Source organism: Streptomyces sp. NPDC005811 (genome assembly GCF_040630405.1).
In the GTDB taxonomy this organism is placed as follows: Bacteria; Actinomycetota; Actinomycetes; order Streptomycetales; family Streptomycetaceae; genus Streptomyces.
On sequence record NZ_JBEXXK010000003.1, the window covers coordinates 172,094 to 227,452 of the forward strand.

At 73.0% G+C, this 55,359-nt stretch carries 55 protein-coding genes, 1 tRNA gene and 1 pseudogene (1 of these 57 running past the window's edge); 24 read left to right on the forward strand and 33 right to left on the reverse strand.

The window, feature by feature from the left end; all coding sequences use genetic code 11:
- Positions 1-141: 141 nt before the first annotated feature.
- The gene (locus ABZ490_RS04460; protein ID WP_358983935.1) at positions 142-1,404 is read left to right on the forward strand and encodes an amidohydrolase family protein; all 1,263 of its coding nucleotides are present in this window, start codon (positions 142-144) and stop codon (positions 1,402-1,404) included.
- On the opposite strand, the gene ABZ490_RS04465 is transcribed toward ABZ490_RS04460, so the two are convergent.
- The 12 genes from ABZ490_RS04465 to ABZ490_RS04520 all read right to left on the reverse strand — a co-directional run bounded on the left by ABZ490_RS04465 (position 1,392) and on the right by ABZ490_RS04520 (position 13,822).
- Positions 1,392-2,150 carry an SDR family oxidoreductase gene (locus ABZ490_RS04465; RefSeq protein WP_358983938.1) on the reverse strand — a complete coding sequence of 253 codons (759 nt, stop codon included), beginning with the start codon at positions 2,148-2,150 and terminating at the stop codon, positions 1,392-1,394. The genes ABZ490_RS04460 and ABZ490_RS04465 overlap by 13 nt on opposite strands.
- A gap of 15 nt (positions 2,151-2,165) precedes the next feature.
- Positions 2,166-3,314: an acyl-CoA dehydrogenase family protein gene (locus ABZ490_RS04470; protein WP_358983941.1), complete on the reverse strand. Its 1,149-nt coding sequence runs from the start codon at positions 3,312-3,314 to the stop codon at positions 2,166-2,168.
- A 12-nt stretch (positions 3,315-3,326) separates the two neighbouring features.
- Positions 3,327-4,463, reverse strand: coding sequence for a thiolase family protein (locus ABZ490_RS04475; protein WP_358983944.1), 1,137 nt, complete (start codon positions 4,461-4,463; stop codon positions 3,327-3,329).
- Positions 4,460-5,257: an enoyl-CoA hydratase-related protein gene (locus ABZ490_RS04480; RefSeq protein ID WP_358983947.1), complete on the reverse strand. Its 798-nt coding sequence runs from the start codon at positions 5,255-5,257 to the stop codon at positions 4,460-4,462. Before ABZ490_RS04480 ends, ABZ490_RS04475 begins: the two co-directional genes overlap by 4 nt.
- Positions 5,254-6,456: a CaiB/BaiF CoA-transferase family protein gene (locus tag ABZ490_RS04485; RefSeq protein WP_358983950.1), complete on the reverse strand. Its 1,203-nt coding sequence runs from the start codon at positions 6,454-6,456 to the stop codon at positions 5,254-5,256. The genes ABZ490_RS04480 and ABZ490_RS04485 overlap by 4 nt, the downstream gene beginning before the upstream one ends.
- Before the next feature lies 1 nt (position 6,457).
- A complete protein-coding gene (locus ABZ490_RS04490; RefSeq protein ID WP_358983953.1) occupies positions 6,458-8,044 on the reverse strand; it encodes a FadD3 family acyl-CoA ligase in 1,587 nt (528 codons plus the stop codon).
- Positions 8,041-9,189: an acyl-CoA dehydrogenase family protein gene (locus tag ABZ490_RS04495; RefSeq protein ID WP_358983956.1), complete on the reverse strand. Its 1,149-nt coding sequence runs from the start codon at positions 9,187-9,189 to the stop codon at positions 8,041-8,043. The genes ABZ490_RS04490 and ABZ490_RS04495 overlap by 4 nt, the downstream gene beginning before the upstream one ends.
- Positions 9,186-10,157: an acyl-CoA dehydrogenase family protein gene (locus tag ABZ490_RS04500; RefSeq protein ID WP_358983959.1), complete on the reverse strand. Its 972-nt coding sequence runs from the start codon at positions 10,155-10,157 to the stop codon at positions 9,186-9,188. The genes ABZ490_RS04495 and ABZ490_RS04500 overlap by 4 nt, the downstream gene beginning before the upstream one ends.
- Before the next feature lie 5 nt (positions 10,158-10,162).
- The gene (locus ABZ490_RS04505; RefSeq protein ID WP_358983962.1) at positions 10,163-10,975 is read right to left on the reverse strand and encodes an enoyl-CoA hydratase/isomerase family protein; all 813 of its coding nucleotides are present in this window, start codon (positions 10,973-10,975) and stop codon (positions 10,163-10,165) included.
- A gap of 111 nt (positions 10,976-11,086) precedes the next feature.
- Positions 11,087-11,827 (reverse strand): FCD domain-containing protein, encoded by a 741-nt coding sequence (locus tag ABZ490_RS04510; RefSeq protein ID WP_358983965.1) that lies wholly within the window; start codon positions 11,825-11,827, stop codon positions 11,087-11,089.
- 61 nt (positions 11,828-11,888) lie between these two features.
- Entirely contained in the window at positions 11,889-12,656 is a 768-nt protein-coding gene (locus tag ABZ490_RS04515) for an SDR family NAD(P)-dependent oxidoreductase (RefSeq protein ID WP_358983968.1), read from the reverse strand.
- Positions 12,656-13,822, reverse strand: coding sequence for an acyl-CoA dehydrogenase family protein (locus tag ABZ490_RS04520; protein ID WP_358983971.1), 1,167 nt, complete (start codon positions 13,820-13,822; stop codon positions 12,656-12,658). The genes ABZ490_RS04515 and ABZ490_RS04520 overlap by 1 nt, the downstream gene beginning before the upstream one ends.
- A 186-nt stretch (positions 13,823-14,008) precedes the next feature.
- On the opposite strand from ABZ490_RS04520, the gene ABZ490_RS04525 reads away from it, so the two are divergent.
- Positions 14,009-15,205 carry a serine hydrolase domain-containing protein gene (locus tag ABZ490_RS04525; RefSeq protein ID WP_358983974.1) on the forward strand — a complete coding sequence of 399 codons (1,197 nt, stop codon included), beginning with the start codon at positions 14,009-14,011 and terminating at the stop codon, positions 15,203-15,205.
- A gap of 14 nt (positions 15,206-15,219) precedes the next feature.
- On the opposite strand, the gene ABZ490_RS04530 is transcribed toward ABZ490_RS04525, so the two are convergent.
- The gene (locus ABZ490_RS04530; RefSeq protein WP_358983977.1) at positions 15,220-15,801 is read right to left on the reverse strand and encodes a helix-turn-helix domain-containing protein; all 582 of its coding nucleotides are present in this window, start codon (positions 15,799-15,801) and stop codon (positions 15,220-15,222) included.
- A gap of 189 nt (positions 15,802-15,990) precedes the next feature.
- Here ABZ490_RS04530 and ABZ490_RS04535 point away from each other — a divergent pair, with 189 nt between their 5' ends.
- Positions 15,991-17,421: an MFS transporter gene (locus ABZ490_RS04535; protein WP_358983980.1), complete on the forward strand. Its 1,431-nt coding sequence runs from the start codon at positions 15,991-15,993 to the stop codon at positions 17,419-17,421.
- A 44-nt stretch (positions 17,422-17,465) separates the two neighbouring features.
- Positions 17,466-17,539 (forward strand) — tRNA-Pro (locus tag ABZ490_RS04540).
- 64 nt (positions 17,540-17,603) lie between these two features.
- Here the strand turns inward: ABZ490_RS04540 and ABZ490_RS04545 are convergent.
- Positions 17,604-18,218 (reverse strand): TetR family transcriptional regulator, encoded by a 615-nt coding sequence (locus ABZ490_RS04545; protein ID WP_358983983.1) that lies wholly within the window; start codon positions 18,216-18,218, stop codon positions 17,604-17,606.
- A 57-nt stretch (positions 18,219-18,275) separates the two neighbouring features.
- Here ABZ490_RS04545 and ABZ490_RS04550 point away from each other — a divergent pair, with 57 nt between their 5' ends.
- Complete coding sequence (locus ABZ490_RS04550; RefSeq protein WP_358983986.1) at positions 18,276-18,971, forward strand: class II aldolase/adducin family protein; 696 nt, start codon at positions 18,276-18,278, stop codon at positions 18,969-18,971.
- Positions 18,968-19,897 (forward strand): carbohydrate kinase family protein, encoded by a 930-nt coding sequence (locus ABZ490_RS04555; RefSeq protein WP_358983989.1) that lies wholly within the window; start codon positions 18,968-18,970, stop codon positions 19,895-19,897. Before ABZ490_RS04550 ends, ABZ490_RS04555 begins: the two co-directional genes overlap by 4 nt.
- A gap of 46 nt (positions 19,898-19,943) precedes the next feature.
- Here the strand turns inward: ABZ490_RS04555 and ABZ490_RS04560 are convergent, their stop codons facing one another.
- The 11 genes from ABZ490_RS04560 to ABZ490_RS04610 all read right to left on the reverse strand — a co-directional run bounded on the left by ABZ490_RS04560 (position 19,944) and on the right by ABZ490_RS04610 (position 30,142).
- Positions 19,944-20,816 (reverse strand): 3-hydroxybutyryl-CoA dehydrogenase, encoded by an 873-nt coding sequence (locus ABZ490_RS04560; RefSeq protein ID WP_358983991.1) that lies wholly within the window; start codon positions 20,814-20,816, stop codon positions 19,944-19,946.
- Positions 20,813-22,003 (reverse strand): acyl-CoA dehydrogenase family protein, encoded by a 1,191-nt coding sequence (locus ABZ490_RS04565; RefSeq protein WP_358983994.1) that lies wholly within the window; start codon positions 22,001-22,003, stop codon positions 20,813-20,815. Before ABZ490_RS04565 ends, ABZ490_RS04560 begins: the two co-directional genes overlap by 4 nt.
- Before the next feature lie 26 nt (positions 22,004-22,029).
- A complete protein-coding gene (locus tag ABZ490_RS04570) occupies positions 22,030-23,142 on the reverse strand; it encodes an alcohol dehydrogenase catalytic domain-containing protein (protein ID WP_358983997.1) in 1,113 nt (370 codons plus the stop codon).
- 95 nt (positions 23,143-23,237) lie between these two features.
- Positions 23,238-24,716 carry an AMP-binding protein gene (locus ABZ490_RS04575; RefSeq protein WP_358984000.1) on the reverse strand — a complete coding sequence of 493 codons (1,479 nt, stop codon included), beginning with the start codon at positions 24,714-24,716 and terminating at the stop codon, positions 23,238-23,240.
- Positions 24,713-25,951, reverse strand: coding sequence for an FAD-dependent oxidoreductase (locus ABZ490_RS04580; RefSeq protein WP_358984003.1), 1,239 nt, complete (start codon positions 25,949-25,951; stop codon positions 24,713-24,715). The genes ABZ490_RS04575 and ABZ490_RS04580 overlap by 4 nt, the downstream gene beginning before the upstream one ends.
- Complete coding sequence (locus tag ABZ490_RS04585; RefSeq protein WP_358984006.1) at positions 25,948-26,271, reverse strand: 2Fe-2S iron-sulfur cluster-binding protein; 324 nt, start codon at positions 26,269-26,271, stop codon at positions 25,948-25,950. The genes ABZ490_RS04580 and ABZ490_RS04585 overlap by 4 nt, the downstream gene beginning before the upstream one ends.
- A gap of 23 nt (positions 26,272-26,294) precedes the next feature.
- Positions 26,295-27,494, reverse strand: coding sequence for a cytochrome P450 (locus ABZ490_RS04590; RefSeq protein WP_358984009.1), 1,200 nt, complete (start codon positions 27,492-27,494; stop codon positions 26,295-26,297).
- Complete coding sequence (locus ABZ490_RS04595; protein ID WP_358984012.1) at positions 27,491-28,021, reverse strand: cupin domain-containing protein; 531 nt, start codon at positions 28,019-28,021, stop codon at positions 27,491-27,493. The genes ABZ490_RS04590 and ABZ490_RS04595 overlap by 4 nt, the downstream gene beginning before the upstream one ends.
- Positions 28,022-28,122: 101 nt before the next feature.
- Positions 28,123-28,665, reverse strand: coding sequence for a MarR family transcriptional regulator (locus ABZ490_RS04600; protein WP_358984015.1), 543 nt, complete (start codon positions 28,663-28,665; stop codon positions 28,123-28,125).
- A gap of 38 nt (positions 28,666-28,703) precedes the next feature.
- Positions 28,704-29,552, reverse strand: coding sequence for a fumarylacetoacetate hydrolase family protein (locus tag ABZ490_RS04605; protein ID WP_358984018.1), 849 nt, complete (start codon positions 29,550-29,552; stop codon positions 28,704-28,706).
- Entirely contained in the window at positions 29,549-30,142 is a 594-nt protein-coding gene (locus ABZ490_RS04610) for a carboxymuconolactone decarboxylase family protein (protein ID WP_358984021.1), read from the reverse strand. Before ABZ490_RS04610 ends, ABZ490_RS04605 begins: the two co-directional genes overlap by 4 nt.
- Positions 30,143-30,224: 82 nt before the next feature.
- On the opposite strand from ABZ490_RS04610, the gene ABZ490_RS04615 reads away from it, so the two are divergent.
- Positions 30,225-31,076 carry a VOC family protein gene (locus ABZ490_RS04615; protein WP_358984024.1) on the forward strand — a complete coding sequence of 284 codons (852 nt, stop codon included), beginning with the start codon at positions 30,225-30,227 and terminating at the stop codon, positions 31,074-31,076.
- Positions 31,073-32,662: a phenylacetic acid degradation bifunctional protein PaaZ gene (gene paaZ / locus ABZ490_RS04620; protein WP_358984027.1), complete on the forward strand. Its 1,590-nt coding sequence runs from the start codon at positions 31,073-31,075 to the stop codon at positions 32,660-32,662. The genes ABZ490_RS04615 and paaZ overlap by 4 nt, the downstream gene beginning before the upstream one ends.
- An 848-nt stretch (positions 32,663-33,510) precedes the next feature.
- Here paaZ and ABZ490_RS04625 read toward each other — a convergent pair.
- Positions 33,511-34,329 carry a TetR/AcrR family transcriptional regulator gene (locus tag ABZ490_RS04625; RefSeq protein ID WP_358984030.1) on the reverse strand — a complete coding sequence of 273 codons (819 nt, stop codon included), beginning with the start codon at positions 34,327-34,329 and terminating at the stop codon, positions 33,511-33,513.
- A gap of 158 nt (positions 34,330-34,487) precedes the next feature.
- Between ABZ490_RS04625 and ABZ490_RS04630 the strand changes: the two genes are divergently transcribed.
- From ABZ490_RS04630 to ABZ490_RS04640, 3 genes are read left to right on the forward strand one after another with little or no spacing between them, the layout of a single operon-like run.
- Positions 34,488-35,342: an acyl-CoA dehydrogenase family protein gene (locus tag ABZ490_RS04630; RefSeq protein ID WP_358984033.1), complete on the forward strand. Its 855-nt coding sequence runs from the start codon at positions 34,488-34,490 to the stop codon at positions 35,340-35,342.
- Positions 35,339-36,499: an acyl-CoA dehydrogenase family protein gene (locus ABZ490_RS04635; protein WP_358984036.1), complete on the forward strand. Its 1,161-nt coding sequence runs from the start codon at positions 35,339-35,341 to the stop codon at positions 36,497-36,499. Before ABZ490_RS04630 ends, ABZ490_RS04635 begins: the two co-directional genes overlap by 4 nt.
- Positions 36,500-36,516: 17 nt before the next feature.
- Entirely contained in the window at positions 36,517-37,311 is a 795-nt protein-coding gene (locus ABZ490_RS04640) for an enoyl-CoA hydratase (protein WP_358984040.1), read from the forward strand.
- Positions 37,312-37,327: 16 nt separating this feature from the next.
- On the opposite strand, the gene ABZ490_RS04645 is transcribed toward ABZ490_RS04640, so the two are convergent.
- The 4 genes from ABZ490_RS04645 to ABZ490_RS04660 all read right to left on the reverse strand — a co-directional run bounded on the left by ABZ490_RS04645 (position 37,328) and on the right by ABZ490_RS04660 (position 39,924).
- The gene (locus ABZ490_RS04645; RefSeq protein WP_358984043.1) at positions 37,328-37,747 is read right to left on the reverse strand and encodes a DUF1877 family protein; all 420 of its coding nucleotides are present in this window, start codon (positions 37,745-37,747) and stop codon (positions 37,328-37,330) included.
- 109 nt (positions 37,748-37,856) lie between these two features.
- Positions 37,857-38,381, reverse strand: coding sequence for a carboxymuconolactone decarboxylase family protein (locus ABZ490_RS04650; protein ID WP_358984046.1), 525 nt, complete (start codon positions 38,379-38,381; stop codon positions 37,857-37,859).
- Positions 38,378-39,121: an SDR family NAD(P)-dependent oxidoreductase gene (locus ABZ490_RS04655; protein WP_358984048.1), complete on the reverse strand. Its 744-nt coding sequence runs from the start codon at positions 39,119-39,121 to the stop codon at positions 38,378-38,380. Before ABZ490_RS04655 ends, ABZ490_RS04650 begins: the two co-directional genes overlap by 4 nt.
- Positions 39,118-39,924: a TauD/TfdA family dioxygenase gene (locus ABZ490_RS04660; protein ID WP_358984051.1), complete on the reverse strand. Its 807-nt coding sequence runs from the start codon at positions 39,922-39,924 to the stop codon at positions 39,118-39,120. The genes ABZ490_RS04655 and ABZ490_RS04660 overlap by 4 nt, the downstream gene beginning before the upstream one ends.
- Before the next feature lie 166 nt (positions 39,925-40,090).
- On the opposite strand from ABZ490_RS04660, the gene ABZ490_RS04665 reads away from it, so the two are divergent.
- The 11 genes from ABZ490_RS04665 (at position 40,091) to ABZ490_RS04715 (ending at position 51,071) form a co-directional block, all read left to right on the forward strand.
- Entirely contained in the window at positions 40,091-40,822 is a 732-nt protein-coding gene (locus ABZ490_RS04665; RefSeq protein WP_358984054.1) for an SDR family oxidoreductase, read from the forward strand.
- Positions 40,819-42,285, forward strand: coding sequence for an aldehyde dehydrogenase family protein (locus tag ABZ490_RS04670; protein ID WP_358984057.1), 1,467 nt, complete (start codon positions 40,819-40,821; stop codon positions 42,283-42,285). The genes ABZ490_RS04665 and ABZ490_RS04670 overlap by 4 nt, the downstream gene beginning before the upstream one ends.
- Positions 42,282-43,487: a CoA transferase gene (locus tag ABZ490_RS04675; RefSeq protein WP_358984060.1), complete on the forward strand. Its 1,206-nt coding sequence runs from the start codon at positions 42,282-42,284 to the stop codon at positions 43,485-43,487. Before ABZ490_RS04670 ends, ABZ490_RS04675 begins: the two co-directional genes overlap by 4 nt.
- 53 nt (positions 43,488-43,540) lie before the next feature.
- Entirely contained in the window at positions 43,541-44,926 is a 1,386-nt protein-coding gene (locus tag ABZ490_RS04680; protein WP_358984063.1) for an ABC transporter substrate-binding protein, read from the forward strand.
- 17 nt (positions 44,927-44,943) lie between these two features.
- Positions 44,944-45,135 (forward strand): ferredoxin, encoded by a 192-nt coding sequence (locus ABZ490_RS04685; RefSeq protein WP_358984066.1) that lies wholly within the window; start codon positions 44,944-44,946, stop codon positions 45,133-45,135.
- Positions 45,136-45,150: 15 nt separating this feature from the next.
- Positions 45,151-46,506 carry a cytochrome P450 gene (locus ABZ490_RS04690; protein ID WP_358984069.1) on the forward strand — a complete coding sequence of 452 codons (1,356 nt, stop codon included), beginning with the start codon at positions 45,151-45,153 and terminating at the stop codon, positions 46,504-46,506.
- Positions 46,503-48,173, forward strand: a complete 1,671-nt coding sequence (locus tag ABZ490_RS04695; RefSeq protein WP_358984072.1) for an OB-fold domain-containing protein — start codon at positions 46,503-46,505, stop codon at positions 48,171-48,173. Before ABZ490_RS04690 ends, ABZ490_RS04695 begins: the two co-directional genes overlap by 4 nt.
- Positions 48,170-49,081, forward strand: coding sequence for an alpha/beta fold hydrolase (locus tag ABZ490_RS04700; RefSeq protein ID WP_358984075.1), 912 nt, complete (start codon positions 48,170-48,172; stop codon positions 49,079-49,081). Before ABZ490_RS04695 ends, ABZ490_RS04700 begins: the two co-directional genes overlap by 4 nt.
- On the forward strand, positions 49,074-49,574 hold the full coding sequence (locus tag ABZ490_RS04705) for a DoxX family protein (RefSeq protein WP_358984078.1): 501 nt from the start codon (positions 49,074-49,076) through the stop codon (positions 49,572-49,574). The genes ABZ490_RS04700 and ABZ490_RS04705 overlap by 8 nt, the downstream gene beginning before the upstream one ends.
- A 4-nt stretch (positions 49,575-49,578) precedes the next feature.
- Complete coding sequence (locus ABZ490_RS04710; RefSeq protein WP_358984081.1) at positions 49,579-50,376, forward strand: NAD(P)-dependent oxidoreductase; 798 nt, start codon at positions 49,579-49,581, stop codon at positions 50,374-50,376.
- A gap of 65 nt (positions 50,377-50,441) precedes the next feature.
- Positions 50,442-51,071, forward strand: coding sequence for a TetR/AcrR family transcriptional regulator (locus ABZ490_RS04715; RefSeq protein WP_358984084.1), 630 nt, complete (start codon positions 50,442-50,444; stop codon positions 51,069-51,071).
- Between the two features lie 14 nt (positions 51,072-51,085).
- Here ABZ490_RS04715 and ABZ490_RS04720 read toward each other — a convergent pair.
- The 3 genes and pseudogenes from ABZ490_RS04720 to ABZ490_RS04730 all read right to left on the reverse strand — a co-directional run.
- Positions 51,086-51,907: pseudogene (locus ABZ490_RS04720) on the reverse strand (NAD(P)-dependent oxidoreductase); the annotation flags it as partial.
- Entirely contained in the window at positions 51,904-52,284 is a 381-nt protein-coding gene (locus ABZ490_RS04725) for a carboxymuconolactone decarboxylase family protein (RefSeq protein ID WP_358984087.1), read from the reverse strand. The gene ABZ490_RS04725 and the pseudogene ABZ490_RS04720, both read right to left, overlap by 4 nt.
- 14 nt (positions 52,285-52,298) lie before the next feature.
- Complete coding sequence (locus ABZ490_RS04730) at positions 52,299-53,714, reverse strand: aldehyde dehydrogenase family protein (RefSeq protein WP_358984090.1); 1,416 nt, start codon at positions 53,712-53,714, stop codon at positions 52,299-52,301.
- A gap of 120 nt (positions 53,715-53,834) precedes the next feature.
- Here ABZ490_RS04730 and ABZ490_RS04735 point away from each other — a divergent pair, with 120 nt between their 5' ends.
- Together ABZ490_RS04735 and ABZ490_RS04740 are read left to right on the forward strand one after the other, a co-directional pair.
- A complete protein-coding gene (locus tag ABZ490_RS04735; RefSeq protein ID WP_358984093.1) occupies positions 53,835-55,094 on the forward strand; it encodes an SRPBCC family protein in 1,260 nt (419 codons plus the stop codon).
- A 14-nt stretch (positions 55,095-55,108) separates the two neighbouring features.
- Positions 55,109-55,359: the 5' portion of a hypothetical protein gene (locus ABZ490_RS04740; RefSeq protein ID WP_358984096.1), read on the forward strand. It continues 79 nt past the right edge of the window; the window shows 251 of its 330 coding nt (coding positions 1-251); it begins with the start codon at positions 55,109-55,111; the stop codon falls past the right edge of the window.

A 55,359-nucleotide genomic window follows, 5' to 3' on the forward strand; every position in this document is an offset into this window, starting at 1 on the left:
CGGACCGGTCGACGTACGGATCCGGGACGGCCGGATCGCCGGGATCGGGCCAAGGCTGCCCGGGGCTGCCGACGTCGACGGGCGGGGCGGTGCGCTCCTGTCCGGGGCGCGCCCGTACGGTGAGGCACCCGGGGCCCGGTCGTGCTGATCCGGAACGTGGAGGTGGCCGGGCGCGGACCGGTCGACGTACGGATCCGGGACGGCCGGATCGCCGGGATCGGGCCAAGGCTGCCCGGGGCTGCCGACGTCGACGGGCGGGGCGGTGCGCTGCTGCCGGGGCTGCACGACCACCATGTGCACCTGGCCGCGCTCGCCGCCGAGGCGGGATCGGTGCGGGTCGGACCCGGCGAGGTGCGCGGCCGCGAGGAGCTGGGCGCGGCGCTGCGGTCCGGTGCGCCGGGGGAGTGGGTGCGGGCCGTCGGGTACCACGAGAGCGTCGCCGGGGAGCTGGACCGCCGGGTGCTCGACGGGCTCGTCCCCGACCGGCCGGTGCGGGTCCAGCACCGCAGCGGGGCGATGTGGTTCCTCAACGGCGCCGCCCTGCGCGCCGCCGGCCTCGACGGCGACGGCCGCCTCTGGCGGGAGGACCGGCGGCTGCGGGACCTAGTCCCGCCCGTGCCGCTCGATCTGGTGGCGGTCGGCCGGCGGGCCGCCCGGCTCGGCGTCACCGGCTTCACCAACGCCGACCCCCACCCCCGCGAGGGACTGGCGGAACTCCTCTCCGTCCTCCCGCAGCGCGTCCTCGTGATGTCCGCCGGGGGCCCGGTGAAGCTGATGCTCGACGACCCGACCCTCCCGGACCCCGCCGAACTGGCCCGTGTCGTCGCCCGGTCGAGGCCCCGGCCGGTCGCCGTCCACTGCGTCACCCGCGTGCAGCTCCTGGTGACCCTGCTCGCCCTGGAGGAGGCGGGCCCGGTCGCCGGCGACCGCATCGAGCACGCCGCCGTCGTCCCGGCGGAGACCGTCGCATGGATCCGCCGCCTCGGCGTGACCGTCGTGACCCAGCCGCACTTCCCCGTGGAACGCGCCGCCGCCTACGCCACCGACGTCCGCCCCGACGACCGCCCGCACCTGTACCGCTGCCGCACCCTGGCCGAGGCGGGCGTCCCGGTCGCCGCGGGCACGGACGCGCCGTACGGCACCCACGACCCGTGGGCGGTGATGCGGGCCGCCGTCGCACGCGGCGACGGGGAGGGCCTCACCCCCTCGGCCGCCCTGCGCCTGTTCCTCGGGCGACCCGAACACCCGGCCCGGCCCCGCCGGTTGACCGTCGGCGCGACCGCCGACCTGTGCCTGCTGCACGTCCCGCTGCGGGAGGCGCTCGACGCGCTCTCGGCGCAGACCGTCCGCGCCGCGTACGTCGGGGGCGCGTACGTCGGGAACACGCCGGTTCACACGCTGTAGCCGCCGTCCACGCCCAGCGCCTGCCCCGTGACGAACCCGGCCCGGTCCGAGGCGAGGAAGGCCACCGCCTCCGCGACGTCCGCCGCCGCGCCGAAGCGGCGCAGCGGGATGTTGCGGCGGGTGACCGCGAGGGCGGCCTCGTCCAGCTCGCCCGACGCGATCAGCCGGGCCGCGATCCCGTCGTCGAGCATGCCGGGCGCGACACAGTTCACCCGCACCCCGTAGCGGCCCTCCTCGGCGGCCAGCGCCCGCGCCACCGCCTCCACGGCCCCCTTCACCCCCGAGGACAGCCCGTCGCGCACCGGGAAGCGGCGCGTGGCGACGGTGGTCACCGCGACGACGTTGCCCCGGCTCTCCCGGAGCACCGGCAGCGCGGGATGGACGAGGTTGAAGAACGCGACCGCGTCCGCCTCCAGCTGGGCCCGGTACTCGCCCGGCGTCACCCGGCTCAGATGCCGCATCGGCACATGCGGGCCGGCCGCGTACACCAGGGTGTGGATCCCGCCGTACGTCCGCGCCGTCCCGGTCACGGCCCGCGCCGTCGCCTCCTCGTCGGTCAGGTCGAGCCGCAGCACCTCGGCCGCCTTCACCTCCTCGGCCAGCGTCCGGGCCCCCTCCCGGTCCGACCGGTAGGTGAACGCGACCGCGCTGCCCCGGGCGGCCAGGGCCCGCACCACGGCCGCGCCGATACCGCCGGTGCCGCCCGCGACGAACGCCACGCCGGCCCTGCCGGAGAAGTCCTCCATCAGCTGTCCTCCCTCTCACAACCCCAGAGACTTGGCGATGATGACCTTCATGACCTCGCTCGTCCCGGCGTAGATCCGGGTGATCCGGGCGTCCGCGTACAGCCGGGCGATCGGGTACTCCAGCATGTAGCCGTATCCGCCGAAGAGTTGAAGACAGCGGTCGACGGATCGGGCCTGCACCTCGGTGCAGAACAACTTGACCTTCGCCGCGTCCGCCCCGGACAGCCGGCCCTCGACCAGCTCCAGCACCGCCCGGTCGAGCAGGGTCTGAGCCGCCTCCAACTCGGCGGCCACGGCGGCGAGTTCGAACTTGGTGTTCTGGAACGAGGCGACGGTCCGCCCGAACACCTCGCGCTCCTTGACGTACGCGACCGTCGTGTCCAGGGCGGCGCGCGTCTGCGCCACCGAGCCGACGGCCACCGTCATCCGTTCCTGGGGGAGGTTGTGGCCGAGGTAGGAGAAGGCGGCGCCCTCCTCGCCGAGCCGGTTGGCGACCGGCACGCGGACGTCGTCGAAGGCCAGCTCCACGGTGTCCTGCGTCTTGATGCCCAGCTTGTCGAGCACCCGCCCCCGGGTGAAGCCGGGCATGCCGTCCTCGACGACCAGCAGCGTCAGCCCCGCCCGCCGGTTCCCGGGATCCGACGCCGTACGCGCCACGACGATCACCAGATCGGCGAGCAGCCCGCCGGTGATGAACGTCTTCGCCCCGTTCAGCACGTACGTGTCCCCGTCCCGTACGGCGGTCGTCCGGATCCCGGCGAGGTCGGAGCCGGTGCCGGGCTCGGTCATCGCGACGGCGGTGAGCAGCTTCCCGGAGGCCAGCCCCGGGAACCAGCGCTGCCGCTGCCCGGCGTCGGCGTAGGCGAGGAAGTAGGGGAGGACCACGTCCAGCTGGGTGCGGACCGTGCCCAGGGTGACCAGGGCGCGGGCCGCCTCCTCCTGGAGGACGACGTTGTAGCGGTAGTCGGGCCGGCCGCCCCCGCCGTACTCCTCCGGCACGGCCATGCCCAGCAGGCCCAGCGAGCCAAGGAGTTCGAAGAACGGGCGCGGCACCCGGCCGGCCTTCTCCCACGCGGCGTAGTGCGGGACCACCTCGTCGGCCACCACGTCCCGGACCAGGGCGCGGAACGACTCGTGGTCGTCGGTGAAGAGCGTGCGCTGCACGGACGGCTCCCGTCAGGAGGCGAGTTCGACGAGGGTGGCGTTGGCGGTGCCGCCGCCCTCGCACATGGTCTGCAGGCCGTACCGCAGGCCGTGGGCCCGCATGTGGTGGATCATGCGGGTCATCAGGACGGCCCCGGAGGCGCCCAGCGGATGCCCGAGGGCGATCGCGCCGCCGAGCGGGTTCAGCCGCTCCGGGTCGGCGCCGGTCTCGGCGAGCCAGGCCAGCGGTACGGACGCGAAGGCCTCGTTCACCTCGAACACCCCGACCTCGGACAGCCCCACCCCGGCCTTGCGCAGCACCTTCTCGGTCGCCGGGATCGGCCCCGTCAGCATCAAGACCGGGTCGGAGCCGACCACCGCGCCCGCCCGGTACCGGACGAGCGGCGGCAGCCCCAACTCCCGTGCCCTGTCAGGGGTGGTGACGACCAGAGCCGCCGCGCCGTCGGAGATCTGCGAGGCGTTGCCCGCGTGGATCACCCCGTCCTCCTGGAACGAGGGCTTCAGCCGGGCCAGCGTCTCCACGCTGCTGCCCCGCCGGATCCCCTCGTCGGCCCCCACGCCCGCCACCGGCACGATCTCCCCGGTGAACACGCCGGCGTCCTGCGCGGCCGCCGCCCGCTCGTGCGACAGCGCCGCGAACGCGTCCAGCCGCTCCCGGGTCAACCCCCACTTGCGGGCGATGAGTTCGGCGGACAGCCCCTGGTGGAAGGAGAAGTCGTCGTAGCGGGCCAGGACTCGGGGCCCGTACGGCATCCCGCTCGCCCTGGCCGAGCCCAGCGGCACCCGGCTCATCACCTCCACGCCGCCCGCCACGACCAGCTCGTGCTGCCCCGACAGGACCGACTGGACCGCGAACTCCAGGGCCTGCTGACTCGACCCGCAGGCCCGGTTGACCGTGGTCCCGGGCACGCTCTCCGGCCAGCCCGCCGCGAGGACCGCGTACCGGCCGATGTTGCTCGACTGGTCGCCGACCTGCGACACGCACCCCCAGACCACATCGTCGACCGTGCCCGGATCGAGGCCGGTCCGGTCCACCAGGGCGCCGAGCACGGCGGCGGACAGATCGGCCGGATGGACCTCCGCCAGGCCCCCGCCCCTCCTGCCGACGGGCGTGCGCACCGCCGCCACGATCACTGCTTCCCGCGTCACGTGTCCTCCGTCCGTCCCGGGACCGCCCAGCGGCCCGTGAAGCGCGGCGCGCGTCTCTCCGCGAAGGCGGCGAACGCCTCCGGGGCGTCGGCGCAGGCGAAGTTGACCGACTGCGCCCGCGCCTCGCCGGCGAGGGCGTCCCGCAGGGTGCGGTCGGCGCCCTCGTTGAGCAGCGCCTTGGTCTGGGCGAGCGCCACCGGCGGCCCGGCCGTCAGGCGGGCGGTGACCTCGTCCACGAACGCGTCCACCTCGTCCGCGTCCACCACCCAGGTGACCAGGCCGAGCTCGTGGGCCTCCGCCGCGCCGACCGTCTCCGCCAACAGGGCCAGCCGCTTCGCCTGTTGGAGGCCGACGAGCTTCGGCAGCAGCCAGGAGCCACCCAGGTCGGGGGAGAGCCCGCGCCGGGCGAAGATCTGCGAGAACGTCGACTCCGGGGTGGCCACCACCAGATCGCAGCCGAGGGCCAGGTTCCAGCCCGCGCCCACCGCCGGCCCGGACACCTTGGCGACCGTGGGCAGCGGCAGCTCGTGCAGCAGCAGGGCGATGTCCGTCAACGTCCGCATCCGGTACAGGGGATGGGACGCGCTGACCTCCTTGGGCAGCTCGGCCCCGGAACAGAACGCCCCGCCCGCCCCGGTCACCACCAGCGCCCGTACGCTCCGGTCGCGCCCCGCCTCGGCCAGGGCGGTGCGCAGCGCCTCCCAGAGCTCCGCGTCGAGGGCGTTCCTGCGGTGCGGCCGGTTGAGGGTCAGGGTCCGCACCCCGCCCGCGTCGCGCACCAGGAGGACGCTCATCCGACCGCCCCCCGCTCCCGCAACGCGGCGATCTCCCCTTCGGACAGGCCGAGTTCGGCGAGCACGGCGTCGGTGTGCTCGCCGAGCGCCGGCACCGCGCCCATCGGCGGGTCGAAGCCGTCGATCACCGGCGGCGGCAGCAGCGCCGGCACCGGCCCCGCGGGGGTGTCGATCTCCCGCCAGCGGTCGCGGGCGGCGAGCTGCGGATGGGCGAGGACCTCGCGCGGCGTGTTGTAGCGGGCGTTGCCGATGCCCGCCTCGTCCGCCCGGTCCTGGACGTCCGCCAGGTCGTGCCGCCCGCACCAGGCGGTGATCTCGGCGTCGAGCACGTCCCGGTGCGCCACCCGCCCCGCGTTGGTGCGGAACCGCTCGTCGTCCGCGAGATCCGGCCGGCCCAGCAGCTCGCGGGCGAGCCGGTCCCACTCCCGGTCGTTGGTCGTCCCCAGCACGACGGTCCGCCCGTCGGCCGTCGGATAGGCCCCGTACGGCGCCACGGCGGGCGAGCCCATCCCGAGCGGCTGCTGCTCCACGCCCGAGTGCCGGGTGTACGTCAGCGGGTACCCCATCAGCTCGGCCATGGTGTCGAAGAGGCTCACCGACACCGACGCGGGCACCGTCCGCCCCCGGCCCTTGGCGGCCAGCAGCGCCGTCGCCGACAGCGCCGCGTACAGCCCGCTGCACACATCGGCCACCGGCGGCCCGGGCTTCGCCGGCTGTCCCGGCCGGCCGGTGACCGCGCAGGCCCCCGACTCGGCCTGGACCAGCAGGTCGTAGGCGCGCTTGTGGGAGAGGGGGCCGCCGGGGCCGTATCCGTCGATCTCGACGGCGATCAGGTCCGGGTGGCTCGCCGCCAGGTCGGCCGCGGCCAGGCCGAGCTTCGCCGTGGCACCGGGGGCGAGGTTGGAGACGAGCACATCGGCGCGGTCCAGCAGCCGGTGCATGATCCGCATCCCCGCCCGGGACTTGAGGTCCAGGGCCACCGACTCCTTGCCCCGGTTGGCCCACACGAAGTGCGCGGCGAGACCGCCCACCACCTCGTCGTAGTGCCGGGCGAAGTCGCCGCCCCGGGGGTTCTCCACCTTCACGACGCGCGCCCCGAGGTCCCCGAGCGTCCGGGTGCACATGGGGGCCGACACCGCCTGCTCCAGCGCCACGACCGTGATCCCCGCGAGGGGTCCCTCCCGTCCCTCCCGCCCCATGTCAGCGGCTCCCGAACCGCGCGCGCAGCTCGTGCTTGAGCACCTTCTGGCTCGCGTTGCGCGGCAGCGACGCCACGAACCGCACATGGCGCGGCACCTTGAAGTTGGCCATGTGCTCCCGGGCCCAGGCCACCACGTCCGCCTCGGTGACCGCCGCGCCCGCCCGGGGGACGACGAAGGCGCAGCCGACCTCCCCGAGCCGCTCGTCGGGCACGCCGACGACCGCGACCTGGGCGACGGGCCCGTAGCCGAGCAGGAGCTTCTCGATCTCGGCGGGGTAGGCGTTGAACCCGCCGACGATGTACATCTCCTTCTTCCGGTCGACGATCGACAGATTGCCGTCCCGGTCGAGCCGTCCGATGTCCCCGGTGTGCAGCCAGCCGTCCGCGTCGACGGCCTCGGCGGTGGCGGCCGGGTCGTCCCAGTAGCCGCGCGTGACGTTGAAGCCGCGTACCAGGACCTCCCCGACCCCGTCCGCGCCCGCCTCCCCGGCGGCGATCCGCACCTCGACGCCGGGGATGGGGCGGCCGGTGGTGCGGGCGACGGTCTCCTCGCCGTCGCCGGGGCGGGTGGACGTCACCAGGGCCGTCGACTCGGTGAGCCCGTACGCGCTCAGCACGAGGTCGAAGCCCAGGTCCTTCCGCATCGCCCGGATCAGGGACTCCGGGATCGTCGTGCCGCCGGTCATGGACACCCGCAGGGAGGAGAGGTCGCGGGCGGCGCGGTCGGGGTGGTCGAGGAGGTCGTGGAAGATCGTGGGCGGGCCGAGGAGGACGCTCACCCGCTCCCGCTCGATGATCTCCAGAGCCCGGCCGGCGTCGAAGACCGGCAGGGGGACGACGGTCACGCCGTGCAGGAAGGACGCGAGCCAGCCCGCCTTGTAGCCGAAGCAGTGGAAGAACGGCGGGACGACCAGGAAGGTGTCCGAGGCGCGGAAGGTGTACTCCTCGGACATCCAGCCGTAGGCGCGCAGCGACTGGCCGTGGGTGAGGATCACGCCCTTGGGGTGGCCGGTGGTGCCGGAGGTGAACATCACGTCCGCGACGTCGTCCGGGCCGAGCCGGTCGATCGCCGCGTGGGCGGCGGCTACGTCCGCCGTCCCGCCGAGGGCGAGGAACTCCTCCCAGTCAAGACCGGCCGCACCGCGCGGTCCGGGCAGCGCGACCGTCGTCGTCAGCGCCGGCAGCGCGGGGTCCGCCTCCCGCAGCGCGGCGATGTGGTCGGTGTCCAGGAAGGCGGTGGCGGCGAACAGCGCCTTCGCCCCGGACGTGCGCAGGATGTAGGAGATCTCCCCCGCCTTGAAGCGGGTGTTGAGCGGGACGACGATCCCGCCCGCGCCCTGGATGCCGAGCGCGGCGACGATCCACTCCGCCGAGTTCGGTCCGCACAGCCCCACCCGGTCGCCCGGCCCGACGCCGAGCGCCACGGCCGACCGGACCGACCGGAGCATCAGCTCCTCCACGTCGGCGAAGCTCAGCCGCCGCTCGCCCTCGACGAGCGCCGGGGCGTGGCCGAACCGGCGCGCGGCCGACCGGACGACATGCGGGATGCTCCGGAACTCCTCGTCGTACCGCCTGGGTTGGCTCATCCGTCCGCTCCGTCGGTCAGGCGCAGCACGCGCCGGGCGATGATGTTCCGCTGGATCTGCGAGGTGCCGCCGTACACGGAGGCGGCCCGGGAGTAGAGGTACTCGGCGAAGACGTCCCCGCCGGGACCGTGCACCTCCTGCGGGAACACCTTCAACGCCGTGGCGTACAGCCGCTGTTCGGCCCGGGTCATCAGCAGCTTGTCGACGGAGGACTCCGGCCCCGCGGGCTGCCCCGCGAGCCGTTCGGCGATCCGGCGGCGGGCGTGCGCGAGCAGCACCTCGTAGTCGACGAAGCAGCGTCCGATCTCCGACAGCAGCCCGTCCGGCAGCTCGCCGCGCCGCTCCCGGGCCGCCCGCCGCAGCCGCTCCACGAGCAGCCCGTACTTCGACAGATGCCCGGTGTCCAGGGCGTTGCGTTCGTACGACACCGTCGTCATCGCCAGCGCCCAGCCGTCCCCCTCGGCCCCGATCCGCTCGGACTCCTCCAGCCGTACGTCGTCCAGGAACAGCTCGCAGAACTCGTCGTCGCCGTTGGCCGCCCTGAGCGGGCGCACGGTCACCCCGGGCCGGTCGAGGGGCAGCGCGAAGGCGGTGATCGAGGTGTGCGGGCGCGCCGTGCGGTCGGTGCGGGCCAGCAGCAGGCAGTGGTCGGAGTACTGCGCGTAGCTCGTCCAGAGTTTCTGGCCGCGCACGGTGTAGTGGCCGTCGTCGTGGCGGGCGGCGTACGTGGTCATCCCGGCGAGGTCGGATCCGGCGCCGGGCTCGCTGAAGCCCTGGCACCACACGTCGTCACCGGCGAGCATGCGCGGCAGCAGCCGCCGGCGCTGCTCCTCGGAGGCGAACTCCAGCAGGGCGTGCGCGAGATAGCCGATGCGGGGGACACCGGGAGCGCCGCGCGCCCCCAACTCGGCGCTGACCGCCACCTGGTGGAGTGAGGTCAGACCGCGTCCGCCGTACTCCTCGGGGACGTCGAGGCCGACCCAGCCGCCGGAGTGCAGCAGCCGGTGCCAGCGGTGCAGGAAGACCGGCGGCGGCTCGTCCGGGAGGCGCTCGGGGAGCGGGTGCCCAGCCAGCCAGGTGCGGAAGGCGGCGCGCAGGCGCTCCAGGTCGGCGGGGTCGCCGTAGTCGAGCGGGGTCTCCGTCACGATGCCACCGCCTGCGGTTCGGCCAGGACGGGCAGCAGTTCCCCCGGGGGCGCCAGCGCGGTCGCGTCCACCAGGACCCTGCGCAGATACAGGTGGGCCACGTGTTCCCAGGTCTGGGCGATGCCGCCGAACACCTGCATGCCGGTGTACACCGCCTCCACCGCCGAGGTGCCGGCCTCCGCCTTCGCCACCCGGGCCGCGGTGAGCGCCCGGCCGGGCGGCTCGTGGTCCAGGCACCAGGCGGCGTACCGGACGGCGCTCGTGCACGCCTCCACCAGGACCGTCGCGTCGGCCAGCAGATGCCGTACCGCCTGGAAGGAGCCGATCGGGCGGCCGTACTGGCGGCGTTCACGGGCGTAGTCGACGCTCAGCGTGACGAACTCCCTCGCCGCGCCGACGAGTTCGCTGGACACGAGCACCAGGGCGTAGGCCTGCCAGTGCCGGAGCGCCGGTGCGGTGAGCCGGCCGACGACCGGGCCGGGCCGGGCGGCGCGCACGGTGCGCAGCAGGTCGGCGGTGGGGGCGGGCGGCCCCAACTCGGCGCGGCGGACGGTGCCTTCGGTGTCCACGCACAGGGCGCTGTCGGCGCCCTCGCAGTCCCAGGCGACGAGCGCGGCGGCGTCCGGCCGGGGGAGGGTGAGGTCGGGGGCGAGGGCCGGGGCGGGGGTGCCACCGATCTCCCGGCCCGCCCTGCCGAGGAGCCGTACGGCCTCGGGTGCCAGCAGGGCCGTGCCGAGGAAGGACGTGGTCAGGGGGTGGCGGCCGTGCTCCTCGGCGAGCAGCGCGCACTCCTGGACGGTGGCGGCCGGTGTCGCCGTACGGCGCAGCTCGGCGAGGCCCAGACCGTCGAGCGCCTCCTGCGCCGCCGTGCGGGCGGCGGGCTTCGCCTCGTCGGCCGAGCCGATCCGGTGCCGGGCCGCGAACGACCGCAGCAGTGCACGGACCTGGACGAACTCCTCAGACTCCACGTTCCTCAGCCCTCCTCGGCCGGCTCGGGCGGGGCCGCCGCGGGGCGGGCGGCCCGGGAGGCGAGTGCGTCGACGATGCGGATGTGGTCCGGGCTGGTCATCGTGGCCCGCTCGGCCAGCAGCGCGGCCTCCATGCCGCCCCGGGAGACCTGTTCGACGACCGTCGCGAGGGCCGCCTTGGTGGCGCGCAGGGCCTCGGCGGGCTGGGCGGCCAGCCGACGGGCCAGGGCGAGCGCCTCGTCCATGAGCCGCTCGCCGGGCACCACCCGGTTGGCGAGGCCCAGTTCGACGGCCGTCGCGGCCGGGATGCGGTCCCCGGTGAACAGGTACTCCTTCACCCTCAGCAGGCTCGTCAGCAGCGGCCACAGGGTGACCCCGCCGTCGCCCGCGACCAGGCCCACGGACACATGCGGGTCGGCCAGATAGGCGTCCTCGGCCATCAGGACGAGATCGCAGCCCAGGGCCAGTGAGCAGCCCAGGCCCACGGCCGGGCCGTTCACGGCCGCGACCACCGGCAGCGGGAAGCGGATCATGTCGGTCTGGATGGTGCGGTCGAGCCGCACCGACCGCTCCCGCAGCTCCGGATCGGTGTGGTGGCGGCGCAGATGGTCGAAGTCGCCGCCCGCGCTGAACGCCCGGCCCGCGCCGGTCAGGACGACCGCCCGCGCTCCGGCGTCGTCGGCCAGCTCGCGCCACACCTCGGAGAGCCTGCGGTGCAGCTCCTCGGACACGCCGTTCAGCCGGTCGGGGCGGTTCAGCGTGACGATGCGGAGGTCGCCGTCGGCAGCCACGGTCAGTACGGGACTCACCTCGCTCATACCCGGATGGTATTAAAGGTCAGACCGAATCTGTCAATGGTGTTGCGCACATGAGAGAATCACATTCTCATCCGGCATCGCAGGGTCGCCCCGAGGCCGCGGGCCGGGAGGTCAGATGGACTCGCGGTCGTCCACCTCGGCCGCCGCCGCGGCGAAACCGCACACGTGCCGGGTCATCCGACGGGCCGCCGCCGCCTCGTCGCCCGCCCGGATCGCCTCCGTGATGCGGGTGTGCGCGCGGGCGGTCAGCTCACGGACGTCGGCGTCCAGGAACGTCTCCAGGTCCGTCGCCGCGTGGATGGACCGCGCGAGGGCGCTCATGAACCCGATGAGCAGTTCGTTGTCACCCGCCCGCGCCACCGCCGTGTGCCAGCGCACATTGGCCCGCAGGAAACGCTGCACGTCCTCGCCCGCGCCCGTCAACTCCGCGTGCGCCGCGTCGAGTTCCGCGAGATCCCGCTCGGTGCGGCGGCGGGCCGCCAGCGCGGCGCAGGCCGGCTCGATCGCCTCACGGGTCTCGTGCAGCGCCTCCAGCCGGATGCCCTGGCCCCGGATCACCAGCTGCACGGTGTGCGCCAGCGACTCCCGCCCCGGCCGCCGTACGAAGGCCCCGCCCCCGCGTCCCGGGCGGATCTCCAGCAGCCCCTCGACCTCCAGGATCCGCAGCGCCTCGCGCACGGTCGCCCGGCTCAGCCCGGTCTGCTCGACGAGCTGCCGCTCCGGGGGCAGCGCGGTCCCCTCGCCGAACTCCCCGGACAGGATCCGCTCCCGCACCTCGTTCGCGAGGACGTCCGACGCCTTCGGGACGGTGAGGGTCTCGAAGCGGGGGGTGGGCTGGCCGGGGCGTGTCACGTGCGGGAGCCTCTCGTCCGGGTGCCGGTCCGGCCATTCAATAGGGCGCCCCCGGCCCCTGTCACATGACCATGCCCCCGTCCACCGGCAGCACCTGCCCGGTGACGAAGGACGCGGCGTCGGAGGCGAGGAACACGAAGGCGCCCGCCACCTCCGCCGGCTCCGCCCAGCGGCCGAGCGGGATCCGGGCCAGCATCCGGGGGGCGAACCTCTCGTTCGTGCGGATGGTCTCGGTCATCGGGGTCGCGGCCAGCGGGGCGAGCGCGTTGACGAGGATGTTCCTGCGGGCCAGTTCCCGGGCCAGGGACTTCGTCAGCCCGACGATCGCGGCCTTGGCGGCGGAGTAGTTCACCTGGCCCAGGGTGCCGACCAGCCCCGCCGACGAGGTGACGTTGATGATCCGGCCCCGGCCGTCCTCCGCCAGGTGCGGCAGGGCCGCCTGGGCGCAGTGGTGGGCGCCCAGGACATGGACGTCGAGGATCCGGCGGAAGGAGTCCTCCGTCAGCTTCTCGAACATCGCGGGCGCGGTGACCCCGGCGTTGTTGACCAGGATGTGCAGGGTGCCGCCGGTGAGCGCGGCCGCGCGGGCCACGGCCGCCTCCGCCGCCGGCCGGTCCGTGACGTCCAGCGGCGCGCTGTCCGCCGTACCCCCGTCCGCGGTGATCTTCCCGGCGACGGCCGCCGCGGCCGCCCCGTCCACATCGGTCACCAGCACCGCGGCGCCCGCCCGGGCGAGCGCCTCGGCGACGGCGCGGCCGATGCCGCCCGCCGCTCCGGTGACCAGCGCGGAACGCCCCGTGAGATCGAACAGATGCGACCGGTCGGTCATCAGTAGCTCCTCGGCAGTCCCAGTGTGTGCGATCCCAGATAGTTGAGGATCATTTCCTGACTGATCGGCGCGATCCGCATCAGCCGCGCCTCGCGGAAGAAGCGGGCCACGGGGTACTCCTCGGAGTAGCCCATCCCGCCGTGCGTCTGGAGCGCCCGGTCGGCGGCGGCGAAACCGGCGTCCGCGCACAGGTACTTGGCGGTGTTCGCCTCCCGCCCGCAGGGCCGCCCCCGGTCGTACAGCCAGGTCGCCTTGCGCAGCACCAGCTCGGCCGCGTCCAGCCGGGCGAGGGCGTCGGCGAGCGGGAACTGGATGCCCTGGTTCTGGCCGATCGGCCGGCCGAAGACGACGCGCTCACGGCCGTAGCGCACCGCCCGGTCGAGGGCGACCCGGCCGATGCCGAGCGCCTCCGCCGCGATCAGCATCCGCTCCGGGTTGAGCCCGTCGAGGAGGTACCGGAAGCCCTCGCCCTCCTCGCCGACCCGGTCCTCGACCGGCACCCGCAGATCGTCGATGAACAGTTCGTTCGAGGTGACGGCGTTGCGGCCCATCTTCGGGATCGGGCGGACGTCGACCCGGGCCCGGTCGAGGTCGGTGAGGAACAGGGTCATGCCGTCGGTGCGGCGGCCCACCTCCTCGCGCCGGGTCGTCCGGGTCAGCAGCAGGATCTTCTCCGACTCCATCGCCTTGGAGATCCACACCTTGCGCCCGCTGACGACGTAGTGGTCGCCCTCCCGGCGGGCGTACGTCGTGATGCCCGTCGTGTCGAGCCCGGCGCCCGGCTCCGTCACCCCGAAGCACACGTGCAGGTCGCCGGAGGCGATACGCGGCAGGGTGCGGCGCTTGAGCTCCTCGGAGCCGTGCACCACCACCGGGTGCATGCCGAAGATCGACAGATGGATCGCGCTCGCGGCGTTCATCCCGCCGCCGGAGCGCGCGACCTCCTCCAGCAGCAGCGTCGCCTCGGTGATGCCGAGGCCGTGGCCGCCGTACTCCTCGGGAATCGTGATGCCCAGCCAGCCGCCGCCCGCGACGGCGGCGTAGAACTCCTCGGGGAACGCGTGGTCGCGGTCCTTCTCCATCCAGTACCGGTCGTCGAAGTCCTTCAGGAGCCCGGCGACGGCCTTGCGGATCGTGTTCTGGTCCTCGGTCAGCTCGAAGTCCACGGCGGGGACACCCCTCTGCCGGATGCATACGCAGTGATACCTGCGAAGTGTGGACCATTTAAAGGTCAGACCAAAATGCCTGTCAACTCCCGTCGGCGCCCGTCAACTCCTCCGTACGGGTCCGCGCGGCCGACGGTCGGAGTGTTGGCGGGGGAGGGAATGGGGCGATCCGCCCATAGTGCGCGTATGACGCGTACCCGTACGGCGGTGCTCTGTGCCGCCGCTCTCCTCGCCGCCACCCTGCCGACGGCGGTCGCGACCGCCGCGCCCGAGCACCCGCACCGCGCCTGCGTCACGACGCAGCACCCGCAGGGCCGGGCCCGCGAGGTCCTCGACATCGTCCGCAAGGCCAAGAAGGACCTCGATCTCAAGGCCGCCCTCGTCAAGGTCACGGTGGACGGGAAGAACCTCTACACCGGCGCCGTCGGCGAGTCCATGACCGGTGTGCCGGCCACCCCCGCGATGCACTTCAGGACCGGCTCGGTCGGCATCGCCTTCATGGGTACGGTGCTGCTCCAGCTCGTCCAGGAGCACAAGGTCGGCCTCGACGACCCGGTCTCGCGCTGGCTGCCCGGCCTGCCGCACGGTGACAAGATCACCCTGCGCATGCTCGGCGACTCCACCTCGGGGATCCACGACTACGTCCCCGACCCGGTCTTCCTGAAGAAGCTCTACGCCGACCCGTGGCGGCACTGGACCCCCGAGGAGGTCGTCGGGATCTCCCTCAGCCACCCCCTCTGGTACCGGCCCGGCACCAACTGGAGCTACTCGCACGCCAACTTCCAGCTCCTCGGCCGCGCCCTGGAGAAGATCACCGGCACCCCGCTGGACAAGCTGCTGCGCCAGCGGATCTACCGCCCCCTCGGGCTGCGCAACACCGTCGCCAACGACACGGCCGTGATCCCGGAGCCCGTGCTGCACGCCTACGACGACGAGCGCGGCACCTACGAGGAGTCCACCTACTTCAACCCGTCCTGGACCACCGCCCCCGGCGCGATCATCACCCAGGACGTCTGCGACCTGGCCCGCTCCGGAAAGGGCGTGGGCGCGGGCGAACTGCTCTCCCGCAGCTCCTTCCGCACCCAGCTGAACCCGGGCACGGTCGGCCTCGGCCACCCCACGAAGACCTGCCCGGCCACGGTCTGCCTGCCCATGACCGAGGACTTCCACTTCGGTGTCGGCGTCGTCGTCAAGAACGGCTGGGTGGTGCAGAACCCGTCCTTCTTCGGCTACGCGGCCGTGATGGCGTACGAGCCGCACCAGCGGCTCACCATCGCCGTGTCCACGACGGTGGGCCCCGACGCGCCCGGCGGCAACACCGCCCAGACGGTCACCGAGCGGATCGCCGAGCGGCTCGACCCCCGGCACCCGCTGGCCGGCTGACCGGCCGCGTCGGCTCAGCGCCCGGCGCGCACCCCGTCCAGGGCGATGGCCAGGACGCGGTCGCGCTGGGCGTCGTCCGTGTAGGCGGTCGCGGTCACGCCCGCGACCAGCCGCAGCAGATCGCCGAAGTCCATGTCGGCGCGCGCGACCCCCGCCTCCTGGGCCCGCTCCAGCAGCGGGCCGCCCGCCGCGTACATCGACTCGCGGCAGGCCTGGAAGATCTCCGACTCGTCCTCCAGTGCCTCGCGCACCGCCCGCTTGGTGACCATGTACCCCGCGAACCGGTCGAGCCAGGCCGTCAGCGCCTCCCACGGCTCCCGGTCCGCCGACAGCTCCACCGCCGCCCGGCACAGCGCGTTGACCTCCTCCGCGTACACGCTCTCGAACAGCACCCGGCGGGTCGGGAAGTTCCGGTACAGGGTGCCGATGCCCACGCCCGCGCGGCGCGCGATGTCCTCCAGGGAGGCCTCGGCGCCGTGTTCGGTGAAGGCCTCGCGCGCGGCGGCCAGCAGGGCGTCGAAGTTGCGGGCGGCGTCCTTACGGCTGGGGCGCTGGACCACGACGATCTCGCCGACGGGGAACGGCTGGGCGGTCACGGCTGCCTCCTGGGGGCTGGCGCGGGTCGGGGCCCGGTTGAACCGGAGGGGTGCCTCCGTTACAGTGGAGGGGTGCCTCCACTTTAACAGTCCGAGGCCCCGCAGACCTTTCCTGCCCCGCTCTCTCTTCAGCTCCGCTCTCTCTGTCTCCGCTCTCTTCATCTCCTCTGTGTTCGGAGAGGCTTTCTCATGCCCGGCACGTCCTCCCGCCTCACCTTCGCGGTCCTCGCGACGGGTGCGGGCGTGTTCTCCATGCTCCAGTCACTCATAGCGCCGGCCCTGCCGACCGTGCAGCACGCCCTGCACACCTCGCAGACCACCGCGACCTGGGTGATGACCGCGTATCTGCTGTCCGCCTCGGTCTTCACCCCGATCCTCGGCCGGGTCGGCGACCTGATCGGCCGGAAACGCACCCTGGTCGGCGTCCTGCTGGCCGTCCTGGTCGGCTGTCTCCTCGCCGCCCTCGCGCCGGACATCGGCGTCCTCGTCGTCGCCCGGGTGATCCAGGGCATCGGCGGTGCGCTGTTCCCGCTCTCCTTCGGGATCATCCGGGACGAGTTCCCCGCGGTCGAGGTCCCCGGCCGGATCGGCAGCCTGTCCGCCGTCATCGCCGCGGGCGGCGGCGTCGGCATGGTCGCCGCGGGGCCGATCGTCTCCGCGCTCGACTACCGCTGGCTGTTCTGGATCCCGGTCGCCGTCGTCGCGGCGGCCGCGCTGGTCGCCGCACGCTATGTGCCCGAGTCCCCCAACCGGGGCGAGGGGAAGGTCGGTTGGCTCGGTGCCGCGCTGCTCTCGGGCTGGCTGGTCGCCCTCCTGCTGCCGCTGAGCCAGGCGGGCGTCTGGGGCTGGGGATCGGCCCGGGCGATCGGTCTGTTCGCCCTCGCCGCCGTCCTGTTCGCGCTCTGGCTCACCGCCGAGTCGCGCTCCCGCACCCCGCTGATCGACCTGCGCGTCATGCGGCTGCCCGCCGTGTGGACGACCAACCTCGCCGCCCTGCTGTTCGGCGCCGGCATGTACGCGATCTGGACCTTCCTGCCCGGCTTCGTCCAGACCCCGAGCACCGCCGGCTACGGCTTCGGCGCCGGCGTCACCGCGTCCGGACTGCTGATGCTCCCCATGCTGGTCGCGATGTTCGTCTCCGGGGTGCTCAGCGGCCGGCTCGAACCCCGCGTCGGCGCCAAGGCCCTGCTCACCACCGGCGCCGCCCTCGGCGCGCTGGCCCTCGGCTTCCTCGCCCTCTGGCACGACCGGCAGTGGCAGGTCGCCCTCGTCGCAGGGGTGTTCGGCCTCGGCATCGGACTCGCCTTCGCCTCCATGGCCAACCTGATCGTCGGCAGCGTCCCGGCCGAGCAGACCGGCGCCGCCACCGGGATGAACGCCAACATCCGCACCATCGGCGGTTCCATCGGCGCCGCCGTGACCGGCGTCCTGGTCACCGGCCGGCTCCAGCCCTCCGGCCTGCCCTACGCCTCCGGCTACACCCACGGCTTCACCCTGCTGGCGCTGCTCTGCCTGGGCGCCGCCCTCGCCGCCCTGCTGGTCCCGGTACGCCCCTCCACCCGCCCCTCGGACCCGGCCGCCCGCCCGGCCCCGACGCCCGCACCCGCCCGCGTACGGTAAGGTTTACCTGCGCGTTCCCGCAGCTCACCGCCGCGGCAGCGCGACGGGACGTGGCGCAGCTTGGTAGCGCACTTGACTGGGGGTCAAGGGGTCGCAGGTTCAAATCCTGTCGTCCCGACAGGGAGTCCGCTCCGTCGTCGTACAGCAGGGCCCGGATCCACACCGTGGATCCGGGCCCTGTGTCAGTACCGGGCCACCACGTCCGTCAGATAGCCGCGCAGCATCACCTTCGCCTCCTCCAGCAGCGCCGCGTCGCCGTCCGCGTCGCGGCGGAACGCCTCCTGCGCGAGCGCGTCCGCCGCGAGGACGGCGGCGTGGCAGGCGCGGGCGAGCGGCTCGTCGTCGCGTACGACGTCCAGCGCGAGCAGCACCCGGCGGATCCCGTCGGCCATCCGCCGCTTGTGCTCACGGTCCGCCGCCCGGGTCCGTTCGGTCAGCCCGCTGCCGAACCACAGCGCCCGGAAGCCGTGCTCCGTCCGGTAGATCCCGGCGTACGCGTCGATGAGCACCCCGACCGGGTCCTGCCACCGCTCGGCGGCCGCGGCCCCGACGAGATCGTCCATGACGGCCTCCAGGCGGGCGAAATACCCCGCCGCGAGGGCGTCGATGATCGCGCCGCGATCGGGCAGGTACTGGTACAGGGAGCCGACGGAGACCTTCGCCTCGGCCGCCACCCGGGTCGTCGTGAGCGCCTCCACGCCCTCCTCGACCAGGATGCGCTCGGCGGCCCGCAGCAGCAGCGCCAGACGGGCCTTGCTGCGGGCCTGGCGGGGGGTGCGGCGCAGAGGAGTGTCCAAGAACCGGCTCCGAACGTGAACGTGACTTTGTTTCACGTTTACGCTACCTTCGCGCCCATGACCGCCTCAAGCTCGACGCCGAGCCAGGAGCGGACCGCCGTCGCGGACGCCTGCCGGCGCCTGGGGGCCGAGGGCCTCCTCATCGGCACGGCCGGGAACGTGAGCGTCCGCGTCGACGACCGGGTCGCCATCACCGCGACCGGAGCGGTCCTCGCCACACTGACCCCGGACCAGGTGACCGTGGTCGACCTCGACGGCAAGCACATCGAGGGGGCGTACGAGCCGACCTCGGAACGGGAACTGCACCTCGGCGTCTACCGCCGGTACGGCACCGGGGCGGTCGTCCACACCCATGCGCCGCACGCCACCGCCGTGTCCTGCGTGCTCGACGAACTCCCCTGCATCCACTACCAGTTGCTCGCCCTCGGCGGTACGGTCCGGGTCGCGCCGTACGCCACCTTCGGCACCCCGGAGCTCGCGGAGTCGGTGCTCACCGCCCTGGAGGGGCGCAGCGCCGCCCTGATGGCGAACCACGGCGCGGTCACCCACGCCGTCACCCTCGACCAGGCCGTCGAACACGCCCTCCTCCTCGAATGGGCCTGCGGCGTCTACCAGCGCGCCGCCTCCATGGGCACCCCGCGCTTCCTCGACGAACAGCAGCAACTCGCGGTGATCGAGGCGGCCCTCGCCCGCGACTACGGAACCACCCGTCCCATGTCACCCGCGCAAGAGGAAAACAGGGGGAGCAGATGAAGGTCTTCACGATGGGCGTGCACGTCCTGGACGTCCTGGTCCGGCCGGTCGAGGAGATACCCGAGGGACAGGGCGCGACCCTGGTCGAGGACATCCGGATGACCGCCGCGGGAACGGCCGGCGGCACCGCCCTCACCCTCGCCAAGCTGGGCGCCGAGGTGCGCGGCGCCGGCGCGATCGGCACCGACCCGACCGGTGACCTGCTGGTGCAGCTGCTGAACAGGGCCGGTATCGACACGGAGTTCCTCGTCCGCCGCACCGACACCGCGACCTCCGCCAGCGTCCTGCCCATCCGCCCCAACGGCGACCGGCCCTCGCTGCACCTGCTCGGCGCGAACATCACCTACGGCGTGGACGACGTGCCCTGGGACGCCCTCGCCGAGGCCACCCATCTGCACCTCGGCGGGCCCGAGTTGATCGGGGTGGAGACCGCGACGAGGATCCTGTCGTACGCGAAGGACCACGGGGTCGTCACCTCCGTCGATCTGCTCGCACCGGGCGTGCTCGGCAGCTTCGAGCAGATCGAGGCGGCGCTGCCCTACGTCGACCACTTCCTGCCCAACGAGGACCAGGTGCTGGGATTCACCGGCGAGGAGGATCTGCTCACCGGTGCGCGGAAGCTGCTGGCCGCGGGGGTGGGCGTGGTCGCCGTGACGCGGGGCGGTGACGGGGCGTTGGTGGTGAGTGCCGACGGGGCGGAGCCGGTGCCGGCGTTCGTCGTCGACGTCGTCGACACCACCGGGTGCGGGGACGCGTTCTCCGCGGGGTATCTGCGGGGGATCGGGCTGGGGCGTACGCCGAGCGACGCGGCGGTGCTGGGGAGTGCGGCTGCCGCGCTGGTCGCGCAGGGGCTGGGCAGTGATCACGGTGACTTCGATCTGGCGGGGGCCGATGCGTTCGCCTCGTCTGCCAAGTCCCATGCGTGAGCGGGTGCGGCTGTGTGGGGGCTGGTCGCGCAGTTCCCCGCGCCCCTCAGGTGGTACCGGCGTATTCATGGAACCCTCGGCCTGACTTGCGGCCCAGGAGGCCCGCTTCCACCATCCGTAGCAGTAGGGGTGGTGGGGCGTGCCGGGGGTCCTTGAAGTCCGCGTACATCGCCTCCGCTATGGCCTTGAGGGTGTCCAGGCCGATCAGGTCCGCCAGGCTCAGGGGGCCCAGGGGGTGGGCGCAGCCCAGGGTCATGCCGGTGTCGATGTCGTCGGCCGAGGCGTGGCCGGACTCCAGCATCCGGATCGCCGACAGGAGGTACGGCACCAGCAGGGCGTTCACCACGAAGCCGGCCCGGTCCTGGGCGCGGATCACCTTCTTGTCCAGGACCGACGTGACGAACTCCTCCGCGCGGAGCTGTGTCTGAGGGCTCGTCAGGAGGGACGGCACGATCTCGACCAGCTCCAGGACCGGGACCGGGTTGAAGAAGTGGACCCCGATCACCTGGTGCGGGCGGGTGGTGGCCATGCCCAGTTTCATCACGGGCAGGGACGAGGTGTTGGAGGCGAGGACCGCGTCCTTCCGGGCGACGATCCGGTCGAGGGCGGCGAAGAGTTCCGTCTTGACCTTCTCGTTCTCCGTCGCCGCCTCCACCACCAGGTCCCGGTCGGCCAGTTCACCGAGCTCGGAGGTGACCCGCAACCCGTCCAGGGCGGCGTCGCGGTCCGCGCCGGTGAGCTTTCCGCGCCGTACGCCCCGCTCCAGCGAGGCGGTGATCCGGGCGCGGCCCGCCTCGGCCGCGGCCGGGGTCACCTCGTGGACCACGACGTCCAGCCCGGCCCGGGCGCAGACCTCGGCGATGCCCGCGCCCATCAGCCCGCAGCCGACGACCCCCACCCGGCGGATGTCGGAGGTCACCGGAACGCCGCCTGGCCCGTCAGCGCCTGCCCGATCACCAGGGTGTGCATCTCGGCGGTGCCCTCGTAGGTGAGGATCGACTCCAGGTTGTTGGCGTGCCGGATCACGGGGTACTCCAGCGAGATGCCGTTGGCGCCCAGCACGGTCCGCGCGGTGCGGCAGATCTCCAGCGCCGCCCGGGTGTTGTTGAGCTTGCCGTGGCTGACCTGCTCGGGGCGCAGGCCCCGGTCGTCCTTGATCCGGCCGAGGTGCAGGGCCAGCAGGATGCCCTTGTTCAGCTCCAGGGACATGTCGGTCAGCTTGGCCTGGGTGAGCTGGAAGCCGCTGATCGGGCGGCCGAACTGGACCCGGTCGCCCGCGTAGGCCAGCGCCGCCCGGAAGGCCGAGCGGGCGGCGCCCATCGCGCCCCAGGCGATGCCGTAGCGGGCCTCGCTCAGACAGGACAGGGGGCCGCGCAGGCCCCGTACACCGGGAAGCACGGCCGAGCCCGGCAGCCGTACCCCGTCCAGGACCAGCTCGCTGGTCACCGAGGCCCGCAGCGACATCTTGTGCTTGATCTCGGGCGCCGAGAAACCCGGCGTGTCGGTGGGGACGACGAAACCGCGGACGCCGTCCTCCGTCCGCGCCCAGACCACGGCGACCTCGGCGACCGAACCGTTGGTGATCCACATCTTGCGGCCGTCGAGGACCCAGTCGGCGCCGTCGCGGCGGGCCGACGTGCGCATGCTGCCGGGGTCGGAGCCGGAGTCGGGCTCGGTCAGGCCGAAGCAGCCGATCGCCGTGCCCGCCGCCATCCTCGGCAGCCATTCCTCCTTCTGCTCCTCGGAGCCGAAGGCGTGGATCGCGTACATCGCCAGGGAGCCCTGCACCGACACCAGGGAGCGCAGCCCGGAGTCGGTGGCCTCCAGCTCCAGACAGGCCAGGCCGTAGTCGACCGCGCTCATGCCGGCGCAGCCGTAGCCCTCCAGGTGCATGCCCAGCAGGCCCAGTTCACCGAGTTCCTTGGTCAGTCCGCGGATGTCCTCGATCCCGCCCCGCTCGAACCAGGCGGCGATGTGCGGGTCGACGCGCCGCTCGCAGAAGGTGCGCACGACGTCGCGGACGGCACGCTCCTCGTCGCTGAGCAGGCTGTCGAGTTCCAGGAGGTCGAGGGGATCGGCCGGGCGGCCGGGGTGCGGTGCGTGCATCGTCGGTCTCCAGAGAGGTCGGGGGGTCAGGCCTGCGGGCTGATGACGAAGTTGCTGAAGCCGCCGTTGCGTACGGCGATCCCGCCGATCGCCTCGTTGACCTGGTCCAGCGGGAACACCTGGTGCTCCAGGGGGCTCAGGTCCAGCAGGCCGGCTCCGGCCATGTCGGCCATGGTCTGGCCCTCGGCGGAGGTGAACCACGCCGAGCCGATGAGCCGCAGCTGCTGGTCCATCATCCGGTGGATGTCGATCGGGAGATCGCCCGCGACGGCCCCGATGTTGACGGCGATGCCGCCGCGCGCCATCGCCCGCATGCCCGCCCGGAACGTCTCGTGCGGGGCGCCCGGGCCGAGGGCGTCGATGTAGATGTCGGCGCCGTGGCCGCCGGTCTCCGCGCGGACCCACTCGTCGAGCGGGCCGTCGTCCAGGGAGTGCAGGCGGAGCCGCCCGCCCGCCAGTCTGCCGACCCGCTCCAGCAGGGCCCGGTCCCGTCCGGTGCCGTACACATGGGTCAGGCCCATGGCGGGCGCGAGGAGGGCGGCGGCGATACCCAGGGTGCCGCTGATGCCGTTGACCAGGATCCTCTTGCCGGGACCGGCCCCGGCCTTGCGCAGCGCCGAGTACATGGTGCCGATGTAGCCGAAGCGGGCGGACGCCTCGAAGGAGAGGGAGTCCGGCAGCTTCACCAGGCTGTACGCCGGGGCCACCATGTACTCGGCGAGGCCGCCCTGGTAGCGGTCGAGCAGCTGGAGCGCGGTGGGGGAGAAGCCGAAGTAGCCGGCGAAGGCGTAGCTGGCGCAGTTGATCGAGTCGCCGCCGCGGCACGAGCGGCAGGAGCCGCAGGAGCGGCCCGGGTTGACGTACACCCGGTCGCCGACCTCGAAGCCCTCGACGCCCTCGCCGATCTCCTCGATCACTCCCGCCGGGTCGAGACCGAAGACCGCGGGCAGGGTCGGCAGCGGGCTGTCCGGGAACCACGTGGTCCACATGTTCAGGATGTTGGCGAGGTTGGGCACGATGTTGACGGCGTGCACGGCCACCCGGACATCGCCGCGGCCGGGCTCGGGAACGGGCAGTTCCTCGATCTTCATCGGCTCGCCGACGTGGTGCATCCGCGCGGCTCGCATGGTCGCACTCATGACGTCTCCTCGGGGTGTGAGGGTTTCGGGGCAGGGGTGGGAGGGACGGCACCGACTGCGGTGCGGTCCGGGTGAGTCGGGGGTGGTACGGCGGGTCAGTCGTCCAGCAGCGTCGCGAGGCGCGTCCGCTGGAGCTTTCCGGTGGCCCCGCGCGGCAGGGCGGGCACGAGGCGCACCCGGCGCGGCCACTTGTGCCGGGCGAGCCGGCCGTCGAGATGTCCCCGGACGTCCTCCAGGGAGGGGGAGCCGGCGGGTCCGGCGGCGCCGACGACGAGGAAGGCGGTCACGACCTCGCCGTACACCGGGTCGGGCGCCCCCGTCACCGCGACCTCGACGACCCCCGGAAGGTCGGCGAGCGCGTTCTCGACCTCGGCGGGGTCGACGTTCTCCCCGCCGGTGATGATGGTGTCCTTCAGCCGGCCGACGACCGACAGCCGCCCCTCGGCGTCGTACCGGCCCCGGTCCCCCGACCGGAACCAGCCCGCGCCGTCGGTCACCGGCACCGGCCCGGCGGCCGTCCAGTACGCGGCGGCCACCGAGGGCCCGCGCACCCAGATCTCCCCGGGCGTGCCCGCCGGGGCGGGTGTGCCGTCCGGGTCCACGACCGTCAGCTCCACGTGCGGGCACGGTGACCCGGTGGACCCGGCAGGCTCCTCGGGCGCCGAGTACGTCACCCCGGCCGCGGTCTCCGTCAGACCGTAGGAGTCGACCACGCCGATCCCGCGGGCCCGGAACCGCTCGCGGGTGGCGCTCTGGGCGGGTGAGCCGCCGGACAGGATCCAGCGCAGGGTGTCGAGGTCGCCGCCGGTGAACCGGGGGTGCCGGGCCAGCAGGGCGGACATCGCGGGCACCGCGAACGCGCAGGTCACCCGGTGGTCGCGGACCAGGTCGACGAAGAGGTCCGGGGCGAAGCGCGGGGCCAGCACGACCGTGCCGCGCCGCGCCCAGATGTGCTGCGGGAGCCCGCCCAGCACGGCGACATGGGCCAGCGGGGTGGACACCAGCGCGGTGTCGCTCTCCCCGAAGGGCAGCCGGGCCAGGCCGTTGACCATGCTCCAGTGGAGGTTGTCGTGGGTGAGGGCCACGCCCTTGGGCCGGCCGGAGGTGCCGGAGGTGAACGCGACGATCGCGACGTCGGACCCGGCGGGCGGGTCGAAGGGGGAGTCCCCGGAGTCCTCGTCCTGCTCCTCGTCCCCGGCCGGGTGCAGGTCCTCCCAGCTCAGCCGGTGACCCGGACCCGCAGGGAAGCCCTCGTCGGCCACCACGGCCACCGGCCGGGTCTCCTCGCACACCACCGCCAGCTCTCCGGCGGTCACCTGCGGGTGCAGCGGCACGAGCACCGCTCCCGCCCGGGTCACCGCGAACAGCGTGATGAGGGCCTCGGGCCGGGCCGCCCCCTGCATCACCACCCGGTCGCCCCTGCGCACCCCGTGCTTGTCGAGGCGGGCGACGGTCCGCCGGACCGCGCGTTCCAGCCCGGCGTAGGTCCAGGCGCGGTCCCCGAAGACCAGGGCGGTCCGGGAGCCGGCCTCGGCCGCCGCGGCGGTCAGGTGCGCGCCGAACGTGTGCGTCATGTCCGCACCTCCGTCGTGCGTCTCGCGCGGGCGAGCGCGCCGAGCGTCGTCCCCGCCAGTTCGGCGGCGGTCACCGGCGTCCCGCGTTCCAGGAGCCGGCGGGCCGCGAGATGCTCGGCGGGCCAGTTCAGGGTCTCCACCGCCGTCAGCAGCCCGTCCCGGAAGGCGTACGCGGCCAGCCGCTCGGGGGAGTCCCCGGCCGCGAGGCGTACGTCGTCGGAGGGTGCCCGCAGCCCGGCGATCCGGAGCTTGACGTCCCCCTGGTCGCTCCAGAACCACGGCAGGCCGGTGTACGGCTCCGGGGGCCGCCCGGCGAGCCGGCGGCCGACCAGTGTTCCCTGGTCGGTGGCGTTCTGCACCGACTCCAGCCGCACCGGCCCGGCCGCGTGCGGATGCGGGGCGCGGGCGCAGTCGCCGACGGCGGAGATCCATGGATCGGACACCGAGCACAGCCGCTCGTCGACCAGCACCCCGTCGTCCACGGCGAGACCGGCGTCCCGCGCCAGCTCGTCGCGGGGGGCGGCGCCGATGCCGTACACGACGAGGTCGGCGGGCAGGACGCCCGCGGACGTCACGACCCGTTCCACCCGTCGCGAGCCCTCCAGGGCCTGGACGGCGGTGCCGGTGAGGACCCGGACGCCGGAGCGTTCGTGGCGCTCGCGCAGCCGGGGCTCCAGCTCGGGCGAGAGCGCGCGGCCGAGCAGCCGGCCGGCGAGTTCCACGACGGTCACCCGGGCGCCGTGCGCCAGGGCCACCCGGGCCAGTTCGAGGCCGATGAAGCCGCCGCCGACGACCACCACGTCCCGGGCCGTCGCGAGCGCCGCGCCGACGGCCAGCGCGTCGTCGAGGGAGCGCACGGCGTGCACCCCGGGGAGTCCGGCGCCCGGGACGGGCAGCGGGCGGTTGCGGGCGCCGGTCGCGAGGACGAGACGGGTGTACGGGACGCGTGCGCCGGAGCGGGCGAGGACCGTACGGGCGGCGGGGTCGAGGGAGACGACCTCGTCGTCCAGCCGGAGGGCGATGTCCCGCTCCCGGTAGAAGCTCTCCGGGACCAGCGCGACCTCGGGGCCGTCCGGCCCGGTGTGCGCCTTCTTCGACAACGGCGGCCGCTGGTACGGCAGATGCGGCTCGGCCCCGAACAGGGTGAGCGGACCGTCGTAGCCGCAGGCGCGCAGGGTGGAGGCGACGCTGAAGCCGGCCTGCCCGCCTCCCACGATCACCACGCCCGCGCTCACACCTGCTCCTCGGGGACGTGGACGACCAGTCCGTCCAGGGCGTCGGAGAGCACCACCTGGCAGCTGAGGCGGCTGGTGGGGCGGCGTTCGGCGGCGGTGAAGTCCAGCATCTCGTCCTCGACGTCGTTCGGGGGGCCCGCCGGCCCGGACCGGGCCGGGTCGAGGTAGACGTGGCAGGTGGCGCAGGAGGCGTTGCCGCCGCACTCGGCCACGATGCCCGGCACGCCGTGGGAGACGGCCGCCTGCATGAGCACGGTCCCCGACACGGCGGTGACCTTCTGTTCGGTCCCGTCGGGCGACCGGAAGATGACGGTGGGCATGAAGTCCTCCCGATGGGGACGGCTCAGGCGGCTTGCCAGGTGACGTTCAGCGAGGTCAGCCCGCGGAAGACCCAGCCGTCCAGGCGATCGTCCGCGCCTTCGGCGAGGCGCAGGCCCTTCAGACGGCTGAAGACGAGGGGCCAGGCGAGGGCGCTGACCTCGTGGCGCGCGACCCACGCGCCCATGCAGAAGTGCGGTCCCCCACCGAAGGCGAGGTGGGGACGGTGCGGGCGGTCGATGTCGAACTCGTCGGCCCGCTCGAACACCGACTCGTCCCGGTTGCCCGAGGCGATGACCAGGGCGACGCGGCTGCCGGCCGGGAGGGTCACCCCGGCGATCTCGTACTCCCGGGTGAGCTGGCGCGGGTACATGCCGATCGGCGAGACCCAGCGGGCGGTCTCCTCGAAGACCCGCTTCCACGCGGCCGGGTCGGCGAGGACCCGGGCCAGTGTGTCGGGGCGGTTCAGCAGCGCCCAGGCACCGACCCCGAAGACGTCCCGCGGCTCGTTGACCCCGCCGCCGATGATCACCTTGACGTTGTTCTGGATCTCGGACAGCTCCACCGGAACGGCCGCGTGGACCATGGCGGAGATCACCGAGCCGTCGGGCTCGCGGCGGGCCGCCTCGGCGGCCTCGGCGACGGCGTCCTCGATGGCCCGGGTGGCCCGCTCGGCGCGCAGCCAGACACCGGGGTCGTCGGCGTAGTTGCCGTTGGCGGCCATCATCGCCCGTGACCAGTCGGAGACGTCCGCGGCGCTCGCGGTGCGCAGTCCGAGGACGAGCGCCAGGTTGGCGGCGGCGAGGGGTTCGGCGAAGTCGGCGATCAGATCGGCCTCGCCGCGTCCGGCGATCCCTTCGAGCAGGTCGTGCGCGGTCTTCTCGAAGGCGCCGGCCCACAGGTCGCGGACCTGGCGGGGACGGGTGGGCGGCTCGGCCGCGGCCCGCAGCCGGCGGTGGTCCGGGTCGTCCTCGCGGAGCATGTTCGGGCCGACCGTGCGCAGCAGCAGCGAGCCCTCCTCGCGGGAGGAGAACACCTCGGGCAGCTTCTCCGCGTGGACGATGTCCTCGTGGCGGGTGAGCAGATGCCGGCCGACCGAGGGGACCCAGGCGAGCGGGGCGGTGCGGCGCAGGTCGGCGTAGGCGGGGTAGGGGTCGCGGCGCAGGTCGTCGAGGTCCAGGTCGACGACCGGAGCGCCGGGCGCCGCCGTCGTCGGGGCGCTCATGCGGTGCTGCCCGCGCCGATCAGCACGAAGAACAGGGTGGCGGGCTCGGTGCCGTTGTTCCGCCAGGCGTGCCGGGTGCCGTTCTGCACGACCAGGTCGCCGGGCTTCAGTACGGCCGTCTCCCCGCCGTCGAGGTCCAGGACGATCTCGCCGCTGAGGACGACGCCGTAGTCGACGGTGGGGGTGGTGTGCATGCCCGGGTTGTCCGGCTCGAACAGCTCGGCGAGGCCCGGGGTGGCCTCCAGCTGCTCGGCGCCGGCCGCGGCCGGGTCCCAGCCCGGGTCGGCGTACACACCGGCCGGGGGGAAGGTGACGGTCAGCGCGATCGTCTCGCCGGGGGCCGGCACATAGGAGGTGAGGGACGCCGTCGGATCGTCGGACGGGGCGGCGGGTGCGGTCGTGGTCCACACCAGGGAGCGACCGAAGCCGGGAGTGTGGGTGTACCGACGCGTGACGGGCGGCTCCCCGTCGCTGACGATGACGGGCTTGCCACTGGAGCCGACACCGGTGACGACACGACGGACCATGATTCTCTCCCTTGAGAAACCAACCTACTGTTAGATACTTGACAGTTAGAGGCTTGATGAAAAAACACCTGTGACAGTGGGCCGGTCCTCCCGGAGGCCGCTCACTCCGCGGGCGGGGTCTCCTGGTTGACCAGCGTACGCAGCAGATGCACCAGCTCACCGAGCTGGTCGTCGCGCAGCACGGCGGTCCAGGCCCGCTCGCGCCGCGTCTGGGCCTCGATGGCCCGGCGCAGGGTCTCGCGGCCCTCGGCGGTCAGCTCGACCGTCAGCTGGCGGCGGTCGGTCTCCACCCGCTCGCGGGCCACCAGGCCCCGGCTCTCCAGGGTCGCGAGCGCGCTGGAGATGGAGGCCCGGGTGGAGCCGGAGACTCGTCCGATGTCCTGCTGGGCGAGCGGGCCGTACACCCACAGCGCGTTGAGGATCCTGAAGCCCGCCCAGGTCAGGCCGAGCGGCCGGTGGACGTGCTTCTCGAAGTCCTTGGTCAGCCGGGCTTCCAGCCGGGTGAGGTCGGTGACCATCTCGATCGCGTCGAGGTCCCGGGGCTCGGTGGTGCCCAGCTCGCGATGGTGATGGCGCAGGAGCTCCGAGAACTCCCGGGTCCGGCTGACGCCGGCGAGGCCCGGCTCGCCCACGGTGTCCGTCACGATCTCCCGCCCTTTCCGTTGCGGCCGGCCGGCTGGAGTCAGCCGGCGACGACCGGGTTGACCATAGTGCCGACGCCGGTGACCTCGGTCCGCAGGACCTTACCCGCGGTGAGGTAGAGACGAGGAGTGCGGCGGACGCCGCAGCCGGCCGGGGTGCCCGTGAAGATCAGGTCACCCGGCTCGAACGTCACCCGCCTCGACAGCCAGGCGATCAGCTCGGGCACGCTGAAGATGAGGTCCGAGGTCCGCCCCCGCTGCACCTCCAGATCGTCGACCCAGCCCGCGACCTCGATGTCGTCGGGGTCGGCGAACTCGTCGAGCGTCACCAGGTACGGCCCGATCGGGCTGAAGGTGTCGTACGACTTCGGCAGCGTGAACTGGTTGATCGGCTTGCGCCACTGCTCCTTGCGGTCGGAGACGTCCTGACCGGCGGTGACGCCGGCGACGTACGACCACGCCTCGGCCTCGGGGATGTTCTTGCCGGTGCGGCCCATGACGACGACCAGCTCGGCCTCGTAGTCGACCTTGTCGTACTGCGGCTCGACCACGATCGCGTCGTACGGGCCGACGACCGACGAGGCGAACTTCGCGAAGACCGACGGCTCGTCCGGGACCGGCAGGTTCGACTCCTCGGCGTGCGCCCGGTAGTTCAGAGCGACCCCGATCGCCTTGTACGGCTTGGCGACGCGGCCCAGGTCGTGCTCGTCGAACGGCTTCCAGTCGCCGTCCCCGGCGCTCTCCGCGAGGGCCCGCAGCTCGTCGTGGAGAGCGAGGTCGCTCAGCACCTCCAGGCGCGGCTCGATCGCTCCCTTGCTCGCGTCCGCGATGTCGAGGGCGAGGCCGTCGCGGACGAGGACGGGGCGGCCGGCGAGGTGGGCGAGCTTCATGCGGCTTCTTCCTTCTGGTCGCGGGTCCGGGGCAGGGGCAGGGCGAGCTCGCCCTCCACCCGCACACCGAGGGTGTTGATGACGGTGGCGATGGTCAGGTACTGGCCGACCGTGTAGAGGACGTCGATGATCTGCTCCGTGCTCAGGTGCCCCGCCAGCCGGTCCCACAGCTCGTCGTCCACGCCCCGGTGGTCCAGGAGCGAGTCGGTGGCGGTGAGCAGCACCCGGTCGAGCTCGGTCAGACCGTCCCCGTCGCCGTGCGCGGCGGCCAGGATCGTCGCGTCGGCGAGACCGGCGCGGCGGGCGATCCGGACGTGCTGGTCCCACTCGTAGGCGGCCTGCGCCCGGGCGGCGATCCTGAGGATCATCAGCTCCCGGGAGGGCAGCGGCAGGGTGTTCTTGCCCAGCACGTGGTTGCCGAAGACGAGGAAGCGGCGCAGGGCGTCCTCGTGGTGCGCGAGGGTGGCCCAGATCGTGTAGATCCGGCCGTCCTGATCGCGGTACGGCGCCAGCGACGCCAGCGTCTTCTCGTGCAGCTCGCTCTCGTCGACGGGCTGCAGGCGGGCCTTCTCGGGCACTTCTCCCGGCATCGTCGGACCTCCTCGGCTCGATGACGTCAACGTATTCGTATGACCCTTGACCGTCAAGGGTCTGACAAATATCGTCTTCGTCATGACGATCCAGAGCCTGGGGTACGTCGGAATCGGCGCCCCCGACCCGACAGCATGGGCGGAGTACGCCCGCAACGTGATAGGCCTCGCGGTCGAGCCCGGGGACTCCGTGCCGTACCGCCTGCGCATGGACCAGCACCCGTTCCGGATGTGGCTGACCGAGGCCCCGAAGGGGGGTGTGACGGTCATCGGCTGGGAGGTCCGCGACGCCACGGCCATCGACGCGATGACCGTCCGTCTGAAGGAGGCCGGTGTCGACGTCGCCGTGGGCACGGACGAGGAGTGCCAGGACCGCCAGGTGGCCCGCATGGTGCACTTCACCGGCCCCCTCGGCATCCGCACCGAACTGTTCTGCGGCCGCCGCCTCGCCCCCACCCGGTTCGTCTCACCGCTCGGCGTCGACTTCGTGACCGGCGACCAGGGGCTCGGGCACGTGGTGATGAAGACGCCGCGCGTGCAGGAGGCCGTCGACTTCTACTGCGACGTCCTGGGCTTCCGGCTCAGCGACACCGCCGACTACCCCTGGGGCACCTTCTACTTCCTCGGCTGCAACCCGAGGCACCACAGCATCGCCTTCATCCGGTCGTACAAGAACGAGGGCACCCACCACATCCTGTGCGAGGTCACCGGTACGGAAGAGGTCGGCCGCGCCCTCGACCGCACCCGTGCGCACGACGTCCCGCTCATGGCCACGCTCGGCAAGCACGCCAACGACGGGATGTTCTCCTTCTACATGACCTCCCCGGCCGGCTTCGGCATCGAGATCGGGGCGGGCGGGGTGCAGGTCGACGAGAGCACCTGGGTCAGCCGGGTCTACACCGCCGACGTCTGGGGCCACCACCCCGTCCCGTGAGCCGACCCCACCCCCTCGAAGAAAGCGGGCCGTATCCCATGCTCCAGAGCCATCTGCAGGACACCTGGGTCACCCCCACCGCCGCGGACGGGTCCGCGACCGACGTGCACGACGCGGTCACCGGGGACCTGGTGTGCCGTGTCTCCTCCGCCGGCCTCGACCTCGACGGGGCGTTCGGCCACGCCCGCCGCGTCGGCGGCCCCGCGCTGCGGGCCCTGACCTTCCCTCAACGGGCCGGGCTGCTGGAGGCCGTCGCAGACGCCGTGCGCGCCCGTCGCACCGAGCTGTACGCCCTCTCCGCCCGCGCCGGTGCCACCCTGAACGACGCGCGGTACGACGTCGACGGCGGTGTCCGCGTCCTGCGCGACTACGCCGCCCGGGCCCGCGCCGGACTCCCGGACGCACCCCATCTGGTCGAGGGCCCCGCCGAACGCCTCGCCCGCGCCGGGGACTTCCTCGGCGTGCACCTCGTCACCCCCTCGCCGGGGCTGATGCTCCAGGTCAACGCCTTCAACTTCCCCGTCTGGGCCCCGCTGGAGAAGCTCGCCCAGGCCGTCCTGGCGGGCCTGCCGAGCGTGGTGAAGCCGGCCACCCCGACCGCGTACCTCACGGAGCACCTGGTTCGGATCGTGACGGAGGCCGGCGTCCTGCCGCCCGGCGCGCTCCAGTTGGTCGTCGGCTCGGTCCGGCCTGCCCTCGACCTCCTCGGTGAGCAGGACGTCCTGTCCTTCACCGGCTCCGCCGCCACCGCCGGGACCCTGCGCGTCCACCCGGCCCTGGTGTCCCGGTCGGTCCGCTTCAACGCCGAGGCCGACTCCGTCAACGCGATCGTCCTCGCCCCCGACGTCGCCCCCGGCACACCGCTGTTCGACGCGTTCGTGCGCGAGGTGGTGACCGAGATGACGGTCAAGGCGGGCCAGAAGTGCACCGCGATCCGCCGGGTCCTCGTCCCCCGTGAGCGGGAGGCCGCCGCCCTCGACGCGATCGCCGCCGAGCTGGCGGGGGTGACCGTGGGCGACCCCGCCGCCGAGGGCGTCCGGATGGGCGCGGTCGTCAGCCTCGCCCAGCGGGAGGACGTACGGCGGGCCGTGCGCCGGATCGCCGCGTCGGGCCGGTTCGTGCACGGCGACCCGGACAAGGTGCGGGCCGTCGGCGCCGACCCCGAGCGGGGCGCCTTCCTGGACACGCTGCTGCTCTCCGCCGACCCGGAGGCCGCCGCCCCGCACGAGGTCGAGCCGTTCGGGCCGGCGGCGACCGTGCTGGCGTACCGGGACACCGCGCACGCGGCGGACCTGCTGGCGCGCGGACGCGGCAGCCTCGCCGCGTCCCTGGTGAGCGACGACGTCCCGTGGACCGCCGCCCTCGTCGCGGAGACGGCCGCCTGGCACGGCCGGCTGCACCTGCTCGACTCCGTCACCATGGCCGGGACCACCGGCCACGGCTCACCGCTGCCCGCACTGCGGCACGGCGGCCCCGGCCGGGCCGGCGGCGGCTCGGAGCTGGCGGGCCTACGGGGCGTCCTGGACCTGATGCAGCGGACCGCGATACAGGCGTCGCCGCGGGTACTGGACGCACTGGGGGCATGAGACACGGCGAGGCCGGCCCCGTGACAGGTCGGGGCGGCCCCGGGGCGCGGTCGGGGCCGCCCACTGACGCGACCGCCGAGGGGCGGCCCCGTGACGCGGCTGGGGGGGGCGGCCCTGTGAACATGGGCGGAGCGGCCGTTCCGCGACGCGGCTGGGGGGCGGCCCTGTGAACATGGGCCGAGCGGCCGTTCCGCGACGCGGCTGGGGGCCCTGTGAACATGGGCGGAGCGGTCGTTCCGCGACGCGGCTGGGCCGTCACGTGACGCGAGTGAGGGGCCGCCGCCACGCGAGCATGGCCGAAGGGCCTCCTGTGGCACGGCGGAGTGGTCGTCCCGCGCGGCTGAGGGGCCGTCTTGTGCCGTCGCCGAGGGGCGTCCGGTGGCGCGGTTGGGGGCGGCCCGTGAACTTGGTCGAGGGGCCGTCCCGTGGCATGGCGGAGCGGTCATCCCGTTCGGCTGGGGGGCCGTCTCGTGCCGCTGTCGGGCGGCCGTCCGGTGACGCGGTTGGGGGCGGCCCGTGAACTTGGTCGAGGGGCCGTCCCGTGGCATGGCGGAGCGGTCGTCCCGCGCGGCTGAGGGCCGTCCCGTGACGCGGGCTGAGGTGCCGTCTTGTGCCGCTGTCGGGCGGCCGTCCGGTGACGCGGCTGGGGGGCGGCCCGTGAACTTGGTCGAGGGGCCGTCCCGTGAGCATGGCCGAGCGGTCGTCCCTTGCCATGGTGGAGCGGGCGTCCCGTGACGCGGCTGAGGGGCCGTCCCGTGGGGCAAGGGTGAAGAGGCCGGCCCGTGGGGCAAGGGTGAAGAGGCCGGCCCGTGATGTGCGTGGGGCGGCCTCCTCGGGTGCGTGTGGGGTCAGGCCTTGCTGCGGGACGCCCCGGCCGGGGACTTGGGAGCCGCGGCCCGGCTCGTCGTCCGGCGGGCGGCGGCCACCTTCTTGGCGGGAGCCTTCGCGGCGGGCTCGGGGGCGGTCGCCCCGGCCTCGTCCTCGGGCTCCTTCGCCGCGGGGGCGCCCGTGATCCCGCCCAGGCAGAACGCCCACACCTCCTCGGCGGAGATCGGCGACGGATGCGCGCCCACCGGGGCCGCGGGGGCGCGGGCGGTGAACATCGCGGTCTGCATGATGAGGGAGGCGGTGCGGCGCGGCTTGGGGGAGACGGCCTGGCCCGCCGCCACGGCCTCCTCCACCAGCTCGGTGAAGAAGCCGAGCAGCGGCAGATGGGCGCTGGCCACCTGGTCGGGGTGGCTGACCAGGAGCTGGATGGCGAAGTCGGTGAACAGCGGGGACTGGGCGCCCGCCCGCGGCTCGGAGGAGTGGTACAGCAGGTCGACCGCGATCCTCAGCCGGTCCAGCGGGTCGCGCCCGGCCGCCGCGGCCTCGCGGATCTGCGTGGCCGACCGGGCCAGGGCGTCCTCGAAGAGCGCGAGCAGCAGCTCGTGCTTGCCGTCGAAGTGCTGGTAGAAGCTGCGCAGCGACTGGCGGGAACGCTCCACGACCTCCTGCACGGTGAAGTCGGTGGTGCCCTTGTCGGCGATCAGCTCCTGCGCGGCGTCCAGGAAGCGCTGGACGCGTTGCTCCGCGCGCAGCTTCGCGGCGCGCGTGGAGCGCTCGACGGCACGCTGCCGCCAGGCTGGCTCGGGTGTCTCGACCGGATCTGCGGGGACGGCACTCATGGCAGAACGGTACTCCACTCATGTGAAAAGAGAGGGCGCTCCCCCTACCGAATTGCGCTGTCTCAGAAACAAGACTCTTACTTCCCGATAGTGAGAATGTTATTCTCGCGCGGTGTCCGTGTCGGGCCCGTGTCGAGGCCCGGGGAGGGAGGCCGGGAGTGGAGTTCGAACTCGACGACGAGCAGCGGCTGCTGCGCCGCACGGCGCGCGAGACGGTCGCCAAGGTGCGCGGCCGGCCCGAGCGGGAGCAGTGGGAGACCTATCTGCGGCTGGGCTGGCTGGAGGCGCCCCCGCTGGAACTGGCGCTCGTCCTGGAGGAGTTGGGGTACGCCGCCGACCCCACCCCGTTCCTGGCCACCGCCACCTGGTTCGTCCCGCTGGCCGGCCGGCTCCCCGAGGGCAGCGGGACCGCGGTCTTCGACGGCCTCGGACGGTACGTCCTCGACGCCGACCGCGCCGACGAGGTCGCCCTGCTCACCCCGGACGGCGTCACCGTCGTGCCCGGTGCCGGACTGGCCGCCGAGCGGATCCCGGTCCTCGACCCGCGGCTGCACGTGGCCCGGGTCCGGGCGCCCGGCGCACTCGCCCCCGGCGTACCGGACCTGGCGCTCACCGGACTCGCCGCCACCGCGGTCGGCGCCTGCCGCCGGGTCCTCGACCTCGTACTGGCCCATGTGAAGCAGCGGGTGCAGTTCGGGCGGCCGCTCGGCTCCTTCCAGGCCGTCAAGCACAAGGCCGCCGACCTGCACGTGGCGATCGAACGCGCCCGTGCCCTCACCCACTTCGCCGCCCTGACGATCGCCGAGGACGACCCGCGCCGCACCCGGGCCGCGCACATGGCCAAGGCGGCGGCCGGGGAGTGCCAGCGGCTGGTCTTCCGGCACGGCCTCCAGCTCTTCGGCGCGATGGGCTTCACCTGGGAGAACGAGCTCCAGTACGCGCTGAAGCGGGCCCAGGCCTGCGATCTCCTCCTCGGTACCGCGTCCGCCCACCGGAAGGCGCTGCTCCCATGATGAGACTGGCCGACGACCCCCAGGTCACCGCGTTCCGGGCCGAGTTCGCCGCGTTCCTCGACGCGCACCTGCCCACCGAGGCCGAGGCCCGGGAACGCCCCCGTTCCAGCGCCCATGTCCCCGACTGGGCCCGCCGCTGGCAGCGCACCCTGTTCGACCACGGCTGGCTGCTCCCCGGCCAGCCCCCGGAGTACGGCGGCCGACACGCCACCCTGCCCCAACAGCTCGCGCATCTCGAGGAGTTGGCCGACCGGCGCATCTACCACAGCTTCAACCCGCAGGGCCTGGGCATCATCGCCGCCTCCCTGCTCACCTTCGGCACCGAGGAGCAGAAGGCCCGCTGGGCGGTGCCGATCCTGCGCGCCGAGGTCACCGCCGCGCTCGGCATGAGCGAACCGGAGGCGGGCTCCGACCTCGCCTCCCTGCGCACCCGGGCGGTCCTGCGGGACGATGTCTTCGTCGTCGACGGGCAGAAGATCTGGACCTCAGGCGCCCATGACGCCGACGTCCTGCTGACCTTCGTGCGCACCGACCCCGACGCGCCCCGGCACCGGGGCATCAGCGCCCTGCTGATCCCGACCGCCACCGAGGGCGTCGTCCGCCGCCCGTTCGGCTCGATCGCGGCCGAGGACGACCTCGACTTCAACGAGGTGTTCCTCACCGGAGTCCGCGTCCCCCGGGAGAACCTCGTCGGCCCCCTGAACGAGGGCTGGCGGGTGGCGAACGGCTCCCTCGGCCATGAACGCACCCTGCTCTGGCTGTCGTACGCCGAACGCCTCGCGGACCTGGTGCGCGACGCCGCCGGCACCGGCGGCGACCAGGAGTGGTACGCCACGCTCCAGATGGACCTCCAGGCCCTGCGCCTCCTCGGCCACCGGCAGCTCGGCCCGGACCGCGACCCCGCCGAGATCTCGGTGCTGAAGCTGCTGGGCTCCGAGGCCGTCCAGAACGCCTCGCTGCACGCCGTGGAGGCGGCGGGCGCGGACGCGCTGCCGCACCCGGTGCGCACCGGCCCGCACCACCACATGAACAACGAGGACTTCGTCTCCAGCTGGTTCGAGCGCTACGCGCGCAGCTTCGCCGGCACCATCGCGGGCGGCACCAGCGAGATCCAGCGCAACATCATCGCCGAGCGCCTCCTCGGCCTGCCCCGCTGACCACCCCAAGGAGCGGCATGGACCAGATCCTGTACGACGCCGAGGACGGCGTCGCGACCATCGCCCTGAACCGCCCCGAGGTCGCCAACGCCCAGACCATGGTGCTCCTCGACGACCTCGACGCCGCCTTCACCCGCGCCGCCCGCGACGAGGACGTACGGGTCGTCGTCCTGCGCGCCAACGGGCGGCACTTCTCCGCCGGGCACGATCTGAAGGACCGCTGGCCGGGCCCCGGCGAGATCACGCTGGAGTGGATCTACGACGCGGAGACGCGCCGCTATCTGGAGTACTCCCTGAAGTGGCGCAACCTGCCGAAGCCCACCATCGCGGCGGTGCAGGGCAAGTGCATCGCCGCCGGGCTGATGCTGTGCTGGCCCTGCGATCTGATCGTCGCCGCCGAGAACGCCGAGTTCTCCGACCCGGTGGTGCACATGGGCATCGGCGGTGTCGAGTACCACGGCCACACCTGGGAGCTGGGCCCGCGCAAGGCCAAGGAGATCCTCTTCACCGGCCGGCCGCTGACCGCCCGCGAGGCGGAGCAGGTGGGCATGGTCAACAAGGTGGTGCCGCTGGAGGAGCTCGACACGTCCGCCCGGGAACTGGCCGTCCGCATCGCCCGTATGCCCCCCTTCGGGCTGCGCCAGGCCAAGCGCGCCGTCAACCAGACCCTCGACGTCCAGGGCTTCTACGCCGCCCTCCAGTCCGTCTTCGACATCCACCAGACCGGCCACGGCAACGCCCTCAGCGTGGACGGCTTCCCGATCCTGACCCGGCTGGAGGAGATGAAGCAGCACGTCAGAGGGGGTTCATGAGCTGCTGGGCGGCGGTCTAACCCACCCCGCCCAGTACCGCCTTGCCCTCGGCCGCCGCCTTGGTGAAGAAGGGGACGAGGCCGTCGAGGTCCCAGTGCTCGGCGCGCAGGCCCCGGGCGACCTCGCCGACCTCGTCGGGGGTGAGGAAGTGCGCCGGTCCGTAGCCGAAGTCGTACTCCTCGACGGTGGCGCAGTCGTGACCGGTGGCCCGCGCGAGCCAGGGGTACGCCGACTGCCAGTCGCCGGTGCCCTGCTCGGCCAGGGCCCGGCCCTCGGCGATGTCCGCCAGCAGACGGTAGTCGAGGCCGAAGGAGTCCGCGTCGGTCTCCTCCTCGTCGTCCGCGGCGGAGAACAGGGCGTCGATCAGCTCCGGACGCTCCTGGACCGCCGCCAGCAGCTCGGGGTCGATCCTCACCAGGTCGAGCCACATCGACATGCCGTCACGTCCTTTCCGGGGCCCTTGGCGCGGCGCGGAAGGGCTGAGGGCCCGGACGGTAACCCAGGGCACTGACAAGGGGCGGCGGGCCCCGCCCACCGCCCCGTCCTCAGGTCTCGTCGAAGCCACCGTCGGGCAGGCCCTCGTCGAGCTCCAGCCCGAAGGTGTTGAAGGCCATCGCCAGCGCCCCGTACGCGCCGACCGTGAAGACGAAGTCCATGAGCTGGTGCTCGTCGAGTTCCTCGGCCAGTTCCTCGTAGGTGGGATCGGAGAGCGCGGAGGTGGCGTCCAGTTCGTCGACGGCACGGTTGACCAGGGTCGGCGCGCCCGACCGGACCTCGGCGAACTCCTCTGCAGTTAGCCCTGCTTGACGTCCCATCAGGACGTGCTGCGCCCACTCGTACGCACACCTGCGCCGCCACGCCACCCGCAGGATCGCCAGCTCGCGCGTCCTCGGCGGCAGCGAGTTGCGCAGCAGCAGATGGGTGTTGAAGGTGAGGAACGCCTTCGCGAGCCGTGGATGGCGGACCAGCAGGCCCAGGGCGTTCGACGGCGGCACCTTCCGTCCGCCGGTCAGCGGCTTCAGTGCCTCGGCGTCCCAGTCCTCGTACGGAACCGGTGGCAGCCTCGTCATGTGTTGCGGCCCCCGTTCACCCCGAGGATCTGGCCGGTGATGTAGCCGGCCTCCTCGCTCACCAGGAAGGAGCAGGCCGCCGCGATGTCCTCGGGGCGCCCGACCCGCCGTACCGGAGTACGGGCGATGTGGTCCTCGACGGAGCCGCCGAGCTGCTGTTTGCGCTCGGCGGTGCGCAGCATCGGGGTGTCCACGAAGCCGGGCGGGACCGCGTTGACGGTGATGCCGCGCGGGCCGAGTTCCAGGGCCAGGGACTTGGTCAGACCGTTCACCGCGGACTTGGCGGCGACGTAGTGCGCCATGAAGGGCTGGCCGGAGTGGGTGCTGCTGGAGGAGATGTTGACGATCCGGCCCCAGCGGCCCTCCCACATGTCCGGCAGCGCGGACTGCACACAGTGGAAGACACCGTTGAGGTTGATGTCGACGACCCGCTGCCAGTCGGCGAAGGACAGATCGCCGAAGCGGGTGAAGCCGTCCTTCCCGGCCGCGTTCACCAGCACCGAGACCGGGCCGAGGCGTTCACGGACGGCGTCCATGGTCTTGTCGACCTGCTCCCGGTCGGTGACGTCGACCGTGAAGCCGTGCCCCTCCTCGGCCGGGACGAGGTCGAGGACGGCGACCTTCAGGCCGTCGGCGGTCAGCCGCCGGGCGATGGCCCGGCCGATCCCGGAGGCGCCGCCGGTGACCACCGCGGTCCTGACCGGCCCGGCGGGGGACCCGGGGACGTCGGCGGCGCTCACCCGAACGCCTCCTCGCCGACGACCGTCGTCCGGTGCAGCAGCCGCTCGGAGTTCTCGTCGTAGGGCAGCGCGCGGTGCAGGACGCCGGTGTTGTCCCAGACGACGAGGTCGCCGACCGTCCAGTCGTGGGTGTAGCAGAACCGGTCCTGGGTGCTGAAGTCGAGCAGTTCGTCCAGCAGGGCGCGGCCGTCCTCGGGGTCCATGCCCACCACATGGTCGGCGGTGGTGCCCGTGACCAGTGAGCGGCGGCCGTCGCGGCGCCGCCAGACGAGGGACATCTCGTGCGTCGGCTGGGTGCGCCAGCCCGCCACCTCCTCCTCGGTCGGGTCCGGGTTCACCAGCCGCTGCGAGGCCTCGAAGCTGTGCACCACGCGCAGGCTCTCGTACCGCTCGCGGTCCTTCTCCGGCAGGTTCTCGAAGGCGGCGTAGGTGCTGGCGAACTGGGTTCCGCCGCCCACGGTGGCCACATGACGAGCCGTCAGGGTGGTCGCCTTGACGGGCACGTCGTCGGTGGTGCCGTCGAGATGCCAGTAGAAGGCGCCCTTCAGGTACTTGGCGGTACGGCTGACCGCCGGGTCGAGCGAGATCGGGAAGATCTCCCGGCCCCGGAGCGAGACCACCTCGCCGAGCCTCCGGCTGAACGCCAGCTGCTGCTCGTCGTCCAGGTGCAGCCCGCGGACCAGCAGGACTCCCCGCCATTTCAGGGCCTCGGCGGCACGTGCGACGAAGGCGTCGTCGAGGGGATCGGACACACCCGTGAACTCCACCCCGAGCGACGGGCTCAAGGCCTTCGAATCGATCATGGAAACACCCCTTCCATTCGCGAGAACCATATTCTCATCATGGTCCTGACGGGAAGTGGAGAGCATTAGATTCTCTTGTCCGGATCCTTGATTCGCGCAAATGGAGAATGTAGTTTCCGGACATCCGGGGTCCGACCATCGGGGGCCTACCGAAGAAGGAGGCGGGATGCGGTTCAAGGACAAGGTGGCGATCGTCACCGGGGCCGGCCAGGGCATCGGCGAGGGGTACGCCAAGGCGCTGGCCGCCGAGGGCGCCAAGGTCGTCGTCGCCGAACTGAACGAGGAGCAGGGGCAGCGGGTCGCCAAGGAGATCGGGGACGCCCTCTTCGTGAAGGTCGACGTCGCCGACCCGGCCTCGGCGCAGGCCCTCGCCGACACCGTCGTCGCCGAACTCGGGCGCATCGACCACCTGGTCAACAACGCCGCGATCTTCCACGGCATGCGCCGCGAGGGCATCGTCACGGTCGACTACGACTACCTCGACCGCTTCCTCAAGGTGAACCTGCTGGGCGCGCTGCACGTCACCCGCGCCGTGCTGCCGCATCTGAAGGAGGGCGCGGCGATCGTCAACCAGTCGTCCACCGCCGCCTACCAGCCCACCGGGTTCTACGGGCTGGCCAAGGCCGGCATCAACCACCTCACCGTCTCCCTCGCCGCCGAGCTCGGCGGGCGCGGCATCCGCGTCAACGCGATCGCCCCCGGACCGACGGACACCGAGGCCACCCGCAGCATCGTCCCCGAGGAGTACCGGGGCGCGATGGTGCAGAACCTCGCCCTCAAGCGTCTGGGCACCCCCGCCGACCAGGCGGGCGCGGTGCTCTTCCTGCTCTCCGACGACGCGAGCTGGCTCACCGGACAGATCGTCGCGGTGGACGGCGGACAGGTGGTGCGGCTGTGAGCTCCCTCGTCGTCAAGTCGCAGCTGATCGACGGCAAGCTGGTCGGGGCGGAGACCACCTTCGCCTCCCACAACCCCGCCACCGGAGCACTGCTCGGCCATGCCCCCGACGCCACGACCGCGGACGCCGAGAGCGCCGTCGCCGCCGCCCGCCGCGCCTTCGACACCACCGGCTGGTCCACCGACCGGGAGCTGCGGCTGCGCTGTCTGCGCCAGCTGGAACGCGCCCTCGACGAACACCGCGAGCAGCTCCGCGAGTTGACCATCGCCGAGGTGGGCGCCCCGCGCCAGCTCACCCACGGCCCCCAGCTCGACGAGCCGATCGGCCTGGTGACGTACTACGCCGACCTGTTGGAGTCGTACGAGTTCACCGAGGACCTCGGTGAGATCGACTCGCGCGGCCAGCGCCACCACCGCTGGGTGGAGAAGGAGGCCGCCGGGGTCGTCGCCGCGATCCTGCCGTACAACTACCCCAACCAGCTCGCCCTCGCCAAGCTCGCCCCCGCGCTCGCGGCCGGCTGCACGGTCGTCCTCAAGGGCGCCCCGCAGAACCCGCTCATCACCCTCGCCCTCGGCGAACTCGTCGCCGAGCACACCGACATACCCCCGGGTGTGGTCAACGTGCTGAGCTCCTCGCGCGCCGAGGTCGGTGAACTCCTCACCACCCACCCGGACGTGGACGCCGTCACCTTCACCGGGTCCACCCCCGTCGGCCGCCGGATCATGGCCGCCGCCGCGGACACCGTGAAGCGGGTCTTCCTCGAACTCGGCGGCAAGTCCGCGATGATCGTCTTCGAGGACGCGGACTTCGCCAGGGCGGCCATGTTCGCCGCGTTCACCATCTGCTCCCACTCCGGCCAGGGCTGCGCGCTCACCTCCCGGCTCCTCGTCCCGCGCGCCCACCACGACGAGATCGTCCGGCTCGTCGCCGCCGGCCTCGACCGCGTCAAGGTCGGCGACCCCACCGACCCGAGGACCACCATGGGCCCGCTCATCAGCGAACAGCAGCGCGACAAGGTCGACGGCATGGTGCGGCGGGCGGTCGAGGCCGGCGCGACCCTCGTACGCGGCGGCCACGGCATCGACCCCGGCTGGTTCTACGAACCCACCCTCCTCGCGAACGTCGACCCGGACAGCGAGATCGCCCAGGAGGAGGTCTTCGGACCGGTCCTCGCGGTGATCCCGTTCGACGACGAGGAGGACGCCGTCCGGATCGCCAACCACTCCCAGTACGGCCTGTCCGGCGCCGTCCACAGCGCCGACGAGGAACGCGCGCTGCGCGTCGCCCGCCGTATCCGCACCGGCACCTTCTCGATCAACGGCGGCAACTACTTCGCCCCCGACGTGCCGTTCGGCGGCTACAAGCAGTCCGGGATCGGCCGGGAGAGCGGACGGGCGGGCTTCGAGGAGTTCCTGGAGGAGAAGTCGTTCGCCAAGGTCGTCGTACCGCAGGACCCGGCGTGAGGCCCCTCGAGGGGATCCGCGTGCTGGAGGTCGCGATGTACGGCTTCGTGCCCTCCGCCGGGGCCGTGCTCGCCGACTGGGGCGCCGACGTCGTCAAGGTCGAGCACGCCGTCACCGGCGACCCGCAGCGCGGACTGCGGCAGACCGGCACCTTCAAGGTGGAGGGCGACCCCAACCCGAACGTCGCCCACGCCAACCGGGGCAAGCGCTCCCTCGGCCTCGACATGGCGACCGAGGACGGCCGCGAGGTGCTGTACGAACTGGCTCGGGGCGCCGACGTGTTCCTCACCAGCTTCATGCCCGCCTCCCGCGCCCGCCTCGGCATCGACGTCGACGACATCCGCGCGGTCAACCCGCGGATCGTCTACGCCCGGGGCAGCGCCCTCGGCCCGCGCGGACCGGAGTCCGGCAAGGGCGGCTACGACATGACCGCCTTCTGGTCCCGCGCCGGCACCGCCCGCACCCTCACCCCGCCCGGCACCGAGGGCCTGATCAGCCCGCCCGGACCGGCCTACGGCGACACCGTCTCCGGCACCAACCTGGCCGGCGGCATCGCGGCCGCCCTGCTGTGCCGCGAGCGCACCGGAGAAGCGGCCGTCGTCGACGTGTCCCTGCTCGGCAGCGGACTGTGGGCGCTCGGCCACTCCATCGGGCTCTCCCTCCACCTCGACCGGGCCTGGGAGGGCGTCACCCCGAGCGCCCACGGCTCACCGACCAACCCCCTCTCCGGCCTCTACCGCACGGCCGACGACCGCTGGATCTCCTTCGTGATGCTCCAGCCCGCGAAGTTCTGGGCGAACGTCTGCCACTGCCTCGGCCGCCCCGACCTCGCGGACGATCCCCGGTTCGCCACCGCCGAGTCCATCGCCGCGCACACCGACGACGCGGTGAAGATCCTCCGCGAGGTGATCGCCACCCGCACCCTCGCCGCGTGGTCCCAGGACCTCGCCGCCCTGGACGGCCCCTGGGCGCCGGTCCAGGACACCCTCCAGGCCGCCGCCGACGCGCAGGTGCGCGCCAACGGCTACATCGGACAGGCCGGCGAGCTCGAACTCGTCGCCAGCCCCGTCCAGTTCGACGTCGAGGACACCCACCTCGGCCCCGCGCCCGAGTTCGCCGCGCAGACGGAGGAGATCCTCTCCGAGCTCGGCTACGACTGGGACCGCATCCTCGCGCTCAAGGCGAGCGGCGCGGTCACCTGAATCCCGCTGTTCCTCGCCCGGACGACGGCGTCCGGGCTCCCCGAGGAGGCACCTTGCGCAGGCTGCTCATCGGCTCGGTCACCGTGCTCGCGGTGCTGCTGGCCGGCTGCTCCACCAGATCCGACGACGACACGAACTCCGGCTCCGGGCAGACGGCGACGCCCGCGGCCGGGGCGTCCACGGCCTCGGCCGACTTCGGCACGCTGAAGGACGTCTGCGGTCCCGGCACCCCGACGTCCTCGTCCGTCCAGGGCGTCACCGACAAGAGCGTCCAGGTCGGCGTCATGTCCGACGTCGGCTACACCAAGAACTCCGAATTCCCGGACGCCGCGAAGGTGTTCACCTCCTGGTGCAACGACGCGGGCGGCATCGGCGGCCGCAAGATCGTCGCCGTCACCCGCGACAGCAAGCTCATGCAGGTCCGCCAAGCCGTCCTGGACGCCTGCACGTCCGATTTCGCCCTGGTCGGCGGCGGCTCCGCCCTGGACGCCCTCGGCGTGCAGGACCGTCTGAAGTGCCTGCTGCCCGCGTTCCCCGCCCAGTCCAGCCAGATCGGCGCCATCGGCTCCGACCTCCAGGTCCTCTCCGGCGGCGCCGCCCCGGGCTACTTCCAGTACGCCGGCTACTACACCTGGCTGCTGAAGGACAAGTACCCCGACTCCGCGCAGAAGGTCGGCATCATCTCCGGCGACGCCCCCGTCACCAAGGTGATGTCCGGCCAGTTCAAGGAGGCCGTCGCGGGCCTCGGCGGGAAGGTGTCCTACAACGACCTCTACCCGGCGGCCGGCGTCTCCGACTGGACGCCGTACGCCCAGTCCCTCAAGAACAAGGGCGTCAAGGGCCTGGTGTTCCTCGGGGACTTCGCGAGCCTCGCCAAGCTGGAGCAGGCGCTCACCAACATCGGCTACACCCCCGACTGGATCGACGCCAACAGCAACGCCTACGGCCCCGCCTTCCTCCAGCTCGCGGGCACGGCCCTGGCGAAGCAGCACAACTACGCCGAACTCTTCGCCACCGCACCGCTGGAGAGCGCCGCCGACAACCCGGCCACCCAGCAGGTGATCGACCTGTTCAAGAAGTACGCGCCCGGCAAGCAGGTCACCTACCCGGTACTGCGCGCCTTCTCCGCGTGGCTGCTGTTCGCCACCGCCGCCAAGGACTGCGCCGAACTGACCCGGAAGTGCGTCTACGACAACGCGGTCGAGCAGACCGCGTGGACCGGCGGCGGCCTCCAGGCGCCCGCCGACCTCAGCAAGTCGGACGTCCCCTCGAAGTGCTACACGATCGTCGAGGCCACCGCGAAGGGCTGGCAGCTCGCCGACTTCGAGCCGACCGACGGCGTCTACCGCTGCGACGCCCCCGCGTACAAGTACCAGGCCGACTACGGCAAACCGGTCACGCTCGCCGATGTCGGCAAGTCCCTGGCCGACGTCACCTGAGAGGGAGGTGAGCCACCGTGAAGGTACGTGTCGACCCCGAGCGCTGCCAGGGCCACACCCTGTGCTTCATGCGCGCCCCGGAGGTCTTCGAACTCAGTGAGATCGACGGGCACTCCACACCGGTCGCCGACGAGGTGCCCGAGGACCAGGAGGGAGCGGTCGTCGAAGCCGTCCGCTCCTGCCCCGAACGAGCCATCGGCGTGTTCTGAGAGGAGGTACACCGGATGACCGATGACGACGAGGCCCGCAAACACCCCCGCGTCCACTTCGACCGGCACGCCCCCGAGTACCGCGACCGGTTCGAGGAGGAGACCCGCTCCTTCCACGAGGGCTGCCCCCTCGCCTGGTCCGACACCTACGGCGGGCACTGGGTCGCCGCGGGCAACCGCGAACTGCTCGCCTTCGCCCGCGCCCAGGAGAAGCTCTCCAACGACCACGACGTGCACGGCGAACGCCGCGGCTACCAGGGCATCAACATCCCCGCCCCGGCCCGGGGCCGCGGTATCCGGGGCGGCTTCCTGGAGATGGACCCGCCCGAGCAGCGCGCCTACCGCAACGCCCTGAACCCCTACCTCTCCCCGGCGGCGATCGCCCGCTGGATCCCGTTCATCGACGAGGTGGCCCGCGCCTGCCTCGACGAGCGGATCGAGTCCGGCCGGATCGACTTCGTCGACGACCTCGCCAACATCGTCCCCGCCGTCTTCACCCTCGCCATGATGGGCATCCCGCTGAAGAAGTGGGAGCTGTACAACGAGCCCGCCCACGCCGGCGTCTACACCCCGCCGCACTCCCCGGAGATGGCCCGGGTGATCGAGGCGCACATGGCCATGATCAAGGACATCGGCGCCACCCTCCACGAGGTGCGGGCGAACCCGCGCCCCGGGCTCGCCGACGCCCTCGCCCGGATGGAGATCGACGGCGAGGCCCCGTCCGACGGCGATCTCGTCGGCGCGCTCGCCCTCCTCATCGGCGGGGGCTTCGACACCACCACCGCGCTCACCGCGCACGCCCTGGAATGGCTCTCCCGGCACCCCGCCGAGCGGGACCGGCTGAGCCGCGAGCGGGCGACCCTGCTGGACTCGGCGACCGAGGAGTTCCTGCGCTACTTCACCCCGGCGCCCGGCGACGGCCGGACCGTCGCGGAGGACTGCGCGATCGCCGGCAAGGAGTTCCGCGAGGGCGACCGGCTCTGGCTCTCCTGGGCGATGGCCAACCGCGACCCGGCCGTCTTCCCCGACCCCGACCGGGTGGACCTCGCCCGCCCCGGCAACCGCCACACCGCCTTCGGCCTCGGCATCCACCGCTGCATCGGATCCAACGTGGCCCGTACGGTGTTCAAGCGGATGCTCCTCCACGTCCTCGACCGCGCACCGGACTTCGTGTGCGATCCCGAGGGCGCCGTCCACTACGAGACCATCGGTGTCATCCAGGGCATGCGCCACCTCCCCGCCACCTTCACCCCCGGCCCGCGCCTCGGCCCCGGACTGGCGGAGACCCTGGAGACCCTCCAACGGGTCTGCGACGAACAGGGGCTGGCGGAGCCGGTCACCGTCCGCAGGACGGAGGCGAAGGTCCGTTGAGCCCGCAGCACGAGCAGAGCGCCCGTCCGCAGCCGGTCGTGTCCCAGGAGACCGCGTTCTTCTGGACCTCCGGCCGCGACGGGCGGCTCCGCTTCCAGGCCTGCACCGCCTGCGAGGCCCTCGTCCACCCGCCGCAGCCGGTGTGCCGGCACTGCCGCTCCCACGACCTCACGGTCCGCGAGGTGTCCGGCCGCGCCACCCTCATCGGCTTCACCGTCAACCACCGCTTCCCGTTCCCCGGCCTGCCCACCCCGTTCGTCGTCGCCCAGGTGGCCGTCGAGGAGGACCCCCGGGTCCGTCTGACCACCAACGTCGTCGACTGCGCACCGGAGGACCTGCGGATCGGCCTGCGCATGGAGGCCGTCTTCGCACCGGCGGGGGAGACCTGGCTGCCCTTGTTCCGCCCGGCGCCCGACCAGCCGCCCCCCGTCGCGCTCCCCCCGGACGACCCGGCCCCGGAGCGCGTAGGCGCCTGCGTCCGCCCACCCGTGAGCACCCGCAGGTTCGAGGAACGGGCCGTCATCACCGGCGCCGGCGCCTCCCGCCTCGGCCGCCGGCTGATGGTCCCGCCCCTCGAACTCACCGTGGAGGCCTGCGAGAAGGCCGTCGCCGACGCCGGACTCACCCTCGACGACATCGACGGCCTCTCCACCTACCCCGGCGGCGGCGCCTACGGAGGCTTCGCCGAGGGCGGGGTCACCGCCCTGGAGTCCGCCCTCGGCATCCGCCCGGTCTGGCACAACGGCGCCGGCGAGACCTTCGGCCCCGGCGGCTCGGTCATCGCCGCGATGCTCGCCGTCGCGGCCGGACTCGCCCGGCATGTGCTGTGCTTCCGTACGGTGTGGGAGGCGACGTACGCCGAACTGATCCGGCAGGGCCGCATCCGGATGCCCCAACCGGTCGGTCCGGAGGGCTGGTTCAAGCCCTTCGGCGCGGTCTCGCCCGCGATCATGCTGGCGATGAACGCCCAGCGGCACATGCACCGCTACGGCAGCACCCGCGAGACCCTCGGCTGGATCGCCCTCAACCAGCGGGCGGGCGCCGCCCTCCACCCGGACGCGATCTACCGCGACCCGCTCACCATGGACGACTACCTGTCCGCCCGCACCATCACCACCCCCTTCGGCCTCTACGACTGCGACGTCCCCTGCGACGGGGCCACCGCCGTCGTGGTCTCCGCCGCCGAGACCGCCCCCGACCGGCCCCGGCCCGCGATCCGGATCGAGGCGGTCGGCACCCAGATCGTCGAGCGCCCCGAATGGGACCAGGCCACCCTCACCCATGAACCCCAAGTGCTGGGCCAGGCAGCCCACTTGTGGACCCGCACCGACCTGCGCCCCGCCGACGTCGACGTGGCGCTGCTCTACGACGGCTTCACCTTCAACTGCCTGTCCTGGCTGGAGGCGCTCGGCTTCTGCGGCATCGGCGAGGCCCGGGGCTTCCTGGACGGCGGCAAGAACATCGCCCGCGACGGGGTGATCCCGCTCAACCCGCACGGCGGCCAGCTCTCCCACGGCCGCACCCACGGCATGGGCCTGCTGCACGAGGCCGTGGTCCAGCTGCGCGGCGAGGGCGGCGCGCGGCAGGTGGCGGGCGCGCGGACCGCCGTGGTCTCCAGCGGCGGGCTCACCCCCGGCGGCGTACTCCTGCTCAGGACGGACGGATGACCTCACTCGGACCCGAACTCACCACCGCCGTACGGCGAGAAGTCGTCGACGTGCGCGGTGTGCCCGCCTCCGCGCTCGTCGCCGAGGCGCCCCGCCCGCAGGCGGTGATCGTCGCCCTGCACGGCGGCGCCACCACCTCCGCCTACTTCGACCACCCCGGCCACCCCCGGCTCTCCCTCCTGCGCACCGCGGTCGCCGCCGGCTTCACCGTGATCGCCCTGGACCGTCCCGGTTACGGCAGTTCGGCCGGGCACGAGGACCGGATGCGCACCCCCGAACAGCGCACGGACTTCGCCTTCGCGGCCGTCGAGGCGCTGCGGGAGGGCCGGGAGAACGGGGTCGGTGTCTTCCTGTGGGCGCACTCGGCGGGCTGCGAGCTCACCGTGCGCATGGCGAGCGACCCGCGCGGGGCGGATCTGCTGGGCGTGGAGCTGGCCGGGATGGGCCGCACGCACCATCCCCACTCCGTCCGCGCGATGGAGGAATGGCGCCGCGACCCCACCCGTACCCGGCCCAACCTGCGCCGCGTGCTGTGGCATCCGCCGCACGCCTATCCGCCGGACGTGCACGGCGGCCGGGGCATCGGCGCGGCCTCGCCCGCCTACGAGGGCCACCGCGCGAACTGGCAGGCGGAGTTCGAGGAACTCGCCGCCCGCGTGCCGGTGCCGGTGCATCTGACCGTCGCCGAGCACGAACAGGTCTGGCTGAGCGGACCCGAGGGACTCGCCGACCTCGCCTCCCTCTTCCCCGGCGCACCCCGCGTCGTCCGGCACGAACAGGCGGGCGCGGGCCACAACACCAGCGTCGGCCGCACCGCCCTCGCCTACCATCTGCACGTCCTCGCGTTCGTCGAGGAGTGCGCGCTCGGGGTCCGGGCCCTGCCCGGGGTGGAGGGCCGTCATGGGTGAGGCCCCGGACGCGGCCCTGCTGCTGGTGCGGGTCGTGCTCGGCGCGGTCATGGCCGCCCACGGCTGGAACCACTGGCGGGGCGGCGGCGGCATCACCGGCACGGCCGGGTGGTTCGCCGGCCTCGGCCTCACCCGCCCCCGCCTCCAGGCCTGGCTGAGCGTCCTGACCGAACTCGGCGCGGGCACCCTGCTGCTGGCGGGCTTCCTCACCCCCCTGGCCTGTGCGGCGGTGCTGTCCGTGATGCTGGTCGCGGGACTGCTCGCCCACCGCCGCAACGGCTTCTTCGTCTTCAAGGAGGGCTACGAGTACGTCCTCGTCCTCGGCGTCCTCGCCGTCGCGCTCGGGGCCTGGGGACCGGGCCGGTACGCGGTCGACCACGCCCTGGACATCACGGTGACCGGCTGGGCCGGGGCCGGGGCGGTGCTGGGCGTGGCCACGGCGGCGACCGCCGGACTGCTCGCCGTCTTCCTGCGTCCCACGAGAGAGGACTGATCGTATGCGCGTCGGCTTCATCGGCCTGGGCAGCCAGGGGGCGCCCATGGCCCGCAGGATCGTCGAGGCGGGCTTCGAGACCACCTTGTGGGCCCGACGTTCCGACACCCTCGCCCCCTTCGAGGGCACCCCCGCGCGGACCGCCGACTCGGCCGCCGCGCTCGGCGCCGCCGCCGATCTGGTGTGCCTGTGCGTGGTCGACGACGACGATGTGCGCGGGGTCGGCGAGCAGGTCCTCACGGGGCTGCGCCCCGGTGGCGTTCTCGTCGTGCACTCCACCGTCCACCCCGACACCTGCCGCCGGCTCGCCGAGCGGGCCGCCGCCCGGCAGGTCACCGTCCTCGACGCCCCCGTCAGCGGCGGCGGCCGGGCCGCCGAGCGGGGCACCCTGCTGGTCATGGTGGGCGGCGAGGAGAAGGCGTACGACATCTGCCGCCCGGTCTTCGCAACCTACGGCGACCCGGTCGTCCACCTCGGCCCCACCGGCTCCGGACAGATCGCCAAACTTCTCAACAACCTGCTGTTCACCGCCCAGTTGGGCCTGGCCGCCGACACCCTCGCGCTCGGCGACCGCCTCGGCCTGGACCGGGACGGCCTCGGCCGGATCCTCCCGCGCGGCAGCTCCGCGAGCTTCGCGCTGGAACGGGTCGTCGACGCGGGCGGCACCCTGGACCGGATCGCCGCCCACGCGGGCGGGCTGCTCGCCAAGGACGTACGCCTGCTCACCGAGGTGGCCGGGCCGGACGCCCCGGGAGCCGCCCGGGATGCGGCCCGCGCCGCCCTGGGCGCGATGGGTCTGTGAGGGACATCCCGGAATCGGTAGGGTGAGCCCGCACCCGTCCAACGGCGGAAAGGGGCGGCTCCGTGGTGTGCGCACGACGTGAGGAGATCCTGGAAGCGGCCCTGGAGGTGTTGGCCGACCGGGGGTTCAAGCACACCTCGATCGACGCCGTCGCCGAACGCGCCGGGCTCACCCGGCAGGGCGTCCTGCACTACTTCCCCAGCAAGAAGCGGCTGCTGCTGGAGGTGCTGGAGCTGCGCAACCGGCTCGCCCGGGAGAACCTGGCCGACCGCACGGTGGGCGAGGACTGGGCCGGCGACTTCGCCGAGGCCGTCGCCTTCGAGCAGCACCACCCCTCCCTCGCCCGGATGCACAGCGTGGTCATGGCCGAGGCGGTGACCGGCCAGGAACCCGCCCTCGGCTATGTCCGCGACCGCTGCCGCACCCTCCAGGACCATCTCGCCGGCCGGCTGGCCGCCCGGTACGGGGACCGGCTGCCGAGCGGCCTGGACACCCGTACCGGCGCGACCGCGCTGTTCGCCCTGGTCGAGGGCATCCACCAGCTGTGGCTGGCCGACCAGGACGGCGACGAGCGCTACCCGGAGGTCGTGCGCGAGGTGCTGTCCGTGCTGCTGGGCTCCGGCGAGGAGGCGCCGGTCCCCGCCTCCGCCGCGTCCCCCTCATCCTCGGCCGACCCGGGGCTGCCCGCGGTGTAGGGATAGATCCGGGTGAAGTCCGCCCCCGGCTGCGCCGCCGCGAACGCCCCCCACACCGCCTCCGTCACCCCGGCCACCGCCACCGCCGCCGCGCCGCCCAGCCCGGCGGCCTCGCGCAGATAGAGCCGTACGTCCTTCGCCATCAGCGTGTTGCTGAAGCCCGACGCGTACCGCCCGGTCAGCACCTCGTCCGGGAACTTGTCGGCGGTGGCCCCACTGCGTCCGCTGGAGGCGTCGAGGACCTCCACCATCACCGCCGGATCCAGCCCCGCCGCCGTACCGAAGGCCACCGCCTCGCTGGTCGCGGCCAGCGCGGTGGCGGACAGGAAGTTGTTGGCGAGCTTCAGCGCCTGCGCCTGGCCCGGCCGGTCGCCCACCCGGCGGCGGCGGTCGCTGAGCCCCGCGAGCACCGGCTCGACCCGTGCGCAGTGCTCGTCCGTGCCCGCGTACATGACCATCAGGGTCCGTCTGCGGGCCCCGGCGGCGCCGCCCGACACTGGCGCGTCCACATAGGCCAGCCCCATCGAGGCCAGTCTGCGCGCCGCCACCACCCCGACCGTGGAGGTGTCCACGACATGCGTGACACGGCGGTCGCGGACGCCCACGAGGTCCCGCATCACCTCCTCGCACACCGTCCCGTCGGGCAGGCTCAGCACGGCCAGGTCGGCGCCCCGGGCCACGTCCGCGGGGCCCGGCACCCAGCGGGCCCCGAGCGGGGTGCGGTCCGGTCCCGCGGCGTCGTACGCGACGACCTCGAACCCGGCCCGCACCAGGTTGGCGGCGAGCGCGCCGCCCATGTTCCCGAGCCCGACGAACCCCACGACCGGCGCGTTCACGCTCCCTCCCGCGCGGCCCGCACCTCGCGGATCGCCGAGCGGGCCGCGGTCCCCGCCGGGGCGCCGCAGTACGCGGTGATCTGGTATAGCAGCTCGTTCACCTCGTCGTCCGTCACCCCCGCGTTCACCGAGGCCCGCAGATGGATCCGGAACTCGTCCATCCGGCCGGTCGCCGCCGTCATCGCCAGCACCAGCAGACTGCGGTCACGGGTGCTGAGCGGTCCGCCGCGGGCCCACACGCCCCAGGCCATCGCGGTGAGGTAGTCCTGGTACTCGCGCGGCACCGGGTCCCCGGGCGGGGCCGCCCGGCCGCCGTCGTCGCCGATGACCTCCGCGCGCACCGCCCGTGCGGCCCGCTGCCAGTCGCCGTCGTACATCCGCTGCCTCCTCGTCAGAGCCGTGCGCTGATCGTCTTGAGCTGGGTGTACTCGTGCAGGGCGGCCAGCCCCTTCTCCCGCCCGTGACCGCTCTGCTTGTAGCCGCCGAAGGGCGTCTCCACGGTCAGGGGGCCGCCGTTGACCGCCACCTGTCCTGCGTCGATGTGCTCGGCCAGCCGCAGCCCGCGGGCCAGGTCGCCGCTCCAGACCGCGGCCACCAGCCCGTAGTCGGTGTCGTTCGCGAGCCGCAGCGCCTGCGCCTCGTCCCGGAAGGGCAGGGTCACCAGCACCGGCCCGAACACCTCCTCGCGGGCGATCCGGGCGCCCGGATCGACCCGGGGGTACACGGTGGGCCGTACATACAGCCCGCGCGCCGCCGGCCCCTCGGTGTACGGCCCGCCGCCGGTCGCCGCCCCCGGGGTGCCGGCGAGCAGGCCGAGCACCTTCTCGTACTGCGCCTCGGTGATCAGCGGACCGAAGTCCACCCCCGGGCGGAGCCTCTCCACGGCCGTGACCACCCGCCGTACCACCTCGTCGTGGACGGACTCCTCCACCAGCAGCCGGGTGGTCGCCGAGCAGACCTGCCCCGCGTTGGCGGCGAGCGCCGACACGGCCGCCGCCACCGCCGCGTCGAGATCGGCGTCCGCGAACACCAGCAGCGGTGACTTGCCGCCCAGTTCGAGGGTGAGGGGGATCAGCCGCCCGGCGGCGGTCGCGGCGAGCAGCCGCCCGGTGGCCACCGACCCGGTGAAGGCGAGCCGCCGTACCCCCGGGTGCGCGGCGAGCGCGGCGCCCGCCTGCGGGCCGGTGCCGGTGACCACGTTCAGGACGCCGTCCGGCAGCCCGGCGCGGGACGCGAGCCGGGCCAGGCGCAGGGTGGAGGCGGAGGTGAACTCCGAGGGCTTGGCCACCACCGCGTTGCCCGTCGCCAGCGCCGGGGCGAGCGCCCGGCAGGCCTGGTTCAGGGGCAGGTTCCAGGGGGTGATGACCCCGACGACGCCGTACGGCTCGTGGCGGGTGTACGTGTGCGCGCCCGCCCCCTGCTCGATCACCCGCCCCTGTCCGGCGGCCCGGACCACGCCGGCGTAGTAGCGGAAGTACTGCACCGACAGGTCGGCCTCCAGGCGCAGCTGCGCCGGGACCTTGCCGGTGCACTCCCGCTCCAGCCGCATCAGCGTCGGCGTGTCCTCCTCCATCGCGTCGGCGATCCGGTGCAGCACGGACGAGCGCCCGGCGGGGGAGAGGGCGGCCCAGCCGTGCCGGGCCCGTTCGGCCGCCGCCACCGCGCGGTCCACGTCGGGGGCCGTGCCCGCGGCGATCGGGTCGCCGGGCGCGCGGGTGGCCGGGTCGAGCGTCGTCAGCCAGGTCCCGCCGGCCGGCGGCGCGTCCCGGCCGTCGATCCAGTGCTGGTGGCGCGGGGCAGCGGTCACGTGCGTCCTCCCGGGGCCGGGCGTCGTCGAGAACTCTGCCGACGATAAGCGGAAACGGTATTCTCCTCAAGAGAGATCGCTGTTATCTTGACGGGGTCAACCGACCGGAGGTTCCGTTCCATGGCCTACTTCCCGAAGCCCTCCGAGGGCAGTTGGACCGAGCACTTCGAGATCGACACCGAGCCGGTCTCCTACGCGGACTCGATCTCGCCGGAGTTCTACGAACGCGAACGAGACGCGATCTTCCGCCGGACCTGGCTGAACGTCGGCCGCGTCGAGCAACTCCCGCGCAAGGGCAGCTACTTCACCAAGGAGCTGGACGCCGCCCGGGCCTCCGTGGTCGTGGTGCGCGGCACGGACGGTGAGGTGCGCGCCTTCCACAACGTCTGCCGGCACCGCGGCAACAAGCTCGTCTGGGACGACTATCCGCGCGAGGAGACCAAGGGCACCTGCCGCGCCTTCACCTGCAAGTACCACGCCTGGCGCTACGACCTGGAGGGCAAGCTCAGCTTCGTCCAGCAGGAGTCGGAGTTCTTCGACCTGGACAAGTCCCGCTACGGGCTGATGCAGGTGCACACCGAGGTCTGGGAGGGGTTCATCTTCGTCAACCTCGACCCCGACAACACCCAGTCCCTCAAGGACTACCTCGGCAAGTTCGGCGACGGCATCGAGGGCTACCCGTTCCACAAGCTCACCCAGGTGCACAAGTACCGCGCCGAGATCGGCAGCAACTGGAAGCTGTTCATCGACGCGTTCGCCGAGTTCTACCACGCGCCGATCCTGCACTCCGGCCAGTACGTCGCCGAAGAGGCCGCCAAGATCAAGAAGTACGGCTACGAGGCCCTCTCTTACGACATCGACGGCCCGCACAGCATGGTCTCCTCCTGGGGCGGCATCGCCCCGCCGAAGGAGCACGCCATGGTCAAGCCCGTCGAACGGGCCCTGCGCAGCGGTCTGTTCGGCGCCTGGGAGGCCCCCGACATCGGCGTCACCACCGAGCAGCTCCCGCCGGCGGTCAACCCGACCCGCAGCAAGGTCTGGGGCATGGACTCCTTCGTCTTCTTCCCCAACTTCATGCTGCTGATCTGGCGGCCCAACTGGGTGCTGACCTACCACTACTGGCCGACCTCGTACAACACGCACATCTTCGAGGGCACCGCCTACTTCGTCCCGCCGGAGAACGCCTTCCAGCGCCTCCAGCAGGAGCTGGCGGTGGTGTCGTTCAAGGAGTACGGCCTCCAGGACGGCAACACCCTCGAAGCCACCCAGACCATGCTGGAGTCGCGCACCCTGGACAGCTTCCCGCTGTGCGACCAGGAGGTTCTGCTGCGCCATCTGCACTCCACGGCCCGCAGGTTCGTGGACGAGTACGCGAAGTGAGGGAGATCCCGGACATGGCCCACGTCTTTCCCGCCGAGTTCGCCGGCCTGGAGCCCTTCGCCGACTGGGCGATCCACGGCGAGAAGCTCCGCTACGCCAAGCGGATCGCCTCCACCATGGAGGAGCTCCAGGCCTTCTACGACGTGGCGTTCCCGCTCCTGGAGAAGGGCACCGCGTATCTGGAGAAGGTCCGGCTCGACGGCATCGGCGACGAGGACAAGCACCTGCTGTGGGCGTTCTGCTCGCTGATCACCGTCGCCTTCCC

Coding starts and splice junctions, on each gene's coding strand:
- ABZ490_RS04465 (WP_358983938.1), bottom strand. CDS start 2,150: ATGGAGGACTTCTCCGGCAGGGCCGGCGTGGCGTTCGTCGCGGGCGGC.
- ABZ490_RS04480 (WP_358983947.1), bottom strand. CDS start 5,257: ATGAGCGTCCTCCTGGTGCGCGACGCGGGCGGGGTGCGGACCCTGACC.
- ABZ490_RS04485 (WP_358983950.1), bottom strand. CDS start 6,456: ATGGGGCGGGAGGGACGGGAGGGACCCCTCGCGGGGATCACGGTCGTG.
- ABZ490_RS04490 (WP_358983953.1), bottom strand. CDS start 8,044: ATGAGCCAACCCAGGCGGTACGACGAGGAGTTCCGGAGCATCCCGCAT.
- ABZ490_RS04505 (WP_358983962.1), bottom strand. CDS start 10,975: ATGAGCGAGGTGAGTCCCGTACTGACCGTGGCTGCCGACGGCGACCTC.
- ABZ490_RS04515 (WP_358983968.1), bottom strand. CDS start 12,656: ATGACCGACCGGTCGCATCTGTTCGATCTCACGGGGCGTTCCGCGCTG.
- ABZ490_RS04525 (WP_358983974.1), top strand. CDS start 14,009: ATGACGCGTACCCGTACGGCGGTGCTCTGTGCCGCCGCTCTCCTCGCC.
- ABZ490_RS04535 (WP_358983980.1), top strand. CDS start 15,991: ATGCCCGGCACGTCCTCCCGCCTCACCTTCGCGGTCCTCGCGACGGGT.
- ABZ490_RS04550 (WP_358983986.1), top strand. CDS start 18,276: ATGACCGCCTCAAGCTCGACGCCGAGCCAGGAGCGGACCGCCGTCGCG.
- ABZ490_RS04555 (WP_358983989.1), top strand. CDS start 18,968: ATGAAGGTCTTCACGATGGGCGTGCACGTCCTGGACGTCCTGGTCCGG.
- ABZ490_RS04565 (WP_358983994.1), bottom strand. CDS start 22,003: ATGCACGCACCGCACCCCGGCCGCCCGGCCGATCCCCTCGACCTCCTG.
- ABZ490_RS04570 (WP_358983997.1), bottom strand. CDS start 23,142: ATGAGTGCGACCATGCGAGCCGCGCGGATGCACCACGTCGGCGAGCCG.
- ABZ490_RS04575 (WP_358984000.1), bottom strand. CDS start 24,716: ATGACGCACACGTTCGGCGCGCACCTGACCGCCGCGGCGGCCGAGGCC.
- ABZ490_RS04585 (WP_358984006.1), bottom strand. CDS start 26,271: ATGCCCACCGTCATCTTCCGGTCGCCCGACGGGACCGAACAGAAGGTC.
- ABZ490_RS04590 (WP_358984009.1), bottom strand. CDS start 27,494: ATGAGCGCCCCGACGACGGCGGCGCCCGGCGCTCCGGTCGTCGACCTG.
- ABZ490_RS04595 (WP_358984012.1), bottom strand. CDS start 28,021: ATGGTCCGTCGTGTCGTCACCGGTGTCGGCTCCAGTGGCAAGCCCGTC.
- ABZ490_RS04605 (WP_358984018.1), bottom strand. CDS start 29,552: ATGAAGCTCGCCCACCTCGCCGGCCGCCCCGTCCTCGTCCGCGACGGC.
- ABZ490_RS04610 (WP_358984021.1), bottom strand. CDS start 30,142: ATGCCGGGAGAAGTGCCCGAGAAGGCCCGCCTGCAGCCCGTCGACGAG.
- ABZ490_RS04615 (WP_358984024.1), top strand. CDS start 30,225: ATGACGATCCAGAGCCTGGGGTACGTCGGAATCGGCGCCCCCGACCCG.
- ABZ490_RS04625 (WP_358984030.1), bottom strand. CDS start 34,329: ATGAGTGCCGTCCCCGCAGATCCGGTCGAGACACCCGAGCCAGCCTGG.
- ABZ490_RS04635 (WP_358984036.1), top strand. CDS start 35,339: ATGATGAGACTGGCCGACGACCCCCAGGTCACCGCGTTCCGGGCCGAG.
- ABZ490_RS04640 (WP_358984040.1), top strand. CDS start 36,517: ATGGACCAGATCCTGTACGACGCCGAGGACGGCGTCGCGACCATCGCC.
- ABZ490_RS04645 (WP_358984043.1), bottom strand. CDS start 37,747: ATGTCGATGTGGCTCGACCTGGTGAGGATCGACCCCGAGCTGCTGGCG.
- ABZ490_RS04650 (WP_358984046.1), bottom strand. CDS start 38,381: ATGACGAGGCTGCCACCGGTTCCGTACGAGGACTGGGACGCCGAGGCA.
- ABZ490_RS04660 (WP_358984051.1), bottom strand. CDS start 39,924: ATGATCGATTCGAAGGCCTTGAGCCCGTCGCTCGGGGTGGAGTTCACG.
- ABZ490_RS04665 (WP_358984054.1), top strand. CDS start 40,091: ATGCGGTTCAAGGACAAGGTGGCGATCGTCACCGGGGCCGGCCAGGGC.
- ABZ490_RS04690 (WP_358984069.1), top strand. CDS start 45,151: ATGACCGATGACGACGAGGCCCGCAAACACCCCCGCGTCCACTTCGAC.
- ABZ490_RS04700 (WP_358984075.1), top strand. CDS start 48,170: ATGACCTCACTCGGACCCGAACTCACCACCGCCGTACGGCGAGAAGTC.
- ABZ490_RS04705 (WP_358984078.1), top strand. CDS start 49,074: ATGGGTGAGGCCCCGGACGCGGCCCTGCTGCTGGTGCGGGTCGTGCTC.
- ABZ490_RS04710 (WP_358984081.1), top strand. CDS start 49,579: ATGCGCGTCGGCTTCATCGGCCTGGGCAGCCAGGGGGCGCCCATGGCC.
- ABZ490_RS04725 (WP_358984087.1), bottom strand. CDS start 52,284: ATGTACGACGGCGACTGGCAGCGGGCCGCACGGGCGGTGCGCGCGGAG.
- ABZ490_RS04735 (WP_358984093.1), top strand. CDS start 53,835: ATGGCCTACTTCCCGAAGCCCTCCGAGGGCAGTTGGACCGAGCACTTC.